The organism is Pseudomonas sp. P1.8 (assembly GCF_001269805.1).
Lineage (GTDB): Bacteria > Pseudomonadota > Gammaproteobacteria > Pseudomonadales > Pseudomonadaceae > Aquipseudomonas.
On record NZ_LHVM01000013.1, the window covers coordinates 633,305 to 690,975 of the forward strand.

Annotated in this window: 48 protein-coding genes and 2 pseudogenes (2 of these 50 running past the window's edge); 23 read left to right on the forward strand and 27 right to left on the reverse strand. The window is 57.0% G+C overall.

Annotation, left to right across the window (positions count from 1 at the left end; translation table 11 throughout):
- A protein-coding gene (gene arsJ, locus AD668_RS13495; RefSeq protein WP_053159473.1) for an organoarsenical effux MFS transporter ArsJ crosses the window boundary here: on the forward strand, nucleotides 1-439 show its 3' portion. 797 nt of this gene lie to the left of the window's left edge; 439 of the gene's 1,236 nt are visible here — the last part of the coding sequence; the start codon falls outside the window, past its left edge; the stop codon is at nucleotides 437-439.
- A 304-nt stretch (nucleotides 440-743) separates the two neighbouring features.
- On the opposite strand, the gene AD668_RS29965 is transcribed toward arsJ, so the two are convergent.
- The 3 genes from AD668_RS29965 to AD668_RS13510 form a co-directional block, all read right to left on the reverse strand.
- On the reverse strand, nucleotides 744-902 hold the full coding sequence (locus AD668_RS29965) for a histidine kinase dimerization/phospho-acceptor domain-containing protein (RefSeq protein ID WP_256220647.1): 159 nt from the start codon (nucleotides 900-902) through the stop codon (nucleotides 744-746).
- A gap of 444 nt (nucleotides 903-1,346) precedes the next feature.
- Complete coding sequence (locus AD668_RS13500; protein ID WP_053159475.1) at nucleotides 1,347-2,075, reverse strand: Crp/Fnr family transcriptional regulator; 729 nt, start codon at nucleotides 2,073-2,075, stop codon at nucleotides 1,347-1,349.
- A 355-nt stretch (nucleotides 2,076-2,430) separates the two neighbouring features.
- A complete protein-coding gene (locus AD668_RS13510) occupies nucleotides 2,431-11,106 on the reverse strand; it encodes a GH36-type glycosyl hydrolase domain-containing protein (RefSeq protein WP_053159479.1) in 8,676 nt (2,891 codons plus the stop codon).
- Between the two features lie 1,871 nt (nucleotides 11,107-12,977).
- Between AD668_RS13510 and AD668_RS13515 the strand changes: the two genes are divergently transcribed.
- Genes AD668_RS13515 through AD668_RS30360 form a run of 4 tightly spaced genes read left to right on the forward strand, consistent with a single transcriptional unit; the run spans nucleotide 12,978 to nucleotide 17,473 of the window.
- Nucleotides 12,978-14,807, forward strand: a complete 1,830-nt coding sequence (locus tag AD668_RS13515; RefSeq protein ID WP_053159481.1) for a Mu transposase C-terminal domain-containing protein — start codon at nucleotides 12,978-12,980, stop codon at nucleotides 14,805-14,807.
- On the forward strand, nucleotides 14,795-15,682 hold the full coding sequence (locus tag AD668_RS13520) for a TniB family NTP-binding protein (RefSeq protein WP_256220648.1): 888 nt from the start codon (nucleotides 14,795-14,797) through the stop codon (nucleotides 15,680-15,682). Before AD668_RS13515 ends, AD668_RS13520 begins: the two co-directional genes overlap by 13 nt.
- Nucleotides 15,679-16,410, forward strand: a complete 732-nt coding sequence (locus AD668_RS13525; protein WP_053159483.1) for a hypothetical protein — start codon at nucleotides 15,679-15,681, stop codon at nucleotides 16,408-16,410. Before AD668_RS13520 ends, AD668_RS13525 begins: the two co-directional genes overlap by 4 nt.
- 1 nt (nucleotide 16,411) lies before the next feature.
- Nucleotides 16,412-17,473 carry a TniQ family protein gene (locus AD668_RS30360; RefSeq protein WP_371259799.1) on the forward strand — a complete coding sequence of 354 codons (1,062 nt, stop codon included), beginning with the start codon at nucleotides 16,412-16,414 and terminating at the stop codon, nucleotides 17,471-17,473.
- Nucleotides 17,474-18,180: 707 nt separating this feature from the next.
- Here AD668_RS30360 and AD668_RS13535 read toward each other — a convergent pair.
- Entirely contained in the window at nucleotides 18,181-18,498 is a 318-nt protein-coding gene (locus AD668_RS13535) for a hypothetical protein (protein ID WP_053159487.1), read from the reverse strand.
- Nucleotides 18,499-19,127: 629 nt separating this feature from the next.
- On the opposite strand from AD668_RS13535, the pseudogene AD668_RS28785 reads away from it, so the two are divergent.
- Both AD668_RS28785 and AD668_RS13545 read left to right on the forward strand, forming a co-directional pair.
- Nucleotides 19,128-19,286: pseudogene (locus AD668_RS28785) on the forward strand (nucleotidyltransferase family protein); the annotation flags it as partial.
- 57 nt (nucleotides 19,287-19,343) lie between these two features.
- Nucleotides 19,344-20,494, forward strand: a protein-coding gene (locus AD668_RS13545) for an IS3 family transposase (protein ID WP_156322335.1) whose coding sequence is annotated in 2 segments (ribosomal slippage) — nucleotides 19,344-19,578 and nucleotides 19,578-20,494 — 1,152 coding nt in all. Because the reading frame shifts where the segments join, the coding sequence is not laid out codon by codon here.
- 270 nt (nucleotides 20,495-20,764) lie between these two features.
- Here AD668_RS13545 and AD668_RS13550 read toward each other — a convergent pair.
- Nucleotides 20,765-22,543, reverse strand: coding sequence for a SulP family inorganic anion transporter (locus AD668_RS13550; RefSeq protein WP_053159491.1), 1,779 nt, complete (start codon nucleotides 22,541-22,543; stop codon nucleotides 20,765-20,767).
- 125 nt (nucleotides 22,544-22,668) lie between these two features.
- Between AD668_RS13550 and AD668_RS13555 the strand changes: the two genes are divergently transcribed.
- Nucleotides 22,669-23,631 (forward strand): hypothetical protein, encoded by a 963-nt coding sequence (locus AD668_RS13555; RefSeq protein ID WP_053159493.1) that lies wholly within the window; start codon nucleotides 22,669-22,671, stop codon nucleotides 23,629-23,631.
- Between the two features lie 120 nt (nucleotides 23,632-23,751).
- Nucleotides 23,752-24,069 (forward strand): helix-turn-helix transcriptional regulator, encoded by a 318-nt coding sequence (locus tag AD668_RS13560; RefSeq protein WP_053159495.1) that lies wholly within the window; start codon nucleotides 23,752-23,754, stop codon nucleotides 24,067-24,069.
- 46 nt (nucleotides 24,070-24,115) lie between these two features.
- On the opposite strand, the gene AD668_RS13565 is transcribed toward AD668_RS13560, so the two are convergent.
- A complete protein-coding gene (locus AD668_RS13565; RefSeq protein ID WP_053159497.1) occupies nucleotides 24,116-25,174 on the reverse strand; it encodes an MBL fold metallo-hydrolase in 1,059 nt (352 codons plus the stop codon).
- A gap of 215 nt (nucleotides 25,175-25,389) precedes the next feature.
- Here AD668_RS13565 and AD668_RS13570 point away from each other — a divergent pair, with 215 nt between their 5' ends.
- Nucleotides 25,390-25,998 (forward strand): TetR/AcrR family transcriptional regulator, encoded by a 609-nt coding sequence (locus AD668_RS13570; RefSeq protein WP_053159501.1) that lies wholly within the window; start codon nucleotides 25,390-25,392, stop codon nucleotides 25,996-25,998.
- A gap of 207 nt (nucleotides 25,999-26,205) precedes the next feature.
- Here AD668_RS13570 and AD668_RS13575 read toward each other — a convergent pair whose 3' ends face one another.
- Complete coding sequence (locus AD668_RS13575) at nucleotides 26,206-26,532, reverse strand: DUF2025 family protein (RefSeq protein ID WP_053159504.1); 327 nt, start codon at nucleotides 26,530-26,532, stop codon at nucleotides 26,206-26,208.
- Between the two features lie 217 nt (nucleotides 26,533-26,749).
- Here AD668_RS13575 and AD668_RS13580 point away from each other — a divergent pair, with 217 nt between their 5' ends.
- Together AD668_RS13580 and AD668_RS13585 are read left to right on the forward strand one after the other, a co-directional pair.
- Nucleotides 26,750-27,877, forward strand: a complete 1,128-nt coding sequence (locus AD668_RS13580) for a glycerophosphodiester phosphodiesterase (protein WP_053159506.1) — start codon at nucleotides 26,750-26,752, stop codon at nucleotides 27,875-27,877.
- A gap of 180 nt (nucleotides 27,878-28,057) precedes the next feature.
- Nucleotides 28,058-28,366, forward strand: a complete 309-nt coding sequence (locus tag AD668_RS13585; RefSeq protein ID WP_053159508.1) for a PepSY domain-containing protein — start codon at nucleotides 28,058-28,060, stop codon at nucleotides 28,364-28,366.
- A 191-nt stretch (nucleotides 28,367-28,557) separates the two neighbouring features.
- Here the strand turns inward: AD668_RS13585 and AD668_RS13590 are convergent, their stop codons facing one another.
- A complete protein-coding gene (locus tag AD668_RS13590) occupies nucleotides 28,558-30,183 on the reverse strand; it encodes a methyl-accepting chemotaxis protein (protein WP_053159510.1) in 1,626 nt (541 codons plus the stop codon).
- 272 nt (nucleotides 30,184-30,455) lie between these two features.
- Between AD668_RS13590 and AD668_RS13600 the strand changes: the two genes are divergently transcribed.
- The 3 genes and pseudogenes from AD668_RS13600 to AD668_RS28790 all read left to right on the forward strand — a co-directional run.
- Nucleotides 30,456-31,478: a transporter gene (locus AD668_RS13600; RefSeq protein WP_053159513.1), complete on the forward strand. Its 1,023-nt coding sequence runs from the start codon at nucleotides 30,456-30,458 to the stop codon at nucleotides 31,476-31,478.
- Nucleotides 31,479-31,711: 233 nt separating this feature from the next.
- Nucleotides 31,712-33,325, forward strand: coding sequence for an inorganic phosphate transporter (locus tag AD668_RS13605; protein ID WP_053159515.1), 1,614 nt, complete (start codon nucleotides 31,712-31,714; stop codon nucleotides 33,323-33,325).
- Nucleotides 33,326-33,414: 89 nt separating this feature from the next.
- Nucleotides 33,415-33,613 (forward strand): annotated as a pseudogene (locus AD668_RS28790) (short-chain dehydrogenase); the annotation flags it as partial.
- Nucleotides 33,614-33,672: 59 nt separating this feature from the next.
- On the opposite strand, the gene AD668_RS13610 reads toward AD668_RS28790, so the two are convergent.
- Nucleotides 33,673-34,110 carry a multidrug/biocide efflux PACE transporter gene (locus AD668_RS13610; RefSeq protein WP_053159517.1) on the reverse strand — a complete coding sequence of 146 codons (438 nt, stop codon included), beginning with the start codon at nucleotides 34,108-34,110 and terminating at the stop codon, nucleotides 33,673-33,675.
- Between the two features lie 101 nt (nucleotides 34,111-34,211).
- On the opposite strand from AD668_RS13610, the gene AD668_RS13615 reads away from it, so the two are divergent.
- Both AD668_RS13615 and tsaA read left to right on the forward strand, forming a co-directional pair.
- Complete coding sequence (locus AD668_RS13615) at nucleotides 34,212-35,066, forward strand: LysR family transcriptional regulator (protein ID WP_053159520.1); 855 nt, start codon at nucleotides 34,212-34,214, stop codon at nucleotides 35,064-35,066.
- Between the two features lie 57 nt (nucleotides 35,067-35,123).
- The gene (tsaA, locus tag AD668_RS13620; RefSeq protein WP_053159873.1) at nucleotides 35,124-35,822 is read left to right on the forward strand and encodes a tRNA (N6-threonylcarbamoyladenosine(37)-N6)-methyltransferase TrmO; all 699 of its coding nucleotides are present in this window, start codon (nucleotides 35,124-35,126) and stop codon (nucleotides 35,820-35,822) included.
- A 174-nt stretch (nucleotides 35,823-35,996) separates the two neighbouring features.
- Here the strand turns inward: tsaA and fpr are convergent, their stop codons facing one another.
- Nucleotides 35,997-36,776, reverse strand: a complete 780-nt coding sequence (gene fpr / locus AD668_RS13625) for a ferredoxin-NADP reductase (protein ID WP_008054100.1) — start codon at nucleotides 36,774-36,776, stop codon at nucleotides 35,997-35,999.
- 139 nt (nucleotides 36,777-36,915) lie between these two features.
- On the opposite strand from fpr, the gene AD668_RS13630 reads away from it, so the two are divergent.
- Nucleotides 36,916-37,842, forward strand: coding sequence for a LysR family transcriptional regulator (locus AD668_RS13630; RefSeq protein ID WP_053159521.1), 927 nt, complete (start codon nucleotides 36,916-36,918; stop codon nucleotides 37,840-37,842).
- On the opposite strand, the gene AD668_RS13635 is transcribed toward AD668_RS13630, so the two are convergent.
- The 3 genes from AD668_RS13635 to AD668_RS13645 form a co-directional block, all read right to left on the reverse strand.
- Nucleotides 37,839-38,201, reverse strand: coding sequence for a diacylglycerol kinase (locus AD668_RS13635; protein WP_053159523.1), 363 nt, complete (start codon nucleotides 38,199-38,201; stop codon nucleotides 37,839-37,841). The two genes, AD668_RS13630 and AD668_RS13635, sit on opposite strands and share 4 nt — an antisense overlap.
- Nucleotides 38,202-38,275: 74 nt before the next feature.
- On the reverse strand, nucleotides 38,276-38,926 hold the full coding sequence (gene erdR, locus AD668_RS13640; protein ID WP_053159525.1) for a response regulator transcription factor ErdR: 651 nt from the start codon (nucleotides 38,924-38,926) through the stop codon (nucleotides 38,276-38,278).
- Nucleotides 38,927-39,144: 218 nt separating this feature from the next.
- A complete protein-coding gene (locus AD668_RS13645; protein WP_053159527.1) occupies nucleotides 39,145-39,888 on the reverse strand; it encodes a tRNA-uridine aminocarboxypropyltransferase in 744 nt (247 codons plus the stop codon).
- A 189-nt stretch (nucleotides 39,889-40,077) separates the two neighbouring features.
- Between AD668_RS13645 and AD668_RS13650 the strand changes: the two genes are divergently transcribed.
- Nucleotides 40,078-40,500: a PA3611 family quorum-sensing-regulated virulence factor gene (locus AD668_RS13650; protein ID WP_053159529.1), complete on the forward strand. Its 423-nt coding sequence runs from the start codon at nucleotides 40,078-40,080 to the stop codon at nucleotides 40,498-40,500.
- Here the strand turns inward: AD668_RS13650 and AD668_RS13655 are convergent, their stop codons facing one another.
- Nucleotides 40,501-40,695, reverse strand: coding sequence for a hypothetical protein (locus AD668_RS13655; protein ID WP_053159531.1), 195 nt, complete (start codon nucleotides 40,693-40,695; stop codon nucleotides 40,501-40,503).
- A 481-nt stretch (nucleotides 40,696-41,176) separates the two neighbouring features.
- Here AD668_RS13655 and AD668_RS13660 point away from each other — a divergent pair, with 481 nt between their 5' ends.
- Nucleotides 41,177-42,295 (forward strand): LOG family protein, encoded by a 1,119-nt coding sequence (locus AD668_RS13660; protein ID WP_053159533.1) that lies wholly within the window; start codon nucleotides 41,177-41,179, stop codon nucleotides 42,293-42,295.
- A 44-nt stretch (nucleotides 42,296-42,339) separates the two neighbouring features.
- Here AD668_RS13660 and recX read toward each other — a convergent pair whose 3' ends face one another.
- The 5 genes from recX to AD668_RS13685 all read right to left on the reverse strand — a co-directional run bounded on the left by recX (nucleotide 42,340) and on the right by AD668_RS13685 (nucleotide 45,840).
- Nucleotides 42,340-42,807: a recombination regulator RecX gene (gene recX / locus AD668_RS13665; protein WP_053159535.1), complete on the reverse strand. Its 468-nt coding sequence runs from the start codon at nucleotides 42,805-42,807 to the stop codon at nucleotides 42,340-42,342.
- A gap of 8 nt (nucleotides 42,808-42,815) precedes the next feature.
- The gene (recA, locus tag AD668_RS13670) at nucleotides 42,816-43,874 is read right to left on the reverse strand and encodes a recombinase RecA (protein ID WP_053159537.1); all 1,059 of its coding nucleotides are present in this window, start codon (nucleotides 43,872-43,874) and stop codon (nucleotides 42,816-42,818) included.
- Nucleotides 43,875-43,957: 83 nt separating this feature from the next.
- Nucleotides 43,958-44,458 (reverse strand): CinA family protein, encoded by a 501-nt coding sequence (locus AD668_RS13675; RefSeq protein ID WP_053159539.1) that lies wholly within the window; start codon nucleotides 44,456-44,458, stop codon nucleotides 43,958-43,960.
- Between the two features lie 118 nt (nucleotides 44,459-44,576).
- Nucleotides 44,577-44,918: a phage holin family protein gene (locus AD668_RS13680; RefSeq protein WP_053159541.1), complete on the reverse strand. Its 342-nt coding sequence runs from the start codon at nucleotides 44,916-44,918 to the stop codon at nucleotides 44,577-44,579.
- A 187-nt stretch (nucleotides 44,919-45,105) separates the two neighbouring features.
- On the reverse strand, nucleotides 45,106-45,840 hold the full coding sequence (locus tag AD668_RS13685) for an XRE family transcriptional regulator (protein ID WP_053159542.1): 735 nt from the start codon (nucleotides 45,838-45,840) through the stop codon (nucleotides 45,106-45,108).
- A 200-nt stretch (nucleotides 45,841-46,040) separates the two neighbouring features.
- Between AD668_RS13685 and mutS the strand changes: the two genes are divergently transcribed.
- Entirely contained in the window at nucleotides 46,041-48,620 is a 2,580-nt protein-coding gene (mutS, locus tag AD668_RS13690; RefSeq protein WP_053159544.1) for a DNA mismatch repair protein MutS, read from the forward strand.
- 142 nt (nucleotides 48,621-48,762) lie between these two features.
- Entirely contained in the window at nucleotides 48,763-49,086 is a 324-nt protein-coding gene (fdxA, locus tag AD668_RS13695; RefSeq protein ID WP_053159546.1) for a ferredoxin FdxA, read from the forward strand.
- 470 nt (nucleotides 49,087-49,556) lie between these two features.
- Here fdxA and rpoS read toward each other — a convergent pair whose 3' ends face one another.
- The 8 genes from rpoS to AD668_RS13735 all read right to left on the reverse strand — a co-directional run bounded on the left by rpoS (nucleotide 49,557) and on the right by AD668_RS13735 (nucleotide 56,765).
- Nucleotides 49,557-50,564, reverse strand: coding sequence for an RNA polymerase sigma factor RpoS (gene rpoS / locus AD668_RS13700; protein WP_053159548.1), 1,008 nt, complete (start codon nucleotides 50,562-50,564; stop codon nucleotides 49,557-49,559).
- A 104-nt stretch (nucleotides 50,565-50,668) separates the two neighbouring features.
- Entirely contained in the window at nucleotides 50,669-51,523 is an 855-nt protein-coding gene (locus tag AD668_RS13705) for a peptidoglycan DD-metalloendopeptidase family protein (RefSeq protein WP_053159550.1), read from the reverse strand.
- Between the two features lie 212 nt (nucleotides 51,524-51,735).
- On the reverse strand, nucleotides 51,736-52,371 hold the full coding sequence (locus tag AD668_RS13710; protein ID WP_172681825.1) for a protein-L-isoaspartate(D-aspartate) O-methyltransferase: 636 nt from the start codon (nucleotides 52,369-52,371) through the stop codon (nucleotides 51,736-51,738).
- A gap of 38 nt (nucleotides 52,372-52,409) precedes the next feature.
- Nucleotides 52,410-53,159 carry a 5'/3'-nucleotidase SurE gene (gene surE / locus AD668_RS13715; protein WP_053159554.1) on the reverse strand — a complete coding sequence of 250 codons (750 nt, stop codon included), beginning with the start codon at nucleotides 53,157-53,159 and terminating at the stop codon, nucleotides 52,410-52,412.
- Nucleotides 53,147-54,205 (reverse strand): tRNA pseudouridine(13) synthase TruD, encoded by a 1,059-nt coding sequence (gene truD / locus AD668_RS13720; protein WP_053159556.1) that lies wholly within the window; start codon nucleotides 54,203-54,205, stop codon nucleotides 53,147-53,149. Before truD ends, surE begins: the two co-directional genes overlap by 13 nt.
- On the reverse strand, nucleotides 54,202-54,675 hold the full coding sequence (gene ispF, locus AD668_RS13725; protein ID WP_053159558.1) for a 2-C-methyl-D-erythritol 2,4-cyclodiphosphate synthase: 474 nt from the start codon (nucleotides 54,673-54,675) through the stop codon (nucleotides 54,202-54,204). The genes truD and ispF overlap by 4 nt, the downstream gene beginning before the upstream one ends.
- Nucleotides 54,676-54,718: 43 nt before the next feature.
- Nucleotides 54,719-55,564, reverse strand: a complete 846-nt coding sequence (fghA, locus tag AD668_RS13730; protein WP_053159560.1) for an S-formylglutathione hydrolase — start codon at nucleotides 55,562-55,564, stop codon at nucleotides 54,719-54,721.
- Nucleotides 55,565-55,652: 88 nt separating this feature from the next.
- Nucleotides 55,653-56,765, reverse strand: a complete 1,113-nt coding sequence (locus tag AD668_RS13735; RefSeq protein ID WP_053159562.1) for an S-(hydroxymethyl)glutathione dehydrogenase/class III alcohol dehydrogenase — start codon at nucleotides 56,763-56,765, stop codon at nucleotides 55,653-55,655.
- A 107-nt stretch (nucleotides 56,766-56,872) separates the two neighbouring features.
- Between AD668_RS13735 and AD668_RS13740 the strand changes: the two genes are divergently transcribed.
- Nucleotides 56,873-57,671: the 5' portion of a LysR substrate-binding domain-containing protein gene (locus AD668_RS13740; RefSeq protein ID WP_053159564.1), read on the forward strand. Its footprint extends 98 nt past the window's final position; 799 of the gene's 897 nt are visible here — the first part of the coding sequence; its start codon is at nucleotides 56,873-56,875; the stop codon falls past the right edge of the window.

Sequence of the window (57,671 nt, forward strand, 5' to 3'; positions counted from 1 at the left end):
CATTCAATCGTTGGCCCCAAACATAACCGGTAAGAAACGCGGCCACGTACCGGATGGTCGTGCGGCATTTCTCTGGGCACTTGCGCTGGCAGGGCTGCCTGCGGCAATCGCCCTCGGTCTCTCGACGGGTTGGTCGCCGCACATTGTGCTGCTGGGTGGGTTGATGGTATTCGGCGCGCTGTTCGCGGTGAATTCTTCTCTGCACAGCTATCTCATCGTCTCGTATGCCAAAGAAGACGGGGTATCGCTGGACGTGGGTTTCTACTACATGTCCAACGCCCTGGGCCGATTGCTCGGCACCGTGCTGTCCGGCTGGATTTATCAGGGTTACGGGTTGGAGACTTGCTTGTGGGTTTCCTCGGTCTGCGTGCTGCTGGCCGCTGTAATTTCTATCGCCTTACCCAGGCATGCCGAGGCGATTTTAAACCGTCAGACATGACGCAGTGCACCTCTGCTGCGTCAGGCTCCCGCCGTCAAGCGTTCACCCAGGATCAGAGCGCTCAAAAATCCTGAGTGCAGTGTCGATTGTAAAGGGCTCTGATCGACCCAAACCGGTCGGTGGTGGAGTCCAGGAAACCAGGGGCGATTCAAAAACGTTGTTTCACACATGAGACTGCTCCCTGAAAACGAGCTTCCTCACCATTTTTTGTGAAGCAAAGCGGCATCGTCCCATAGAGGACGGGTATGCCAAGCCATCTTCGACGAACTCGGAAGGGGCGTGGCTGCGCTGAGATCAATTTCAGTTAGTTAATCGAGCGAGGCAGTTCCGTTGCCATTTTTATGGCCGACAACGGGTTGCGCAGGTCATGACTGACAATCCCGATAAGCTGCTCGGCGAACAGGGCACTGTCTTCAGCCGCAGCGTACGTGATACGCAACTTGTCCTGGGTCGTATCCAGCACGCGTCGTTCTTGAGGTGTTTCACCAAATGCCTTTCGGCAAGCATTCGGGCATTGAGCAGTTCGCGCTCGTACCTTTGGCTATCCGCCGCTTTGAACACGTCATTTCATGAAATATACCCGCAGAATGCTCACAGCTGTCCATTCACTGCGAAAGGAGCAAATTTTGAGGGTCCTTGCGCGAGTGGTGTCTATAATTTTCCAGATATCGGCCCCATTGGTCAGTGAATACAAATGCCCGCAGATGACGAGTTACTGCCCGGTTCTGAGGTTCTCTTCGAGGAAGCTGACTGCGGCTTACTACTTACCTCGGAAAATGGCGAGATCGCACGGGTCAACCTGACATTCTGCATTCGGGGGGAAGGGCACCCGCTGTGAATGACGGTTTATGGCTGTGGATTCAACCGGTCGACGCAACAGATCGGCTTAATCGTTCAGTGGGCAGCTTCATGGGACACGCCGCAATGGAAAGTAGGGCAGCAATCGTTCGGTTTCTCTCCTGACCACGGCGTAGCATTCGCAACTGAGCTCTTCGAGCCGGGCCCTGTCGAGGATCTTGATGTGCCCCCGACTGTATTCGATAACACCCAGGCGCTGTAGCTTGCCGGCGGCGTCGGTCACGCCTTCCCGGCGTACACCAAGCATGTTGGCGATCAATTCCTGGGTCATGGTCAATTCATTGCCTTTCAGGCGATCAAGCGACAACAGCAACCAGCGACACAGTTGCTGGTCGATGGAGTGGTGGCGGTTGCATACCGCCGTCTGAGCCATTTGTGTGATCAGTGCCTGGGTGTAACGCAGCATCAGCAGAAGCATCTCTTCATGGCGGTTGAACTCGTCCTTGAGCTGCTGACCGGGTAACCGGAACGCATGCCCGGCACTTTGCACAACGGCCCGACTCGGGGTGCTTTCACCGCCCATGAATACTGCAATACCGATCAAGCCTTCATTGCCGACAACCGAAATCTCGGCCGCGGCACCGTTCTCCATCACATACAACAGAGACACGATGGAGTCGGTGGGGAAGTAGACATGCCGCAGAGCGCCGCCGGACTCATAGAGCACTTTGCCAAGTGGCAGCTCGACCGGTTCAAGGTGGGGGAGCAGGCGATCCAGCGCTTGCGCCGGAAGTGCTGCCAGGAGGTAGTTCTGTTGTGGCTTGGGTACAGCAAACATATCAGCCACCGTTCAAGGGGAATACCCTGATGGGGACAGGTTACTCCAAAGCGCACTATGCGGGGCAACGCACCGAAGTAGCCGCTGAAATTTGCGATGCTCAAGGGAACGACGCCGCATCTGCAGCGCCGAACGCTGGAGAATGCCATGAGCAAACACATTGACCCCAATCTTCGCCAGGGCCCTGGCAAGCCCACTGCGAAACAGCCACAGAGCATGCCAATACCCCTGCATTACAAGCCTGGGCAGTCTGCCAACCAGCCTGTACACACCAAGTTGAGTAAGGCTGTGCAGCCACACCACCAGGGCCCGAATCTTCCTGCCTGAACTCAGGCCTCGCCAGGAGCGCTGTATCTCAGCGCTCAAGATCGGCTTCGACGGGTCTATCACGCCCTGAAGTTTCTGGTTGATCCGCTGTGACCGGGCATGACACCAGGACCTGATGTTCTCTGCCGTCATCGAGTAATTCCAGCGCGTCCTTGCCCAGCAGCTCGCCGTCCAGCGTAATCGAAGCTGAAGTGCCGGTGCCGGGGCGCACATTGATATGGTAGTGCGTCGCCCCATAGCGGTAGCGCAGCGTATAACCAGGCCAGCCTTGCGCCAGCAGCGGTACGATCTGCAATGAAGTCCCGACTCGCTGCAATCCAAGCAATGACTCCACGATGAATCGGTACGTCCAGCCGGCCGACCCGGTGTACCAGGTCCAACCTCCACGACCCGCATGTGGCGGCGTGCCGTAGACGTCGGCAGCCATGACATAGGGCTCGACCTTGTAGGTTTCGATCCGGCTGGCGATCTCATTGCCTGCGGGGTTGATCATGTTGAGCAACCTCCAGGCCCTGGTGTTGTCACCAAGCCTTGCGAAAGCCATGCCGGCCCACACCGCAGCGTGGGTGTACTGGCCGCCATTTTCCCGTACTCCCGGCACGTAACCCTTGATATAGCCGGGCTCAAGCGAGCCAGTGTCGAAGGGCGGATCGAGCAGCAGTACCGCGCCTGTGTCAGGACGCACCAGATGCTGCTCGAATGAGGCCATGGCCGTGCGGCGCCGCGTTTGCGAGGCGGCACCCGACAGTACGGACCAGCTTTGCGAGATCGAGTCGATGCGGCATTCATCATTCTTGGCCGAGCCCAGTACCTGGCCGTCGTCAAACCAGGCGCGCCGGTACCATGATCCGTCCCAGGCATGCTCCTCCAGACTGGCCTGCAACATGGCTGCCTGTTGGGTACAACGCTGTGCGAAAGCAGGGTCTCCATGCAATTGGGCGGTGATGGCAAACTGCTGTAGAACCTCGTAGCCGAAAAAGCCCAGCCATACGCTTTCCCCATGACCCAGATGACCGACCAGATTCATCCCGTCGTTCCAGTCGCCAGTGCCCATCAAGGGCAGACCGTGGCTGCCGCGCTGCAGGCTGTGTTCGATTGCGCGTACACAATGCTGATAGAGGCTTTCTTCGAGGTGCGATTTGCCCGGCAGGTCGTAGTATGACTCCTCCCCGGCATTGAGTGGGCGGCCTTCAAGGTAACCCACGGATTCGGCCAGCACGCTGAGGTCGGCGGTGACGTTGATATAGTGGCTGGTCGCCAATGCCAGCCAGAGATAATCGTCCGAACAGCCACTGCGCACACCCCGATCGAGCGGCGGGTGCCACCAGTGCTGAACGTCGCCTTCGGCATATTGATGGGCTGCACACAGCAACAAATGGTCACGCACACTGGCGGGATCGGCATGGATCATCGCCATGCTGTCTTGCAGTTGATCACGAAAGCCGATAGCCCCCCCGGACTGATAGTAGCCACTGCGGGCCTGGAAGCGACAGGCGATCACCTGGTACATCAGCCAGCCATTGACCATGACATCGATACTTGGGTCGGGCGTCTGGATCTGAATCACGCCAAGCAGCGAACGCCAATGTTCGCGTACGGCCTCGAGTTCCACGGTAGCCGAACCCAGTCCCCGGTACTTTTGAACCAGGCGTAGTGCTGACGCAGTATCCTTGGCTGCACCGAGTCGGAAGACGACGTCCTGGCCATCACCGTTGTCGAGGTCCAGGGCAACCTGTACCGCCGCACAAGGATCGAAGCCGCCGCCTGTACGTCCCGACAGTCGTGCCTGCTGTAATCCGGCGGGAGCTTTGAGGCTGCCGTTGCGGCCGATGAACTCGGTGCGATCACCACTGATACTGGTGTCGCTCGAGTCGGTATCGAGGAACGCCACCCGTTCGGAAAACTCGATCGAATAGGCGTTCCTGGCGAAAAATGCGCCACTTGCGGGGTCGGCTTCAGTCACCACATGCATTGCTGATTTGCTGCGCAAGTCGCCCAGCACCCACTCGACATAGCAAGTCGCCGACAGGCGTCGGGCGCGGCCTGAGCGATTTCGAATCTGCAGGTGCGAGAATTTGATCGAAGCATCCAGCGCCACATAAACCCACAACTCGGCGTGGATACCGTCTTCATCGTGCTCGAAGACGCTGTAGCCGAAGCCGTGCCGGGTTCGGTACGTGCCAGTGCCGGGACAAGGCTGTGGCGTCACCGACCAGAAATGCCCGGTTTCTTCATCGCGGACATAGATCGCCTCGCCGCAGGCGTCGGTGAGCGGGTCGTTATGCCAGGGGCTGAGGCGGAATTCGTGAGCGTTTTCCATCCAGGTGTAAGCGCCACCACTTTCGGAAATCACTGTGCCGAAATGCGGGTTGGCCAACACGTTGGCCCATGGCGCCGGCGTCGGCCTGTCAGGCTGCAAGGTCATGACATACTCGTTGCCATCAGCGCTGAAGCCGCCATAAGCGTTGCTCAGGAGCAAACCTTCGATAGCTGGGAGGGGGGCTGCCGCCGTTGTCTTGGGTTGGCGCTTGAGCGTGGGTACTAACGCCGGGTATACCGGACTTGCGTGACGCCGATGAACTTGTTCGGCAATGCTGCCGTTGCTTTCGCTCAGTACCAGGCGCGCCACCGACAGGATCAGCGTACGATCCTCGTTCGACAACTGCTGCGCCGGACGTACGAAAATGCCCCCGGGACGGTCGATCAGCGGAGCTTCGCTGCCGGACGTCACCACCCCCATGATCAAGTCCTGGAGTTGTTGGCGATAACCGGCCTGGTCTTCGTTCCAGATGACGAGGTCCACCACCAGCCCCTTTTGCCGCCAGTAGGCGTGGGCCTTGACCATCTGATGTACGAGCTCGATGTTCTCCACGGTTGCGATCTGCAGCAGAACGATGGGCAAGTCCCCGGATATCGCCTGGCCCCAGAGGCTCGATTGATCCCGTCGATTGGCCATCAATACGCTATTTTCAGTGCGCGACGAAGCATTGGCGTAGATGATCGAAGAGGCCATCTGTTCAAACAGGCGGGCATCTTCCAGCGATACATTGAGTTGGCGCAGCAACACCTGGCCGTGAGTCCATGCCAGGTCGAAGACGCGATCGGCGAGGTGCCGGTCGCGGTATTTATTGATCAGATACAGACAACCTTCACGGCTGTCCGCGACGCCCGTCACCAGGTCGATGGTCGCCGCTTGCCCTGGCTCCAGTGAAATACGGCAGCGGATTGCCACGATCGGGTCGAGCACCGAGCCTGCAGTTCCGGACAGCTGCTGGACATTGCCATCAAGCGCCGCAGGTGCTGCAACGTTGCGCCCGCGGCCGATGAAGCGCGCTCGATCGGTCTCATAGGAAATGGCATCAATGTCCACACCATGGGCAGCCAGCAGGTGGCACATCCAGGGTGCCGCTTCCTTACTGGAGCGAGGCCTGCGGGTGCAGATGATTGCCTGCAGCGTTGGCAGCAACTCGGTCTGCACGAACAGGTTGCTGAAGGCCGGGTGAAGGGCATCACTGATTGCCGGCGCCAGGACCACCTCGGCGTAGGTGGTGATCTCCACGCTACGACGTACGCGGGCGCGGTTGGTGATGTGCAGCCTGCGCAGTTCGATATCGTCTTCGGGGGACACGACGATCTCCGTGTGCGTATCGAAGTCGAGCTCGCGAACACGAAACTCGGCCCGGGCATCGCTGAAAATCGCTTCATGGCTTTCTGGTCGGTGCCGGGTCGGCTGGTGGGCCGAGGACCAGAAAACGCCGCTGGTGACATCACGCAGGTAGCAGAACATGCCCCAGTTGTCGCAGGTCGCGTCTTCGTGCCAGCGGGTCACGGCGATATCGTTGCAGCGGCTGTAACCGCCGCCGGCACTGCTGAGCATGACATGGTAATGGCCGTTAGAGAGCAGCTGGACGGCGGGGCGCTTGCGCCCGGGATCGGCGAACACCCGAAGTCTGGTTTCCTGCGTCCGTCCGCCTTCTTCTGTGGCAGGGTCCTGGGCCGCATGCAGGTAGGGCGCGGCGGTCTTGGGTACGCGTTCCTGCAGCAGCAAGATGGTCGCCTGGAATGCCGGAATCGACTCGAAACGTCGCTGCATCGGCCGGTCCAGCAGCAGGCTGGTCAAGGCCAGCAGGCTCATGCCCTGATGGTGCGCCATGAACGACTGCACAACCGCATAGCGCTGGCCGCGTGGTAGACGTGCCTCGGTGTAGTCGACCGCTTCGTACAGACCATAGCGACCGGCCGAGCCCTGAGCAGCCAGGCGTTGCAGGTTCCGGCACGCCGCTTCCGGCTCGACCATCAGCGCCAGAGCACTGGCGTACGGCGCAATCACGGTATCCTCGGCCAACCCGCGCTTGAGGCCAAGGCCTGAAACACCAAACGCCCGATACTGATAATTGAAGTGAGCATCCAGGGTGTTGTAACCCGACTCGGACACGCCCCAGGGGATGCCCAACTGGTTGCCATGCTCGATCTGCAAGGCGACGGCAGCGCGGCATGTCTGCTCCAGTAGCGTACCTTCATAGCTGGGCATTACCAGGTTTGGCATCAGGTACTCGAACATTGATCCGGACCAGGAAAGCAGTACTGGCACCCCCCGATTGTTACTGAGCAAGCGTCCAAGGGTGAACCAGGCCTGCTGCGGCAGCTGGCCCTGGGCGATGACCACGAAATTGGTCAGGCGAACCTCTGAAGCGAGCAGGTCGTAATAGCCGTTGTCCAGCCTGCGCTCGTCGGCGTTGTAGCCTATCGAGAAGAGGTCACGTTGAGCATCGTAGAGGAAAGTGAAGTCCATGCTGGCCAGTGACGCGGACAATTCGGCCAGGCGCTCAAGGTGGATGATTCGTGCGCGAGCCAGGCGTTGCACCGCCTGCACTTGCACCTGATCGGCGGGCAGCCACTGCGTGCAATCGATCTCTGCCATTTGACGCAGGGTGAGTGCAGGCGCCCTGGCCTGGGCCGTTGCCTGCGGCAGCTCGAAGCGCAGTCGTTCTGTGCGCAGATCCGCGCACTGCGCCTGTAATGCCTGCAACCAGTAGTGTGCTTCTTCAGCAGACGTGGCCGGATGGTCGATTACCAAGGCATCCGCCAGATCGAGTAATTGCAGGGTGTTGTCCGGGGTGTCCTGGACAGTGGCCAGCTCCACCTTCGCACGTAGTTCAAGCACGGCACAGTCATCGAGATTCACGCCCTGTAACGCCTGCTGCAGCACATCGAGGGTGTCGCCCAGGCCGCCAAGGGTGCGTTGATCGAACAGGGGTGTGTCGACCAACCCCAGCAGCCCAGGCCGCAGGGTTAGCAGCAGGCCCGCCAGGTTGCCGCTGTCCACGGTGGACACGTACCGAGGCGCCAGCGGCTGGAGTGTCCGGGTGTCGTACCAGTTGTAGAAGTGCCCATGATGACGCTCAAGGCCGGCCATGCAATCAAGCGTTGCAGTGATGCGTTCGAGCAAGCGCCCGGTACTCAAATAGCCGAAATCGTGGGCCGCCAGGTGAGAGAGCAAGGCCATGCCCATGTTGGTTGGTGATGTCCGATGGGCAATGGTTGGCTTGGGAATCTCCTGGACGTTGTCCGGCGGCAACCAGTTGTCCTCAGGGCCCACATACCGATCGAAGAAGGCCCAGGTCTTGCGCGACAGCATTCGCAGGAATCGCAGGTCTTGCGCTGATGGGTTAAACGCCGCCGGTGTCGTCGGCAGGCTGATCCACCAGGCAATTGCCGGGCTCGCCAACCACACCAGCAGCAAGGGTGCCGCGAGTGCGAGTACGGAGAGAGAGGGGAGCAGGGCGGCGAATAGAATCAGCGCCAGCGCAGGGGAAATCCACATGCTTCGATACATGCCCGGCAGATCGTTGCCACTGGATCGCTCCACTTCACGAGAAGGCTGCCATTGCAGCAGGCGGCGTTTGCTGACCAGCATGCGCCAGAGTGAACGGCCAATCGCATCGATGCTCAACAACGCATCGGATGGCAACCAGACAATCGACAGCAGCGCTCGCATGAAATGCTGACCCGAGGTACGCAATGCAGCGCTCAGGTGTTGCCCCAGTGGAATATCGGCAGCTTTCTGTACCAGCGCCAGTACCGACTGCAGTACGGGTTGGAGAAACACCAGAATGACCACCGCCAATGTCCAGGAGACGGGCTCGGCCGTACCCAACCAGCCCCATGTCAGCATGACCAGAAAGGCACCTGGCTCCAGGCTGCGGCGCAGATTGTCGAAAATCTTCCAGCGTGCCAGGGCACTGAGGCGGTTGGGTGCGAATCCTCCCTGCGGTTTCGGCGCCCACGGCAGGGCCCAGTACAGCACTTGCCAGTCGCCGCGAATCCAGCGGTGTCGGCGTTTGGCGTCGGCGCTGTAGCGCGAAGGATACTCCTCATACAGTTGTACATCGCTGAGCAGCCCGGAGCGGGCATAGCAGCCTTCGATCAAGTCATGGCTGAGAATGCAGTTGTCGGGCAAGCAGCCCTCGAGTGCCTGTTCGAAGGCGTCGACGGCATAGATGCCCTTGCCGATGAAGGAACCGTTCTGGAACAGGTCCTGATAAACATCGGAGACCGCACGGGTATAGGGGTCGACACCCGCATCGCTGCCAAACAGGCGGGCGTAGGTCGAGCGTGCCGTGCTGGGCAGGCTGATCCCCACCCGTGGCTGCAGGATGGCGTACCCGCTGACGATCTGCCCGCTCTGTTCATCGAATACGGGATGGTTCAGCGGGTGCATCATAGCGCCGATGCACTGACGCGCGACATCGCGTGGCAGCAAGGTATCGGTGTCCAGTGTGATGACGAAGCGAACCGAACCCAGTGGCGCGACATCACCGACGATCAATGCAAAGCGGTCCTGTCCTTTGCCAGGCAACCCTTTGTCACGTAGCAAAGCATTGAGCTCAGCGAGTTTGCCGCGCTTGCGTTCATGCCCCATCCATACCCGTTCGGTGGAGCTCCAGTGCCGTGGCCTGTGCAGCAGGAAGAACCGGTCGACCTGGCCATCGGCATATTTGCGGTTTAGCGTCTCGACCAGATGGCGTGCCAGTGCGAGCAGTTCGGCATCCTCGGGCATCACCTCGGCAGGGGCGTCCATGAAGTCACTGAGTAGCGCAAAATGCAGGTTGGCATCGCGGTTGGCCAGGAATCGCACTTCCAGGCTTTCGGCCAAGGCCTCGATGTCGCCGGCGTTGGCAAACATCGTAGGCACCGCCACCAGCGTACGCGCCTCGGCCGGTATGCCCTCGCTGTAGTCCAGGCGGGGCAGTATCGACGGGACTACCGTGAGGGTCACCAGCCAGTTGACCAGGCCGGTCGCCAGACGGCTGGTCATCAATAGCGTGGACACGGCGAGCAGGACCAGACACCAGATTGGCGTGCCACTGCGATAAGCGCTGCTGAGAAATGGCCAGGCCAACAGCAGTGTCAGCAGCAGTGCAGGGCACAGGTAGAACTTCAACGGGGCGCTCTGCAGCAGGCGCTTCCATCGTTCGAGCAGCGGCACACTGGCGTGCAGCGCCTGCTCCAGACTGCGCAACCCGTCAGCCACCAAGTAGTAGCCCACGTGCCCGGTTACACCGGCCGTGGGCTGTGTGGTGGTGGCCAGTTCGATGGCGGCTTGTGCCACCTTGGTTTCAGACTGCACACAATGCCGCGCGAGGCGTTCGACCACATGGCGGTAATGATCGCGGGTGGCGAAGTCCATCTTCGCGTAGACGCCCGCCGGGTCCGTGCACAATTGCTGTTCGACATGGCTGAGCCGTTCGACGAACTCGCGCCAGTCGGTTGCTGCCAGCAACCGCAAGCTGGCGATGCTGTTGCTGATGGACACCTGGTCACCGGATTGCTGCTGAGCATCCAACTGGACCAGGCGTTCGACCGTCAGACCGGACTCACCGAGAGTTTGTTCTATCCACGCCATGGGCAAAATCAGCGCAGCGCTTTGTCCGTGCAGGCGGCGCGCCAGTTCTGCAACGAAAGATGGCGTCATCGGCGGTGCCGATCGCGCCATGTCGGCAACGGTCAACACCACGCTCTTGGCGTCGCGCTCGGCTATTTCGATCAAGCGATCGGCCCAGTCATCGGCAAGGTTGCGGTCATCCCGGTTGGCCATTACGCGAGATGCCACGCGTCGCAAGTTCTCGATCAGCGCCAGTCGCAGCATGATCGGGATTGCCCAAAGCTCGCCCAGGGCCAACGGCGTAATGGTCTGATAAGAGGCGATGAAACTATTCAGGCTTTGCGCGTCGATCCGGCCATCGCCGTGAGCGATGGTTTCCAGGGCGATGTCGTAAACCCGCGGCAGGCCGGCTGAAGGGCCTTCGGAAAGGCGTGGCAACTCGCGGCTATAGCCATTGGGCAGGTGGGTCCTTGCGGTACGGATGTTTTCTTCGATGAGATAGAAGTTGTCCAGCAGCCATTCGGCCGCAGGGGTAGCACGTCGGCTGGACAGTTGTACGGTTCTGAGCGTTGCGCAGCTACGTTCCAGAATCAGTTGGTTGTCAGTCAGGCGGCCCAGTAATGCGTCCTTTTTTGAAAGACGCCCAAGCAGATGCTGCCGTGCCAGTACGATACCGTGGTCAGCGATCTGCTGCGCATTGAACAGGTCGGAACGCAGGATTGGCTCGTACTCGAACTTGTGCCGCGCTGCACTCCACCTGAGCCAGATGGCCGGTGAGCGCCAAAGGCTGGACAGCGTGCGTGTCAGGATATTTTGCATGAGATCCTTCGTACGAACCGCGCAGGGCAGGTCGCATGTGGAATGAAGGCGGTTCTACGCCAGGCTGGGTGTGCGGGGCATTGCGCCGCCGGGCGCAGCATTCCACCGACGAGTGTGGGTTATTCATCGGGGCGAAGTCTGTTCGCTAGCGAACATAGGCGATGTTGGCCGCAGGGGGCTGTGTGATCGGCAAACTATTGGAAACAGCGCTGTCGTTACGCTCAAGGTGGTGTGCGAAGCAGCCGCGCAGGTGACGAGGATTTTGCTTGTTTTGTTGCTACCGGAAACTCCCCGGACGGACGGGTACGATCAACACGGATGAAATAAATCGCATTTGTTAGCTCTCAGACCTGAAATGTATGGAAGAAAGGGTACTGGAGTGAAATCGTCGTATCGCTCAACAAGATAGAAAGGTCATTAATTAATAGCTCAACTAAATAGACGTTTAGTTGAGCTGGCTAATGATTTCACGTAGATGTTGTTGCGTTGCCATTGGTGGTAGACCACCTTCAAGAGCACATATCTCCTCGCAAACGCGGTGTCAGGGCGCTTGATGTGGTCCATCCTGATCTCGCGGGGGTGCCAGGCAGAGCGTTGAAAACCCTAGGCGCGCCGGGCAAATCAAGGCGAACACGCAGGGTCAGAATGACTCTGTTAACTTGTTTTTTTACGTGTTAACCAGCGTAGTTAACACGTCAGATGTGGCCCTCCTTTAAAAGTGGTTAAACGCTCAAGCCCATAGAAGCCGTGGCTTCTAGTGATTCTGACTTTTAAAAATGCCTGAAAGCCGATATGCAATAGTGCATTTGATCATTTTAAAAGGAGTGCAGTCATAGCCCCTATATGCAGGGGTAGCTCAAATAATCGCTTCGTCCGGGATCCGGTAATGACATCCAACTTATTGATTTGTAGTGATTTTTTTTAAAAGTTTAAGCCCGTGACGCCTAGAGAAATATACCAGTTCTAAAAGTTCAGAACGATCGCTTCCTGTTTCCCCTCGCGAAGCTGTTGCTAAAGGAGCGTTTACTAACACGGGGTATCACAGAGGACTCCAATCGGCAGCGACTCCTCAGCTACAGCCTTGTAAACGGCAACAAATTGGATACATGCCTCGTAAACGATGGTCAGCGCGCGGCAAAGCTCTCAGTAATCCCCATAGGGCATTGGAGGACACGTTACGTCGACGTTTAACCTCAGTTGGCTACGAAAGGAGGAAGGGGCTAGTTACCCCCTTGCTATGCCATTGAAGGCGGAGTGTGGCTCACGGGCTGAGATTGCAAGCGCTCTGATAGACTGACTTGGCTCGCTTTTGAAAAATAAAAGCAGCTTTTCTGATTCAAAAATCCAAACTTTTTGCCGCCGGAGCCTCATATCAGACTCCAGTTTATGGAATAGTGTCATTATCTTGTCGGTTATTTCGGGTCGCAAAACCCAAGAAACTCTTACAAGGCTGACAATTGACTCGGGACTGCTTCAAGAATTCTCCTCTCCAACGTGAACGCGGTTCATATCTAAAGAGTCCAGGGTTAAATTTTATTCAGTTTAGCTGTAGATATTGAATATATTGACACTTCATGGGAGGAGTGGAAAGCAATATAAAATAATAGTCCATGAGTCGTGAATTCGGTGCTTACAGGTGCTTGGCTCATTTGTTGCTAAGAGTGAGCTTGTCAATTTATGCGATATTTTTAAACTTAGTGTCAATTTACCCAATATTAGCTCAAGCCCTTCGTCAATAAACGTAATATAAGTCAACGCCTAACACAAAATTAGTTGATGCCTAACGTCAATTATATGACCGTTGACAAGCTTCGTGGTCATAGAGCTATGCTTGCGCACCCAGAATTTCAACCAGTCGGTGCCGAGCCTTTATGTTGCAACCCATCGTCGAAGGAAACTTAGTTAGTTTTGAGGAAAATGTATATCGAGTAATAGCTCGTGGAACTGACGGCAACATCACCCTAAAAAGCCTGGAAAGTGAGCAATCCTTTGATGTGCTCTTTACTCAGGTAAAGCTGGTTGAGGTCGATCAAGAAAAACACGAGTTATACAACGATCGCCGTTTGATCTGGCTGGAACAAACTGAAGTCAATCCCAAAGAGTTGGCTATTGCTTCGGATCGAGCGAGAAATATTAATGACTACCTTCAGGGTAAAGTTACGCGGGCAGAGCTTATCGAGAAGCTCGGCTCATCAGAAACAACGATTCGACGTTTATTGCGGAGATATGACCCAGAACTTGGTGCTGTTTCGCTTGTTAGAAGTGTCAGGGGGCGTAAAAAAAATTCACGATTGCTTTCTGATATTCAAGAGAAAATCATGGAGAAAGCAATATCGAAGCGACTTAATGATAAAACAAAAAAATTAGAGGCGTTTTCTTCGCTTTGGGAATATGTCGACTCTCTATGTCATACCATGGGGGTTACAACTCCGAGTCTTAATGCTCTAAGGCGAAGGCTTGAATCGTTCGGGCCGAAAACCGTTTACTCTCTTTTGCACGGCAGAGAGCCGATGCTTCAAAAGTTTGATCTGAAGCCAGGGATGATTAATGTAGATACCATACTTAGCATGGTTCAAATCGACCATACACGGGTGGATGTAATTATCTGCGACGAGAATGGACGACCACTCATGCGGCCTTGGCTGACGGTAGTTATCGACCTCAAGAGTCGCATTATTCTTGGTTACTATCTTGCCCTCCATCCCCCTAGCTCACTTAGCGTTGCCATGGCGATGCTGTCTGCCTGTTTTCCCAAGCAAGACTTTCCGATCGCACTTGGTGGTGGTCAGAACACTCGCCATAGGTTTTGGGGATTGCCTCTTGCATTAGGTATGGATAACGCCGCGGAATTCACTAGCCCAGAACTCGAAGCCACCCTTCAATTCTACAAAATCCTCATTTTGCTGCGGCCTGTTGGTAAAAAGCATTATGGAGGGCACGTTGAAAGGATCATTGGTACGCTGATGGGGAAGGTGCATCTTCTGCCAGGTACTACCTACTCTAACGTGCTGAAGAAAGCAGACTACGACTCTGCCAAGCATTCGGCCATGACCTTTTCAGCATTTTGTGAGTGGTTCGCAAATGAAGTGGCCATTTATCATGGGCGTGCTCATGAAGGGTTGAATAGACTTGCTCCGTTCGAGGTTTGGGATGCGGAGATGGCCAAGAAGGGGCCAGGTTACGTACCTCCTATGCCGGGTAACTTTCAAACATTTGCTCTTGACTTCTTTCCAAGTGTGATACGAACGGTGCAACCAAAGGGTGTCGAGTTTAGTAGGTCATTCTACTCTTCGGCAATACTCAGAAGGTTCGTTGGGTCACGACTTTCGTTTAAGTATAACCCGTTGAACCTTTCGAAAATATGGTTGCGCCAAGATGGCCGGTATCATGAAATTCCTTATTCTGATTTGACGAAAACACCAGTCTCATATAGCGAATACTGGGCGTTTTCACGACCTCGCGACCGTCGTCCAGGAACACTTGTGGACGAGGCGTTGCACCAAGTTCGTTTGGAGAACTATGAGTTAGTGGAAAATTCAAAGGCCACCACTAAACGACTTCGGCAAAACGTCGCCAAGAAAGTTGCGGCCGCTGAAACTATGTCTTTTCTTTCCTATGGCGGGGAAGGGCATTTGCTTCAGGGGAAAACCAAAGAACTTAGTGCTGATCAAACTCGTAAAAAATTGAAGTGGGAGAATTGATTTTGGTTGGAGAACATTTGCATGAGAGTCAGCGTTATGCATTGGCCTTGTCAGATGAGGAGCGTTGCCAGATCATCCGGCAAGACATCAAGGTCGACACAGAGCATTTACTCACCGTTTCAAACATCGTTCATAATATGCTTAGCATCGTACGTGGCAGTATGGAGGCTCCATGCTTAGTGGTGTCCGCCGGTTCTAATCATGGGAAAACGACAATTTGCAATGCGGTTAGGGGGATGGATGCCTCATGGCGCCATAAAGTTAGATATGTCACCTTTGTCAAGGACACTGAAAAAACTAAGCCTATGGCGAAGCTCTTGTCGGCATTGGGTGTGGATCCTGGGAAAGGTGGAGTTCCTATTAGTATGGTAGCCGAATACTGCATCGCTAACGATATTCGCGGTGTATTTATGGATGAGTTCCATGACTCTATTAAGGGGCTTTCTAAGGGTGAGCAGGATACATTTCTCTCCCTTTTGCGAGGGTTATGCGGGGCCCCTGCTTATCTCAGTTTTTTCGTTTTCGGTATCGATGAGGCTCTCAATGCGCTCGCAATTGACGCCCAGTATGTACGCCGATTTGAGCTTTACGAACTTACTCCGTGGTCTAAAACAGATGCAGAGTATCTTAATTTCTTGGATACTTGGGAAGAAATCGTCCCCCTCGCTAAGAAATCGCATCTTTCCTCTAAGCCAATCGCCGATTATATTTATGGGGTCACATCGGGCATAATTGGAAATATATGCTCTCTACTTCGAGCTGCGGCCTGTTTGGCAGTAATATGGGGAGATGAAAAGATTACTCTTAAGTGCTTGCAGGCCGCTAATCGGTCGAAATGGAATACCCGCGTACTCCCATCAGAAGTTGACGAATGAAGTATCTACTGTGTCCGAAGCAGTATCAAGCACAGCAGGGTATCATGCGAGGCTTTTCTGATAACGTATTCACTATTTTGGGCGGAGAGGCCCGTACAGGAAAGACTACAGTTGCCTTGAGGCTACTTAAAAATGCCGACTCGGCACGAGTCTATACTGCTTATGTGCCTGGAAGGTTTACTAAGGCATATGGCAACGTCTACTCGGCATTCGCGGCAGCTTTGGGTCTTCCCTTGAGCAGTCATTTTATGGCTTTTCGGAATGTCGAATATGCACTTGAGGATCTGATCGGTGGTCGAGAGTTTCGCCTAGTGTTCGACGATGCACGTGTTCACTTTGGCGGCGGTGCGGAGCAACGAAATAATTCTATTGATTTAGTCGGGGCCCTGCTACGGCGATTTCAAAATCTAAAGATATTGGCTGTGTCTGGGCCCAATATTTTAGACGGGGATCTGAAAAAGGTCGTTGCTAAGGAGGCTCGCTATGTAGACATCGGCTTGTGGCAGGATGACCAACAGTTCCGAATCTTCATTACAAGGGTTGGGGTGGCATGTGGATTCAAACGATCTCAGTTGCTCAATGACGATTTTATCAAGGGTCTTCTAGATAGATCTCATGGCGCCAGTGGCGCTCTCATTCAGATCCTCCAGACACTAGCGCGAAACCCCAGCTACAACGATTGTGCATCTTTGCCAGTTGAATGTCTGCGTAACATGTGGGATTTCTGACGTGCTCGACGAGTTCTCATCAGGGGCAGCGCCTCGCTTCGTTCTAGGAGAAACGCTGCTTTCCTGGGTGATGCGGGGGCTTGCCCACAATAGGCTCCGGAACCCTCACTTGTTTCGGGAGGCAATTAATCGAGGCCTTTCTATCCCCAAACGGGTTGTTCCCGGCATAGTGGAGTCGTGGCCTTTCCCTGAATTCGAGGACATTGAGTTTGATTGTGCCACTGAACTTTTCAAAGTCATGCGTGGTACCTATGGTACCGATGGGGTTTTGTTGCAGCAGCTATTTGCCTCCCGGCAGTCTCGTTTACTTCACATCCATTACCGGCACGCCTACTGCTCCACATGTCTAAAAGAAAGCATGCGGAGAACAGGGTTTCCCATTTGGCGCCAATCTTGGTGTTACACGACCAGCGCATACTGCGTTGAGCACCAACGCGTGTTGGTGAGGCCTCGAGATACGTTTACCCCCGAAAGACGAATCTGGGACGCTTATCTCTATTCCAGAGAGGAGCGGCCAGTAAAGCACTCTTTGTTTGATCGGCGGATGGCGGGAATCACAATACGCGTACAGCAATGGATTGAGTCTCTGGTGGTAGGGCAGGCCCTCAACGAAGGGGTGGAAACTCTGTACGGACTGCTGCTTGCGAAGCGAACGGTGTTTGCACCCGGTGGGATAGCATCAGCCGGGTTTTCACGCACTCAACAACCTCTGTGCAAAGTGAACCTGAATCTGCATGAGCGCATAGTGTTCGGATTGAATGACAGTGATCCGTATCAGCGGATGGGGGCTTTGCTGTTGATCGGATGGGTGAGCGGTATGGTTTCACAAGCAGAAATCGTTTACTTGGGGCGCCATGACTATTGCGTTCGCAGAACGTTGCCTCCCTCACCGCAGCAATTCGGACGCTTGGTAAGTTTGGCCCTAAGTCCAGTGGACGTGATGGTTGTTCGAGAGAGTCTGGTCAAGCTGGGGGCGATATCATCCACCATGATGTCGAGTTTTTTGGAAGGTTTGGATGAAGCCACATCCCGCTCCCTTCGTTCAAGCCGGCCAAAGCGTTAAATCGTCCACGCGTCAATGGGCGAAATCGTATCGCAGGGTGTGAGGTCTTCAAGACCAAGATTGTCTCAATCAAGATCTGGAAGATCTAGATCTAAGAACCTCACCAGCTAGAGAGTTACGACTAGAGCGACCCGCAAGGTTCACGTATACCGGTGACACCTTGGGGCGAGGTGATGTTGCGCCGGTGACTATTGAGCAGATCAAATCTAAATTTGGCGAGCTCCATTTCTTTTACGACGGTGATGATTCGTACTGTCGTGGAGCGGTTGATTTGGCAGAGAGGCTTCCTCTGGAAACTTGTGAGAGGTGCGGGTCTTCTGGCAGCCTTGTCGGAGGGCAGTGGGTTAGCACGCTGCGTTCGACCCACAACGGTGGCAGTACAGAATCAAGCCGTAGGAGCTGACTGATTTAACTGGGATGGCGAGCCGCTGAGCGCGGGCAGGCTGTCGTGAACCGAGCTTCGGCGTACCGCCGAGTCTCGGCCCTTCGGGCTTCCATCCTTCACGCCTTCGGCCGTACCGGCCTGCGCGCTCCACTTGCAGCAGGTGCTGAGCGCATCAGTGGATGCCTGCATTACCCGCACAAGGCATTTCCTCATGCTTACCCTAATGGGGGCAATCAAAAAGCCAGACTACCCGATTTCAATCGAGCAGCCTGGCTTGTGCGATGAGATAGGAGTAAGGCAATAAGCCCATCTCAATGGATTCCTAAGACTTTTCCCCTGCCTCAGTCAGATTAGGCGCGCTCGGTGGGACTGCGGGGGCGGGCGTTGCTGGCTGAGGAGGTTGGTTGGCCAATGTTTCTGCAATTTCCGCACAGTTCAGGCCCTCATAGCGGCTGCGGATGTGGTCTTCTGCTCCGCCGCCTTGAATAGCAATTTGGAAAGCTGCTTCGTATGCCTTGGCTCGATCGCTTTGCGTAACGTCGGCAATGATTTCGGCATGTGCCTTTACGGCCTCCAAGGTTTGAACCACCTCGAACACCAGCCCGTTGACCATACCTTGACGCAGTGGTGGTTTTTTCATCAGCTGCAGCTCCCTCAGAATGGAGTCGACATTTGGTACATGTCTAAGCCAAGCACAGATTCAAAGTTATGCAAATATTATGATAAATATCAGTGGTTTATGTGTTTTTCAGTCACTTACGCTAGAACAATGACTTGGAAAGCTTTCCTGATGAAACACCTGAGATTGGGCTTTTAGAAGCCTAGAGCATTCAGGGCGGCTTCTGGCTTCCAGAACATGATGATGCAATCTCGGTGGTCACGATTGTCGAGCTGACAAAGTACGACGACTGAAACGAGCGCGATCTTCGAACGAAGCCCAAATTCGACTAACACGGAGCGTGTTGAGCGGGTTTACGTGGTGTGATTTGAAGCTGTCCAATGATCTGAGGTTGATTAACTGCGATCAGTCGGTCGCATTTGTACGCTCGGAGTCCTCTAGTTCCTTTTCGGGCGGCAGGGATCGATCTAAATTCATTGGGCTATCCATCCACTCTTGCCTCGGCATACTCAGGCAATTTCTTAGATCTCGATCAGCATCATTATCATTTGATAGTAGATCAGGCCACATTGAGCGAAGCGTCACTTTGCATAGACACGCTGATCTCATGCTCTTCTTATCTGAGACTCTGACGATCCGTCGACCTGCTATCTGTGAAAAACCAAGCGAGAATGTATGTTCAGAACGGCGATGAGCCCTATCAGTCGGCGACCGATGCAATGCGTTACTGGCCAGTAACCGCCACAGCGGTAGCGTTAAGACTGCGAGAAGACGGCACATGCGAAATCGCTGCGCCGCTGGGGCTGAATCGCCCCGGGTTTCGTAGACACCTCTTTGCCTTAAACTGAGGCCAATTAGGAGGTGCCATGAGCAACCCGCGTTACCCCGAAGAATTCAAAATCCAAGCGGTCAATCAAGTGACCGAAAAGAAGCTGCCTGTCGCTGATGTAGCGGCCCGTCTTGGCGTGTCGACGCATAGCCTCTACGCCTGGATAAAGCGCTACAGCAAACCTCAAGAAGAACGGCAGCAGGACGATGATCAGCACGCTGAACTGCGTCGTCTGCGAGCAGAACTCAAGCGGGTTACTGAAGAGCGAGACATCTTAAAAAAGGCCGCCGCGTACTTTGCCAAGGAGTGCGGTTGAAGTACGCCTTTATCAAGCAGCGAGCAGATGACTATTCCATACGACGGCTTTGCCTGACGCTGAAAGTCCACCCCAGTGGGTATTACGCCTGGTTGTCTGAGCCGCAATCTGCACGCGCCAAAGACGACCAACGACTGCTGGGTTTGATCAAGCATTCATGGCTGGAAAGTGGCGGCGTTTATGGCTATCGCAAAATCCATGACGATCTGCGCGAGGTCGGTGAAGACTGTGGTCGCCATCGTGTAGCGAGGCTGATGCGTCTTGAAGGTCTGCGCTCTCAGACAGGGTATCGACGTCGCCCTGGAAAGTACGGCGGTAAGCCAGCGGTCGCCTCACCCAATTTGCTGAAGCGCCAGTTCGATGTCGTGGAACCCAACAAGGTTTGGGTCACCGACATCACCTACATTCGTACATATGAAGGCTGGTTGTACTTGGCTGTGGTGCTGGATCTGTTTTCTCGTCAGGTTGTAGGCTGGTCAATGAAGTCTCAGATGACCAGTGATTTGGCTATTGATGCGTTATTGATGGCGGTTTGGAGGCGTAAACCGAAACAAGAGGTAATGGTTCATAGCGACCAAGGTAGCCAGTACAGCAGCTCCGATTGGCGCAGCTTTTTGAAGGCGAACAATTTGGTTGCCAGCATGAGTCGCCGAGGCAACTGTCATGATAATGCCGTGGCCGAGAGCTTTTTCCAGCTTCTGAAACGGGAACGGATCAAGCGGAAAATTTACACCACGCGGGAAGATGCTCGTAGTGATGTGTTCGATTACATCGAGATGTTCTACAACGCAAAACGTCGTCATGGTTTCAACAATCAGCTGTCGCCGGTAGAGTTTGAAAGGCGTTACGCAATGAGCTTGCAAGGTGTCTAGAGAATCCGGGGCGATTCACTACAGCCGCAGGAAATTTATCCTACAACGGTAACTACATTGCCATCACGGGTAAAGCAGTACTGAGAGGCGGATCTATTACGTAGATTGGAAGCATTCGATCACCGATCATCAGGCAGAAGCTCTAAGGAGTGAACTCCATTTGGACACTCCGGTGACGGATCTTGTTTAAGTGGCGTGCTCACCGACGCCATCGCGAGCAAGCTTGCTCCTACAGAGGATTGGCGGCGCTCACAGCAAGCCATTCCCCACTCAACGCCCCTCCTCCCCCTCCTCATAACCCACCCGATAATTCGCCACATAACTATCCACTGCCGTCCCAATCGTTGGAAAAAACGCCGTCTCCCCCAACCGTGCAAACAACCCGAACCGCTTCAGCTTGTCCTTCACCGGGTCTTTCATCTCGGCAATACACAACTCAATACCCGCCGCATGCAAGGTGTCGTCCAGCTCAGCCAGCATGTCGGCGGAGGTGACGTCGACGCTGGTGACCGGTTCGGCGGCGACCACCAGCCAGCGCACGGGTGTGGGGGATGCGGCGACGGCGTCCAGGACTCGGTCGTTGAATTGTTCGGCGTTGGCGAAAAACAGCGGGGCGTCCCAGCGGAACAGGACCAGGCCGGGGATTCGGCGGGCGTCGGGGTAGCGTTTGATGTCGTGGTAGCCCTTTACGCCATCGGCGCGGCCCAGTACGGCGGAGTATGGGCGCCAGGCGTCCCAGAGGAATTCGATGATCGCGATCACGATGGCCAGGCCGATGCCTTCGATGGCGCCGAACACGGCCACGCCGACGGTGCAGACGATCGACAGCCAGCATTCCCAGCGCTGGATGCGGTAAATCCGGCGCAGGTCGCTGATTTCGATCAGGCCGATGGCCGAGGCGATCACAACGGCGGCCAGTGCGCTGGACGGTAGGTGTTGCAGCAGGTCCGGTGCGACCACCAACAGCAAGGCAACCGCCAGTGCGCCGACCACGCCGGTCAGTTGGGTTTTGGCTCCGGCGGCTTCGGCCACGGGGGTTCGGGACGAGCTGCTGCTGATGGGGAAGCCCTGGAACAAACCGGCGGCGAGGTTGGCGACGCCGAGGCCCACCATTTCCTGATTCGGGTTGACGTAGGTGCGGGTGCGCGCCGCATAAACGCGGGAGAGCACGCTGGTGTCGGCGAACGAGACGAGGGCGACGGCGCAACCGCCGATCAACACCGGGACGATGTCGGCGCGGGTGATCCAGGGGATGGCGAACCCGGGCAAGCCTTGCGGAAGTGAGCCGAGAACCGACACACCGGCGCGCGTCGCCAGGTCGAGGACGCCCACGGCGATAGTGGCGCCAACCACGGCGATCAGGATGCCCGGTAGTCGCGGCCAGCGTTTGAGTAGCAGGATGACCGCGAGGGTGAGCGCGCCCACAATAAAGGTGGTCCAGTTGGTTTTTCCGTCCATCACCGCTGTAACGATGGCCCAGATGTTTCTCAATGGGCCGTCGGACTCAATCGAGAAACCGAACATTTTCGGCATTTGGCTGATCAATACGGTCAGCGCGATGCCGTTCATGTAGCCGTAGCGAATCGGTTTGGAGAGCAGCTCGGTGATGAATCCCAGGCGAGCCAGACCGGCCAGGATGCACACCGCCCCCGAGACCAGCGCCATCATACCCGCCAACGCGACGGCGCGCTGTGGGTCGCCCCCGGAGAGTGGAATGATGACTGCCAGGATGACCGCTACGAGTGAGGAATCCGGCCCCATCACCAGAATGCGGCTGGGGCCGAACAAGGCGTAGGCCAGCAGCGGAACGATGGTCGCGTACAGGCCATAAATGCCGGGCACGCCCGAGGCCACTGCGTACGCAATGCCGACCGGCACCAGCATCGTGGTCAGCACCAGGCCGGCCACGATGTCGTAGCGCAACCAACTCAATTGATACTCACGCAGCATGATCAGCCCCGGCAGCCAACGGCGCCAACCGGTCTGTTCATCCCTGCGGGCTATCCGGCCCGGTTCCGGGAGTGGAGGCGAATCATCTGTCTGGCTCATGGTTTCGCCCTTAATAATCAGTGTGTCATGCCGCAACCGTGCACAGCGGCGGCGAAATGACCTGAGTGTAGCTATTGCCCGGAACGCGCCATAAGCTGATCACTTAAAGGCCAAAGAACCCCACCATGAAATTCGATCTCGCCTACTGCCTCAGCCTCAACGACAAGTTGTCGATCTATGACGTACGTGATCTGAATTTTGACGAAACGGTGGCGTTCGACTCGGCCAAGGAACACTTCCAGTGCCCCAACGACGCCTGTCGCGCAGCCTTCGATGTGGCGAATGAGCTGGGGACGCTCAACGCCAAGAATGTGAATTACGTACGCACGCCGCACTTCAAGAACCTGCCGACAACGCGGCATGCCGATGGCTGCCCTTATGTCAGCCTGAAGGCGCCAGCGTCGGGTGTGGACGCGGAAACGGATGACAGCCGTGAGGAACATTTTCCGTCGGAATTGTTACTGACTCGACGCGAATATGTGCGCAAGCCGTCCCGCCCAGCAGGAAGTGCAGACGTTCAACAGGATGAGCCCGTGGTTCCTTCGGCGATCAGCAACACCGATCAGCCAAGCCGCGACTCCGCCCCCGACAAGACCAGCGTCTTCGCCCATCCGGTAGAGTGTTTCGTGTCGAATTTCGAAGACAAGGAACTGCTCAAGCGCATGCCACTGAAGATTGGTGAGCACACGGCGCCTTATGCGTCGTTCTTCAAGAAAATCGAATACCTGCAAGACAACAAGGGCCTGATTTACTGGGGCAAGATCAAGCAGATCAAGGACTACACCCAAAGCTTTCGTATCGATTTCGAGAAGAAGGTCTGGTTCGAGAAGAAGCCATATTCGGTCAATGTTTACCTGAGCAAGAAGCTGATCGACACCTACCGCAAGCGCAAGGCGTTCCTCGAGGAGATCAAGCACGCGATCGAGAGCGGGCAGGCGTTGTATTGCTTCTTCTATGGCGTGACGCCGGAGTTGAAGCAGGTGCCAAGCAAGAAAAACCCCGAGCAGACGTTCGGGGTGTTCAGCGCGAACATTGAGAATCTGGATCACTTTATCGTGCGGGAGGCGCCGGGGTTGGCGGACAAATAAGCGCCGTGCCGTTTGTCTGGCTGAAATGAAAAATCAAAAATTGCATTTGATTCGGGCTCAAAACAACTGTACAAAAACACAGTGCATTTTGAATCAACTCTCTCGAGCCCGGAGAACACCATGGCCTCTCAAGCGATGAAAATCACCCTGGAACGTATCGCCCTCTTCCAATTCACCCCCGCCCACTGCGCCCAGGCCCGAGCGATGCTGGGCTGGAGTGTGGAGACGTTGTCCCGTGAAGCCGGTGTTTCGGCAAATGCGATTGAACGCTTCGAGGCGCGTCAGGACGTGCTGGATGTCACACGGTTGGCGCTGGCCTATCGGTTTGAATCTGAGGGACTGGTGTTCTTCCCGGGGTTTGCACCGGGGCGCGGGATGAATGTGAGAGGGTCTACGCCGAACCCGGTTGGGCGGGCGGATTTTGCGATGGTCGAATGAGCGCTTGGCGCGGGCCGCTAAACAGCAAGCGGCCCGATGCAGTACCTCACGTGTTCTGCACCACCACCCGCTCATTCTCCTCTTCCATCACCAACCACCAAGCCTCACCACGCTTCGGATGCATCAGGTTGAACGCCTCGCCCATCTGCGGCGTGGTGATCGATACGTTGCGTTCCCAGGCCAGGGCCAGGATGCGATCGAAGGGTTCGTACCAGGCGTGGGTCGACAGGTCGAAAGTGCCATTGTGGATCGGAAACAGCCAGCGGCCCTTGAGGTCGAGGTGGGCTTGCAGGGTTTGTTCGGGTTGCATGTGCACGTGCGGCCAGTCGACGTTGTAGGCGCCGGTTTCCATCAGGGTCAGGTCGAACGGGCCGTACTGTTCGCCGATGCGTTTGAAGCCATCGAAATAGCCGCTGTCGCCGCTGAAGAAGATTCGCGTATCGCCGTCGATCATCACCCATGAGGCCCAAAGGGTGCTGTTGCTGTCGAACAACCCACGACCGGAAAAGTGTTGCGACGGGGTGGCGATGAACTGGATGCCGTCGATTTCTGTGCCTTGCCACCAATCGAATTGACGGACTTTGCTGGCATCGATGCCCCATTTGATCAGCGTGTCGCCTACGCCCAGTGGTGTCAGGAAGTGCTTGGTCTTGTCTGCCAGTTTCAGCACGGCCGCATGATCCAGGTGATCATAGTGGTCGTGGGACAGGATCACCGCTTCGATCGGTGGTAAGTCTTCCAGGCTGATCGGTGGCTGGTGAAAACGCTTGGGCCCGGCCCATTGAATGGGTGACGCGCGTTCGGCGAAGACCGGGTCGGTAATCCAGAATTTGTCGCGCAGCTTGAGTAATACAGTGGAATGGCCGAGTCGGTAGACGCTGTGGTTCGGCGCGGCGATCAACGCTTCTTGGGTCAGGGGTTGCACCGGCACAGGTGCGCTCGGGCGAGTGTTGCGCGGTTTGTGAAACATGGCGTTCCACAGGATGCCCATGGTTTTACCGAAGCTCAAACGCTGAATTGGCGTGTGGTTCTGGTACTGCCCTTGAGCCTGTCGGGACGCTTCTGGTGTGGAGGCGTTATCCGCCGGGGACATTGAATTGGCCATGACTGAATGACTCCAGAAAAAACGCATGCAACGCGGTTTTCCGTTTTGGGACGATAAATGGCCAAAGCACGCACGCATCAGCCGAACACTCTATTTTTACTGTGCAGGATTAACAAAACATTACACTGCACAGTGTAGTTTCAAGGTTGCATCAAAGCCGATGCCAAGTAAACTGGTGAGTGTAATTTCACTGTCCATCCTGCCGAAGCGTATTTATGACAGCTCAACAGCGCCTCACTGACCGAAAACGCGAAGCCATCATTCAGGCGGCGATTGCCGAGTTTCGCGACAACGGTTTCGAGATCACCAGCATGGACAGGATTGCCGCCACTGCCGGCGTGTCGAAGCGCACGGTGTACAACCACTTCCCCAGCAAGGAAGAGTTGTTTGCCGAAATCCTCAACCAGTTATGGGTACGAGTGACGGCGGAACAGGAAACGTCCTACCGCCCTGATGAGCCCTTGCGCGACCAATTACGCCAATTGCTGACCGCGAAATTGCAAATGCTGAGCGATGACAATTTTCTCGATCTGGCACGAGTCGCCATCGCTGCGACCATCCATTCTCCCGAGCGCGCCCAAAGCATGGTTTGCCGAATAGGTGAACGCGAAGAAAATCTGACTGCGTGGATTCGTGCGGCTCAGGCCGATGGGCGGCTAAAAGCCGTTGCTCCCGAGTTTGCCGCGCAGCAGGTTCATGGATTGCTCAAATCCTTTGCATTCTGGCCGCAGATTTCCATGGGCATGCCCGGTTTGTCAGCCGAGATGCAAGGCACCGTAGTGGAGTCTGCACTGGATATGTTTCTGGCCTGTTATCAGGTGTGATAAGTGACATGTTCGGCTGCTGAGTAAAGCGGCCGTGATCCTCAAGTTTACCGTTGCAATGTATTTCAGGGCAGTGTGTTTGGGGCCGCCATCGCTAGCAGGCTAGCTCCCACAGGGGACCAGGGTGCACACAAAGAATGTACCCGCTCCAAAACCTTGTGGGAGCTAGCCTGCTAGCGATGAGGCCCGTCCAATCATCACAAAACCTCAACCCCGCACCAAACTCCGCACCGCCGAAATTTCCGGCACATCCCGACGGTTCATATACACCCGCAACGGTTGGGTAATGTTGATCCGGTCATCGATGTTCTGGTCCAGCAGTAACTGAATCAACTCACGCTTGAGGGTCATCGATTGCGAGGGGCCCACAGCCCAGACAAACTCGCTAGTGGGGATAATGCCGTCATCCGCCACGTCCATGCCGAACGAATCTTCACTGAAGCGCACGATGTAATGGCCGGTCTTGCGGTTGAGGCCGACGAAACCCTTGAGTTGGTCGGCAGCCTGGCAGATGAGCTGGGAAGTGATGCGCATGGTAAACCTCACAGGGTGATCGTTGGTTTACACGCAGAGCAGGCATGGTGATTTCCCTCTGCCGGGGAAGTTGCGAGCAAGCGTACTGCAAACAGGCGCACAAAAGTGCTGACGAACATCAGCTTTAAGCAGGTTTATGTCGGTCTCGCGATAGCGCCCGCAACGCTCAGTTGTTAAAAGGGACGTCTTTGAAAATCATCGCGAAAGGATCTCGACCATGCCTTCAACCATCACTAAAAGCGCCCTGCTGCTGAGCATGCTGCTTGGCCTCAGCCAGGCACAGGCGTCCAGCGAGCCAAGCCCGGCAGCGCTGGCCTCGCGTTCAGGCATCCCGCACCCGGCAGTGATTGCCCACCGTGGCGCGTCTTTCGATGCCCCGGAGTCCACCGCCGCCGCGTACAAACTCGCCCGCGATCTGGGCGCCGATTACCTGGAACTGGACCTGCAACGCAGTAAGGATGGCGTGCTGTTCGCCCTGCACGATAACGACCTGCAACGCACCTCCGACGTTGCCAGCAAGTTCCCCGAGCGCAAGGACAGCCCAGCCAACGCGTTCACCATGGCCGAGCTGAAAACCCTGGATGCCGGCAGCTGGTTCAACTCCGCGTACCCGGATCGCGCGCGTGCGTCCTACGTGGGCCTGAAAATTCTGACCCTCGATGAAATCATCGACATCGCACAAGGCAACTCGCTGCACAAGCCTGGCCTGTACATCGAAACCAAGGAGCCCAAGCAGTTTCCCGGCATCGAGCATGACCTGAAAAAGAAACTGCAGGACCGTGGCTGGCTAAGCCCGGCCGGTTCGAAACTGGCGAAAAGCGAGCTAGCCGTGGGTCAGGGCAAAGGCAAGGTGATCCTGCAAACCTTCGAGAAAAGCAGCCTCGAACTGCTGCAAAAGGAAATGCCTCAGGTACCGAAGATTCTGTTGCTGTGGGTCGCAGAAGGCAGCATCGAGCCGGAGTCGAAAGTCTCGTTTGCCGAGTCCGGTGAGCATGACAAAGCCGCTTACTATGCCAGACAGCACCCCAAGGACAAAGCCGAGTTCCAGCGCTGGGTCGACTACGCCAAAACCCAGGGCGCCATCGGCACCGGCCCTTCCGCAGCGCTCACCCACGGTGGCGATCAGAGTTACTCGGACCTGGTACAACCGTGGATGAACCAGTACACCCACGAACAGGGCTTGCTGGTTCACGTCTACACTATCGACGATGCGGTGGATTACCAGAAAGTCATGGACGCCGGTGTCGACGGTATCTTCACCAACCGCGCCAGCGAACTGCTGAAGTTCTACAAACGCCCGGCCGCCGCCAGCGTGACGCAGGTACTGCAGAACAACGGTTACTAGGACTGACGCAAAATCTGTAAGAGCGTGGTGTGCCCGCGAAGGGGCCATCCGCTCCAACATCAACGTTGATGTCCACGCTCCCACAGTTATTGATGCAAGACATGTAGGAAAATTTAAGGGTGGATTAAGTTACACCGGCTAACCTGATCTCACTTAAACAGCTCAACAAGGAAAGACACCATGAAGACTCTGACTGCCCTGTTCACCGCTGCAGCCATGACGCTCACTGCTGGCCTGGCCCAGGCCAAAGATGTTCCCGTCGATCAGATTCCTCAACTGGTCAAGGACGGCAAGATCAAGCCGCTCGAAGAGCTGAATCAGATCGTGATGAAGCTGCACCCGGGCGCCACCATTACCGACAGCGACCTGGACAAACACTCCACCATTTACGAATACGAAGTCGAACTGCGTGACGCTCAGAATGTTGAATGGGACGTGGACCTGAACGCTACTACCGGCGAAGTCCTGAAGAACAAAAAAGACGACTGATGCATAACGCCTTTTAGGAGCCGGCTTGCTGGCGATGAACGATGACGCGATAAACTTGATGTCCGTGTTGCCTGGATCGCCAGCAAGCCGGCTCCTGCAAGGTCCGTGAGAATGTGATGTTGTCACACAACAAAAAGCCGCACGATCTTCCGATCGTGCGGCTTTTTTCGTCTCTTTGACTACTCAGGCCATCACGCCCTCAGACGTGCCGTCACCTCATTCAACTGCCCCGACAAACCATGCAGGTTGTGACTCGCCGCTTCGGTGCGCTGCACGTTATCCAGATTGGTGCTGGCGATGCTGGTGATCTCGGTGAGGTTGCGCGAGATGTCTTCGGCCACCGAGGTCTGCTCTTCGGCAGCGGTGGCGATCTGGCGATTCATGTCGCGGATCGCCTCCACGGCCAGGGTGATGCGCTCCAGCATGGCACCGGCCTGGGTCACTTGCTCAACGCTTTCATCGCTGCGCGCCTGTCCGCTTTCAATCGCCTGAGCCGCATCGATCGCGCCGGTCTGCACGGTTTGAATGATCTGGTTGATCTCGATGATCGATGCCGCCGTGCGCTGGGCCAGGCTGCGCACTTCATCGGCCACCACCGCGAAACCACGCCCGGCTTCACCGGCACGGGCCGCTTCGATGGCAGCGTTGAGCGCCAGCAGATTGGTCTGTTCGGCAATGCCGCGGATCACTTCCAGCACTTTGCCGATGCGACCGCTGTCGGTTTCCAATTGGCGGATCACGTTGGCAGTGTTGGTGATTTCACCGCGCATCTGGGTGATGGTGTGAATCGTGCCCTGCATGACTTTTTCGCCCTGCTGCGCGTTCTGGTCGGCGTCGTCCGCTGCCCGTGCTGCATCGGCCGCATGACGCGCCACTTCCTGTGCGGTGGCAGACATTTCGTTCATCGCCGTGGCCACCTGATCGGTGCGATTGAACTGCTCGTTGGTGCCACCCGCCATCACGGTCGCAATCGAGTTCAGCTCACCGCTGGCGCTGTCCAGGTCCGAAGCACTGCGCTGCAAACGGCTGAAGGTTTCAGCGAGAAAATCGCGCAGTGTGTTGGCAGCCATTGCCAGTTTTCCCAGTTCATCCTGACGGTGACTGGACACGCGCTCAGCGATACGGCCCTGACTAAGCTGGGCAACATAATCGATCAACTGGCGAATCGGCTCGACCAGGTTGCGATTGACCAGCCACAGGCTCAGCAGGCCAATCAACAACCCCGAGGCCAGCATGACAACGATGCCCAGCCATACCGTGCGATCGGCACTGGCACTGATCAGCGTCGATTGCTCCGCGCCCTGCTTGCGTAACGCGCTGACCAGTTCGCTCATCTGATCGCTGGCCGCACGGTCCACGCCCTTCAGCGCTGCGTCACCGGCCGCCGGGTCACCGCCTGCTGCCACAAAGGCATCACGACCCTTCTGATAGGCCGCCCCCAGCAAACGGTGCTCGTCACGCAAGCGTTCGATACGGGTCTTGAGTTGCGGCTCGATGCCCTTTTGTCCGGCCAGTTCGCCAAGGATGGTCTGCACGTCGCGCTGTCGGTCTTCGAATTGCGCCCAGTACTTGTTCAGGTCTGCCGGCTGCTTGCCACGCAGCAGGACGTTTTTCCACTCCTGAACCTGCACCTTGAATTGCAGGTTGGCCTCATCGATTAATTGCGAGGTATGCAGCGGACCTTCGATCAAATTGGCGTAGTTCTGCACACCACTGGACAGAAAATGAAAGCAGCTCAGGGCGATCAACAGCGTCGCGATCAGACTACCGCTCAGCAGGGCGAGAATTTGCGTTCTCAGGGACTTTTGCAAAAGCATCGAAGGGTACTCATGGCAGGAATGAGGCACGCCCGGTTAAGGCGTGAAAATGTCCGGACTTCTTTGTCTACGGTCTCGGCGGATCGCCGTCGGCGCGCAACTTGACCCAAACGTAATCGGCGTGCCAGAGCGGTTCTTGAGAAAATACCGACCGCCGGTAGCGTTGCGACTGCGGTCTTTTTACTGTCATGAAAACGTCATCTGCGCTTGCGATGATGCCGCTCAGGTGAACCTGTAAAACCTGCGACAGGCGCTTTCCTTTGCGAGCACTCATGAATCACAGCATCGATCAAAGCCATCGGGATCCCGATCTGTTCGGCCTGCTTTATGGATTCAGTTTTCGCCCAGGTGAACGCGGCCGGGAAATCGACTCGGCCGAGGCGTTGCGATGTCTGCAACAGCCGGAGGACGACGAGCAGTTTCTCTGGCTACACCTGAACCTCGCCCACGCCGCGTGCGAGCGCTGGATGAAAAGTCATCTGGAGCTGCCCGATGAGTTTTTCGAAGCACTGCACGAAGGCTCGCGTTCGACACGTATCGAGCACGTCGACTCGGCGCTGCTGGCGGTGGTCAACGATGTAGTGTTCAACCTCAGCAGCATGGTCTCCTCCGATGTCTCGACGTTATGGGTATGCGCCCGTAGCCGTCTGATCATCAGTGCGCGTCTGCAACCGCTGCACTCGGTGGATAAGTTGCGCTCGTCGGTCAAGGCCGGTGAACGCTTTCGTTCGCCTCTGGAACTGCTGGTGCATCTGCTGCGCGACCAGGGCGAAGTACTGACTCAGATCGTGCGCAAGACCAGCCTGAGCGTGGATCAGGTCGAAGACCAATTGCTGTCCTCGCGACTGTCGACCAATCGGGCAGAGCTGGGGGCCAACCGTCGGGTGCTGGTGCGCCTGCAACGGTTGCTGGCGCTGGAGCCGGGGTCATTGCTGCGTCTGCTCAACCGTCCACCGCAATGGCTGCAAAAGGAGGACGTGAAAGAGCTGCGCAAGTCCACCGAGGAGTTTGCCCTGATCATCAATGACCTCACGGCGCTGGGTGAACGGATCAAGCTGTTGCAGGAAGAAATTGCCGCCAACCTCAACGAACAAAGTAACCGCACGCTGTTCACCTTGACGGTGGTGACGGTGCTGGCCTTGCCAATCAACATCATTGCCGGTTTCTTCGGCATGAACGTCGGTGGTGTGCCGCTCTCCCAGGATCCGGAGGGATTCTGGATTCTGGTGGCACTGGTGGCAACGTTCACCGTGATTGCCGGACGCTGGGCATTTCGCAAGCGACAGGATTACTGAACGTCCGTGAAACCTGTAGGAGCGAGCTTGCTCGCGAAAAACCAAACGGCACCGCTGGGTGCCAGGTTTCAAGCGTTATCGTTCACGACCATCGCGAGCAAGCTTGCTCCTACAGGAATGCATTTCAGATTAACGGAATTGCAAACAACCCAAACACTGACCTAAAGCAGTCTCCCTGTAACATTTCGCAATGATCATGACCAACACTCCTTCCCTTCTCAGGAATGTCAGGCATGGCCACCCCCTCCTTCACCGCCTCTCCGGCGCCCGCCGGCAGCGCCAAGCTGCAACTCGATAAAAAACCCGGCTTGCTGACTATCGTGGTGTTTTTTGCCGTACTGGGCATCGGCTTGCTATTCACCGCTTACAGCCTGATGCACGACATGCGCGAACTGGGCACCGTGGTGACCACATGGACACCGTTTCTGCTGCTGGGTGTGGCGCTGCTGATTGCGCTGGGCTTCGAGTTCGTCAACGGCTTCCACGACACCGCCAACGCAGTGGCCACGGTGATTTACACCAACTCGCTGCCGCCGAACTTCGCCGTGGTCTGGTCCGGATTCTTCAACTTCCTCGGGGTGTTACTGTCCAGCGGTGCAGTGGCCTTCGGCATCATCGCCCTGCTGCCGGTGGAATTGATTCTGCAGGTTGGGTCATCGGCTGGTTTCGCCATGATCTTCGCCCTGCTCATCGCGGCCATCCTGTGGAACCTTGGCACCTGGTGGCTGGGGCTGCCGGCGTCCTCATCGCACACGTTGATCGGTTCGATCATCGGTGTCGGTGTTGCCAACGCGCTGATGCATGGACGCGACGGCACCAGCGGCGTGGATTGGGCACAGGCGACCAAGATTGGTTATGCACTGCTGCTTTCGCCTTTGGTCGGTTTCGGCTTTGCTGCCCTGTTGTTGTTGGCCCTGCGCGCTTTCGTCAAGAACCGTGCGCTGTACAAAGAACCCAAAGGCGATACCCCGCCACCGTGGTGGATTCGCGGCCTGCTGATCCTGACGTGCACCGGTGTGTCCTTCGCCCATGGTTCCAACGACGGCCAAAAAGGCATGGGCCTGATCATGTTGATTCTGGTCGGCACCCTGCCAATGGCTTACGCACTGAACCGCGCCATGCCCGCCGATCAAGCGTTGCAATTCGCTGCCGTCGCGCAAGTTACCCAACAAGCGCTGGTGAAAGCGGCACCGCAACCGGCACCCGCCGACCCGCGCTCAGTGCTGTCCGAATACGTACGAAGCAAAGACGCGACACCGCAACTGGTGCCTGCGCTCGCCGCATTGACCGGTAGCATTGGCGCCGAAGTAAAAGGTTACGGGTCGCTGTCGAAAGTCCCGGCTGAAGCCGTGAGCAACGTGCGTAACGACATGTACCTGGCCAGCGAAACCATTCGCCTGATGGACAAGAACAAAGTCGTCAACTTCGACGCCGACACCAGCGACAAGCTGCAACTGTTCAAACAACAGATCGACAACTCCACGCGATTCATTCCGTTGTGGGTGAAGATCGCGGTGGCCATTGCTCTGGGCCTGGGCACCATGGTCGGCTGGAAACGCATCGTGGTGACCGTCGGCGAGAAGATCGGCAAGACCCACCTGACCTACGCACAGGGCGCCTCGGCGGAAACCGTGGCCATGCTGACCATCGGCGCTGCCGACATGTTCGGCCTGCCGGTGTCGACCACTCATGTCTTGTCCTCAGGCGTGGCCGGGACCATGGTTGCCAATGGCGGTGGCTTGCAGATGAAGACTATCCGCAATCTGCTGATGGCCTGGGTGCTGACCTTGCCGGCGGCGATTGTGCTGTCGGGCAGTTTGTATTGGTTGTTCACCCAGTTGTTCTAAATGGCCCCCTGTAGGAGCTGGCTTGCCAGCGAAGACGGCCTGGCAGGATCCGTATCCAGTGGCTGAAAGACCGCATGGTCAGAGCGCCGGCGATGAAGGGTGCGATGGAATTGCTGACGCATTATCAGGCCAAGGAACGGGGGTGCCTGCAACATCACGGCGAACAACACCGCGCAGGGCCGCGCCGGTTTGCCGGATGACATTGGCGCTGCAATTGCGCTGCTTTTGACGCAGGGGAGTCAGTGGATCAATGGTCAGCGAGTGGAAGCGTCAGACGGGATGTTTTTGTCAGGCAAAAAAAGAGATCGCAGCCTGCGGCAGCTCCTACCGAGGTTGCGATCTTTGCTTTATTCCACACAAGCGCGCTGCATGACCATCCGTTCCCGCACCACGTCATACACCCAGTGATAGATGTAGGTGTACGGCAGGAAGAACAGCAACACGCCGATGTCCAGCAAAAACGCCTGCCACAGGCTGACACTCAGCCACCAGGCAATCAGCGGCACGCCCATCGCCACCAGACCGCCTTCAAACAGCAACGCATGCACGACGCGGGTCCAGGCCGTGTGCGCAATGGCAAAGCGCTTGAGCGCACGGTCGAACATCCCGTTGAATACTACGTTCCAGGCCAGAGCCAGGGCGGCAATGAGGACGGTCACCATACCCATTTCCAGCATCGGCTTGTCCATGATCCACGCCAGCAACGGGGTACAAATGACGATGGCCAGCAGTTCAAAGCCCATGGCCTGGAAAATTCGTTCGGTGATGGATTTGTTGGCGCTCATGGCCTGACTCCTTGAGGAACTTGATGACTGACTGTGGTTGCCATGATCCGTCATCACATCGATACTTCATAATCAATAACCATCGATCAAGGCGATAGTTCATGGCCTCTCACGAAGTGCTGCTGGCGTTTGTCGAAGCCGCTACCCAAGGTTCGTTTTCCGCTGCGGCGCGCAAGCTCGGCCGCAGTCAGTCGACCATCAGCGCGGCAGTTGCAAGCCTGGAGATCGATCTGAACCTGACCCTGTTCGACCGCAGCAGCCGCAAGCCGAGCCTGACGCCGGCCGGTCACGTCATGTTGCAACGGGCCGAAGAGATTCTCGCGGCCACCAGCCGTCTGGAAATGACCGCCAGCCAACTGTCCCAAGGGGTCGAAGCCAAGCTGACCGTGGCGCTTTCCGACACCTATCAGTCGGACCGTTTCGAGGGCGCACTCAGTGCGTTCGAGCAGCGCTACCCTGACCTCGAGCTCGAATGCCTGATCGCCGAATGCGATGACTTGGTGGCGCTGGTACAGAGCGGCCGCGCGAATGTGGCCTTCGCCGAAATGCAGGAAAGCTACCCGCCGGACCTTGTCAGTTCGACCGTGGATGAGCGCACCGAGATCGCCTTGTTCGTGTCGCCCCAGCACCCGCTGGCGGCGCAGAAAAACATTCATCAGGACCAGCTCTATCAGCACCGCGAGTTGCGCCTGGCGACCATCGTCAATCCGTATGAAAGTCGGGCGAAGGGCCGCGTCTGGTCGGCGCCGAGTTATCTGATGCTGCTGGAAATGGCCCAGGGCGGTTTCGGCTGGGCGCCATTGCCGCGCTGGCTGGTAGAGCGTTTCGGGCCGGGTACATTGCAGGAACTGGAGGTACGTGGCTGGCCGAAAACGGTGTCGGTGGATGCTCTGTGGTCGCGTCTGAACCCGCCTGGACCGGCGGGGAGTTGGCTGCTCGGCAGGATGCTGGAATAACGCGGCGACCCATCGCGGGTTATCATGCGCGACTCCGTCCTGCCTCGAATCCAGACCATGACTTACAGCGTTTCCCCCATCGGCTTCGTGCACTCCTGCTTCAAGGAGAAATTTGCGATTCCGCGCCAGCCGCAACTGGCACCGGCCGCTCGCGGCGTCCTGGAACTGGTAGCGCCCTTCGATCAGGGTGACGCGGTACAGGGACTGGAGCAGGTCAGCCATGTCTGGCTGTTGTTCCTGTTCCATCAGGCCCTGGAAGAAAAACCACGCCTGAAGGTGCGCCCGCCTCGCCTCGGCGGCAACAAGTCCATGGGCGTGTTTGCCACGCGCGCCACGCATCGCCCCAATGGCATCGGGCAGTCCGTGGTCAAACTGGACAAGGTCGAAGCCAATCGTCTGTGGGTCTCCGGCATCGATCTGTTGGACGGCACACCGGTGCTCGACATCAAACCCTACGTGCCGTACGCCGACATTATCGATTCGGCGTCCAACAGCATCGCCAGCGCGTCGCCACAGTTGATTGCCGTGCACTGGGCAGACTCGGCGCTGCAACAGGCTCACGAACACGCCCTGCGTCTTGGTGAACCGTTGGTTGAGCTGATTGAGCAGTGCCTGGCGCAAGATCCGCGCCCGGCGTACCAGACGCCTGCACCGCAGAGAGAATACGGTGCGCAGTTCTGGGACGTGGATGTGCGCTGGCATTACCCGACGCCAGAGATGATTCGGGTGCTAGAGGTCATCCCCGCAAACGCATAATCCGCAAAAACGAAAAAGCCCGCGCTGCCTTCTCAGGCTGCGCGGGCTTTCTTGTTGAGTCCTGTAGGAGCGAGCTCGCTCGCGATGGTCGTTAACGATGACGCGAACTAACTGAATGAATGCGGTGCACTCAAGCCCTTCGCTGGCAAGCCAGCTCCTACAGGTGACCTTCGGTCACTTCTCGACGAACGCACGCTCGATCAGGTAATCACCCGGCTCGCGCATCCGCGGCGAGACTTTCAGGCCGAAGCTGTTAAGCACTTCGCTGGTCTCATCGAGCATGCTTGGGCTGCCGCACAGCATGGCGCGGTCGTCCTGCGGGTTGATCGGCGGCAGACCGATGTCGCTGAACAGCTTGCCACTGCGCATCAGGTCGGTCAGGCGACCTTCGTTCTCGAACGGTTCGCGGGTCACGGTCGGGTAGTAGATCAACTTGTCACGCAGCGCATCACCGAAGAACTCGTTCTGCGGCAGGTGCTCGGTGATGAACTCGCGGTAAGCGACTTCGTTGACGTAACGCACGCCGTGGCACAGGATCACTTTTTCGAAACGCTCGTAGGTTTCCGGGTCCTGGATGACGCTCATGAACGGCGCCAGACCGGTACCGGTGCTGAGCAGGTACAAATGTTTGCCAGGTTTCAAGTCATCCAGCACCAGCGTGCCGGTAGGCTTCTTGCTGATGATGATCTCGTCGCCTTCCTTCAGGTGCTGCAACTGGGAAGTCAGCGGACCATCCGGCACCTTGATGCTGAAGAACTCGAGATGCTCTTCCCAGTTCGGGCTGGCAATCGAGTAAGCGCGCATAAGCGGGCGGCCATTGGGCTGTTGCAGGCCGATCATCACGAACTGACCGTTCTCGAAGCGCAGGCCCGGATCGCGGGTGCACTTGAAGCTGAACAGAGTGTCGTTCCAGTGATGAACACTGAGGACACGCTCGTGGTTCATGTTGCTCATGTACGTGGGACTCCTGGAAATTAGGTCTGCGCTAGCTCATTAGGACGAGCGCTGCGGCGCGCAATTGCATCGCATTCTAATAGCGACGACAATATCTGTTAACTGGATTATTAAGATAAGGGTTATCGGTTATATCGATATGCGATTTACTCTTCGTCAACTACAAGTCTTCGTCGCCGTTGCCCAGCAGGAAAGCGTATCCCGTGCTGCGGGCTTGCTCAACCTCTCGCAATCGGCGGCGAGCACCTCGATCACCGAACTGGAGCGCCAATGCAGCTGCCAGTTGTTCGACCGTGCCGGCAAACGACTGAGCCTCAATGCGCTGGGCAAGCAACTGCTGCCGCAAGCTGTCGCCCTGCTGGACCAGGCCAAGGAAATCGAGGACCTGCTCAATGGCAAATCGGGTTTCGGCTCGCTAGCGGTGGGCGCGACGCTGACCATCGGCAACTACCTGGCGACCCTGCTGATCGGCAGCTTCATGCAGCGCCATCCGGAAAGCCAGGTAAAGCTGCACGTACAGAACACTGCCAATATCGTGCAACAAGTGGCTCACTACGAAATTGACCTGGGTCTAATCGAAGGCGATTGCAGCCACCCGGACATCGAAGTACAGAGCTGGGTTGAAGACGAATTGGTGGTGTTTTGCGCCCCGCAGCATCCGTTGGCCAAGCGTGGCTCCGCGACCATGGACGAATTGAGCCACGAAGCGTGGATCCTGCGTGAGCAAGGTTCAGGCACACGGCTGACCTTCGACCAGGCCATGCGCCACCATCGCAGCTCGTTGAATGTCCGCCTGGAGCTGGAACACACCGAGGCAATCAAGCGCGCGGTGGAGTCAGGTCTGGGGATTGGCTGTATATCGCGGCTGGCGTTACGCGATGCATTCCGCCGCGGCAGTCTCGTCGCGGTGGAAACGCCGGATCTGGACCTGTCGCGGCAGTTTTACTTCATCTGGCACAAACAGAAATACCAGACCTCGGCGATGCGCGAGTTCCTCGATCTGTGCCGCGCCTTCACCGCCGGGGTCCAGCGCAGCGACGAGATCGTGCTACCCAACATCGCTTAAAGCAGAATGACGGCCCACACCAGGGCGATCATGGTTAACGCCACGAATTGCGCGGCGCTGCCCATGTCCTTGGCGTTCTTGGACAGCGGGTGCAGCTCAAGGGAAATGCGGTCGATGGCTGCTTCCACGGCCGAGTTGAGCAGTTCGACGATCAACGCCAGCAGGCATACCGCAATCAGCAATGCCTGCTCGACCCGGCTGACACTGAGGAAGAACGACAACGGAATCAGAATGACGTTGAGCAACACCAGCTGCCGAAAAGCGGCTTCACCGGTGAAGGCTGCGCGCAGGCCGTCCAGCGAGTAACCGGAGGCGTTGAGGATGCGTTTAAGGCCGGTCTGGCCTTTGAAAGGTGACATAGAGTAGGCAACTGACTTAGAGAAGTGGGAAAGCTAGATTAACCAAAGTCAAAAAAGCGTGAAGCGGCCAACCATCAATGGCTGGAAATTGACTCAAGTTGTTGCAAGAGCAACGCGGCCTGAGTCCGGGTCCGTACATTCAGCTTACGGAAAATCGCGGTCACGTGCGCCTTGATCGTCGCCTCGGAAACACTCAATTCGTAAGCAATCTGTTTATTCAACAAGCCTTCGCAGACCATGGTTAGCACTCGGAATTGCTGTGGTGTCAGGCTGGCGAGTCCCTCACTGGCAGCCTTGGCTTCATCGGAAACACTGACCGATTCGAACGCCTGTGGAGGCCAGAAAACATCACCGTCAAGCACCGCACGCACGGCTTTCTGGATCACACCCAGATCGCTGGACTTGGGGATAAAACCGCTGGCCCCGAATTCACGGGATTTGACCATGATGGTCGCTTCTTCCTGGGCCGAGACCATGACCACCGGAATTTGCGGGTACTGCCCACGCAACAGAACCAGCCCGGAAAAACCGTAGGCGCCCGGCATGTTCAGATCCAGCAGCACCAGATCCCAATCGGCTTTTTCGGTGAGGCGGGTTTCCAGTTCGGCAATGCTCGCCACTTCTACCAGTCGGACATCCGGACCAAGGCCCAACGTCAACGCCTGGTGCAAGGCACTTCGAAAAAGTGGGTGGTCATCGGCAATCAGGATTTCGTATGTGGCCATTTATCAAATGATCCTGTTTTTCATGGGACGTCCGATGCATTCGGACCTCGCCAAAGCAACGCCAGGCACAGCCACACAGCTGCACTGACAAGGCACGCTCAACGCTAATAGCGGCGCTGAAAACTCTGGTCGCACCCTAATCGGCGCCAAGCATGCCCAGCGAAGCCGGGGTGGTCAAGCAGCATGGCCAGTACACTTTATTGCAGTATGCGCGACAATCAGCCCGGTGATGGCGTTGTCGGCTGAACATAGGGCATCAACTCGGCGTGTGCGGGAGTCGAGACGTTCATTTCCAGTTGATGCTTGGCATCGAGATAATGCTGGCTGAACACGTCGAAGTAAGCGTCCAGTGCCGACGCTGCGTCCGTATCGCCCGCAAGATCAAGGCACAACGCCGCGACTTCCGCCGTGCACAGGTGCTCGCTGCGCGTTGATCGACGCAACCGGTAGCGGGACAGTTTTTCGGGCAGCAAGCTAAGAATCGGCAAGTTATCGAAGTAAGGACTTTTTCGGAAAATCTTCCGGGCTTCGGTCCAGGTCGCATCCAGCAGGATGAAGAGCGGTCGTTTATCGCTGTCGACATCAACGCTATTGGTCACGCGCTCCGGCGCAACATACTCGCCGGGGAACACCAGATAAGGCTGCCATTGCGGGTCGGACAACAGCACGAGCAATTGCGGATCGATTTCAGTGCGCGACCAGATGAATGCGTGATTGTCCGCGACCACATCGGCGATCAGCCACCCGGTATTACTCGGCTTGAAGACTTCCTTGTTGGTCATGATCAGGCAAACACCGGAGCGAGTCTGGACCTTGGGACGCCAGGCGCACAGGCAGTGGCTCTGGATCACCCGACAGTCATGGCAACGCGGTGCCCGCCAGCCACGGGCCTGAATCGGCTTGATACCCTCTTCTTCGCGCTGGTCACGCAGGCGGGCTACGGCGTTGGGGGCATGACTCATCGCTGGCAGTACCGGAGGGAAAGGAAAATCGACACGAAAAACACTCGGCAGGGCAAATAGATCGGGCAGTTTACCAGACCGGTTAGCGCAAGCCTGTACCGTCCGGGCCTGCTCTCCTATAATTCGCCGCCACTGAACGCACAGTCACGTGATGGGTCAAACCTGCCATCACCGCCCCAGGAGAGTTTCATGCTGCGCCTTATCGTTCCCACCGCTGCCATTCTGCTGGCGTCGTCCTTCAACGCTCAAGCTGCGTCCTTGAGTGAGCAGAATCTGAACAGAGAGCTGCGAAATGTCGCCGCACAAAGCAGCGTCGGCACTCCACGGGCGATCAATGAAGACATTCTCGATCAGGGCTACACAGTCGAAGGCAATGTATTGATCAACCACTTGAGCGTACAAAGCAGTCACGCCAACAAAATGCGCGCCGATCCCAAAGCCGTGTACTTCCAGTTGGGCGCGTCTGTCTGCAACAACCCGTCCTACCGCAAGTTGATGGCCAAGGGCGCGGTCATGCGTTACGACTTCACCGAAGTCAAAACCAATCGTGCGGTCGGCTCTGCGAGCTACCAGGAATCGGATTGCCCGAAAGCGCCGTCGAAGAAAAAGTAATCACCGGGAATTGGCGCGTCGCTGTTCATCCTCGGCGCGCAATTCTGCCACCAGTGCCTGCAAGTAATGCGACCGATGCTCACTGCCCCGCAAACGTTGGCAGCACTCCTCCTCAAGACTCAAATGGTGGGTCTCGGCTGATGACTTCAGCAATCGATACAGCTGCGTATCGATCTCCAGAATGACTCTGGTCATGGCTTCCCGCCTCCCTGCACCTCACTCGTATCGAGCGATAAATCCTTGAAAAGCTTGTCTCGTGCGTCCTGCCGTTGACGCAACGTTGTCGAGGGATACCTGTCACTTAGTAAATCAGAATGATGGGCAGTCGACGCGCGATCAGACGAGCGGCGAAACCACGTTGCAAATCATCATTAAGCGGTTGCCAGGAAAGGCTTTATGGCGCAATGATCAAGACAACAAAAGCCACTGAAAGGGTCTAGATTTCAGGGTGTCCACGACCAATTTTTCAGGGTGGGAAAGGGCCCGCCCCAGACGCATGTTGTGCGAACGTTTCTTTCATCCAATGGAATTACAGAGCCTGTATGGATGACTCGACTGCCTGTTCGGGTCAATTGGATCGCCCAGGCATGGGCCTGGGCAGACAGCGACACATGAAGTGTCGTGGCATCGACGCTGTTTGTCGGGGCCCAGGGTTCTGTGCAGAAGGAGAAGTTGAATGCCTTACCAACCGAATGACCTCCTGAGCCGGCATTTCGAAGAAAGCGGCCACGACCTCATAAGCAAGGTCGAAGAGCAACTCAACCTTGTTTCACCCAACAGCCCGAACATCCCGATCTACCGCGATATGGTCCTGACCGTGCTACGCATGGCCCAGGAAGACCACAACCGCTGGAACGCCAAGATCACCCTGCAAGCTCTGCGCGAACTGGAACACGCCTTCCGTGTGCTCGAACAGTTCAGGGGACGACGCAAGGTAACCGTTTTCGGTTCGGCCCGTACCCCGGTCGAACATCCGTTGTTCGCAATGGCCCGAGAGCTTGGTGCCGCCCTGGCGCGCTCCGATCTGATGGTCATCACCGGCGCCGGTGGCGGCATCATGGCCGCTGCCCATGAAGGGGCGGGCCTGACCCACAGTCTGGGATTCAACATCACCCTGCCCTTCGAGCAACACGCCAATCCGACCGTCAACGGCACGACCAACCTTTTACCTTTTCACTTCTTCTTCACCCGCAAGCTGTTCTTCGTCAAGGAAGCCGATGCTCTGGTGTTGTGTCCCGGAGGTTTCGGCACACTGGATGAAGCGCTGGAAGTGCTGACCCTGATCCAGACCGGCAAAAGCCCGCTGGTGCCGGTGGTGCTGCTGGACGCACCCGGCGGCAAATTCTGGCAAGGGGCGCTGGACTTTATTCACCAGCAACTGGAGGAAAACCATTACATCCTGCCCACCGACATGAAGCTGGTGAGACTGGTCTACAACGTCGAAGAAGCCGTTGATCACATCAATCAGTTCTACAGCAACTTCCACTCCAGCCGCTGGCTCAAGCATCAATTCGTGATTCGCATGAACCATACACTCAACGACCGAGCACTCGAATACATGCAGGAAGCGTTTGCCGATCTGTGCCTGAGTGACCATTTCCACCAGCATGCCTACAGCGGCGAAGAACACGACGAAGCGCAGTTCAGTCACCTGGCGCGCCTGGCCTTCAATTTCAATGCCCGTAACCATGGTCGACTGCGTGAACTGGTGGATTACATCAACCTGCAGGAAAACTGGGCGCAATCCAAACCCCAGATGCAGCAACGTACCCGGGAGACATCGAAAGTTTCGTGAGGGCATAAAAAAACGGCTCGCTATCAAATAGCGAGCCGTTTCACTCAGTCGTCCAACCCTCTGCCGCTGAGCAGGCGACTGATCATTTCCATGGAGTATCCCCGATACGCCAGGAATCTTCCCTGCTTGGCACGCTCCCGAGCATCTACCGGCATTTCGCCAGAGAACTTGCGTCGCCAGGTATCCGTCAGTTGCGCCTGCCAGTCGATACCGCTCTCGCGCAAGGCGAGGTCGATGTCGCTACGTTGCAAGCCGCGCTGGCTCAACTCTTCACGAATGCGCAAAGGGCCGTAGCCGGAACGGGCACGGTAGGAGACGAAGCTTTCGAGGTAACGGGTTTCAGACAACAGGCCCTCTTCCATCAAGCGGTCGAGTGCTGCTTCGATCATTTCAGGGAGGGCGCCGCGCTGACGCAACTTACGCGTCAGCTCAACTCGACCATGCTCGCGTCGAGCGAGCAGGTCCATTGCGGTTCGCCGCACCGCGACGAGTGTATCCAGTACGGCGGTCATCGCTTCGATCAGATATCAGCGTCAGCCAGATCGTCTTCGGTCTCTTTGACCGCAGATGCTTTGGCGTCTGCTACCGACGAAGGCGACAGCAGCTTGTCACGCAGTTGCTTCTCGAGGGTGGCAGCGATATCCGGGTTATCCGCCAGGTACTTGGCCGAGTTGGCCTTGCCCTGACCAATTTTGGTGCCGTTGTAGGCATACCAGGCTCCGGATTTCTCGACGAAACCGTGCAGAACACCCAGGTCGATCATCTCACCGTTGAGGTAGATGCCCTTGCCGTAAAGAATTTGGAACTCGGCCTGACGGAACGGCGAAGCCACTTTGTTCTTCACGACTTTGACGCGGGTTTCGCTACCAACGACTTCATCACCTTCTTTCACCGCGCCAGTACGACGGATGTCCAGACGAACCGAAGCGTAGAACTTCAGCGCGTTACCACCGGTGGTGGTTTCCGGGCTGCCGAACATCACGCCGATTTTCATACGGATCTGGTTGATGAAGATCACCAGGCAGTTGGCGTTCTTGATGTTACCGGTGATTTTACGCAGCGCCTGGGACATCAGACGGGCTTGCAGGCCCACGTGCATGTCACCCATTTCGCCTTCGATTTCAGCCTTTGGTACCAGAGCGGCCACGGAGTCGACGATGATCACGTCTACCGCGTTGGAACGCACCAGCATGTCGGTGATTTCCAGGGCCTGCTCGCCGGTGTCCGGCTGGGATACCAGCAGGTCGTCGACGTTGACGCCCAGCTTGCCGGCGTACTCAGGGTCGAGGGCGTGTTCGGCATCGACGAATGCGCAGGTCGCGCCGGCTTTTTGAGCCTGGGCGATCACGGACAAGGTCAGCGTGGTTTTACCGGAAGATTCAGGACCGTAGATTTCAACAATACGGCCTTTTGGCAGACCGCCGATGCCGAGAGCGATGTCCAGCCCCAGAGAGCCAGTGGAAATGGCCGGGATCGCCTGACGGTCCTGATCGCCCATACGCATTACGGCACCCTTGCCGAATTGACGTTCGATCTGACCCAGGGCCGCAGCCAAGGCTTTCTTCTTGTTGTCGTCCATTAAAGTCCTCACGTAATCAATAAGGCCTGACGGCCAACACCTGTATAAGTAGCCAGTATTATTCCACAGCGATTCCGGATCGCCTACCCCTGATTTGAGATTTCTGCCGCGGCATAGCGCAGCAGCCCCTCTAGCGCGGCCTTCACCGTTTGTCGGCGGACCTCGTCACGACTGCCCGGGAAGTGCTGGAGCTCACTGAACACCTCATCACCCACGCCCCAGGCCAGCCATACCGTGCCGACCGGCTTGTTCGCCGTTCCGCCATCCGGCCCGGCGATGCCACTGACCGCCACGGAGAAATACGCGCTGTTTTTTTTCTGCGCGCCCCGCACCATGGCCTCGACCACATCGCGGCTGACCGCCCCTACCGTGGTGAACAATTCCACCGGGACATCCAGTTGCAGGGTTTTCTGTCGGTTGGAGTAGGTGACATATCCGGCCTCGAACCACGCCGAACTGCCCGGGATACGCGTGATTGCCTCGGCAATTCCCCCGCCGGTGCAAGACTCGGCGGTAGTGACGTGGGCATTGAGAACCTGTAGGCGTCGGCCAAGCTCAGCGGCCAGTTGGGTTGTCTCTTTCACAGTCATCTCCTGATCGGGCGCAATGAGGTTAACCGTACACGAGCAAACCGCACTTGCAAGCGACAGGATCAATCAAAATGTGAGGAATCAGAGGCTCTGGGAAAGGCCCCCAGGGCAATCAATCCTTTGCGTCGCGGGATGAAAGATCATTAGCCCCTATGCGGTTGGCCGCCCAACGTTCGTAAAGACCGAGCACCACGTCCGTTCCCGCCATCGCGGTCAGGCAGCCGCCCGCACAAGCGGCCCAGATGGAGACGTTCGCGGCGTGCAGCAGCATGATTGCAGATGCACCGCAAATCATGCTGGAGCCCGAGCGCAAGGTCAGACGACGGGCAAGGGGCCAGCCACGAACGCCTTCTTTATCGGCACGCCACATTTCACCGGCGACTCCGCCGAGCAGCGGCAAGGTGATAACCAGCCAAAGAGGCATGTCCAACAACGCATACTGCTCTGCGGTCATTTCACGCCTCCCTGGATAACCGGTAGAAAACAGAATCTGTCACAGCAACTTTTCATCAGACAGGCAGCAAGACTATGCATCAATGCATAATCAGTCAATGCATTGATGCATATATGTTTCAGGCAGATTTTTTTCAGATAAAAAAACCGCCAAAAAGGCGGTTTTATTGAATCAGCTGCACGGGGGATCAACGGGCGTACATACCCCACCAGAAGACATGCCCAAGGATGACGATTGGCTCCTCCTGGACTTCTTGAAATGTGTAATCCTCGTCCGGATGCTCATCCCGATTGAAGCTGCGCAGTCGAATCCCCGACGGCAGGCGGTAAAGCTGTTTCACTCGCAACTGGCCGTTGTGGTTGATCGCATACAAGTCGCCATCAACGATATCACCAATGCCGCACTTGCCGGCATTAACGCCGACCGTGGCGCCATCGCGCAGCACGGGCAACATGCTGTTACCGCGCACGGTCACGCATTTGGCCTGGTCGAACTGCACACCGTTATGGCGCAGACTGCGCTTGCCGAAACGCAGGCTAGAGCGTTCGCTCTCCTCGATAACGAATCGTCCCGATCCTGCGGCGAGTTCAACTTCACGAAGAAAGGGCACCGACACCTCGTCGTCATCGACCGGGGTGTCATCGTCCCACAGACTTATATCCTTGAGCTCCGAATGCGACGCTGCGCGACCAGCGATGTGTGCCGGGGCGACATCGGCACGGCCACGCAACTGGTCAGTGTTCAAGGAGAAGTACTCGGCGATCTTCGAAACGTGTTTATCCGAAGGATCGACAATCTTCCCTCCAAGAATCCGCGAGAGCGTGGATTGAGGCACGCCGGTGCGACGGTGAAGCTCCGTGGGGGAGATCCCGTGTTGATCGAGCAAAGCTCTCAGGACAGTAGAAACATTACGTTTTTGCATAAACGAATAGTGCGTGTTCCATTCAGAGAAGACAAATGCTCAATTGCATAAATAGTGCATAAAATCATTGAAAACAAACCGCAGAGCGTTCACGCCTGCGTCCGGCAGACCGCCCATGTTAATCTTGCGCCCATTGCGCAAAAGCCGGTCCGACACCCCTCCTTTGCCCTACACCTTTGAACGAGTTTTCCTGATCTCCAATGAATAAAGCCCTCTGCGACCTGTCCTCCCACACCCCGATGATGCAGCAGTACTGGCGGTTGAAAAACCAGCACCCGGATCAGCTGATGTTCTACCGCATGGGTGACTTCTACGAAATCTTCTACGAAGACGCAAAGAAGGCTGCCAAGTTGCTGGACATCACTCTGACCGCCCGCGGTCAGTCGGCAGGTCAGGCGATTCCGATGTGCGGGATTCCTTATCATGCTGCCGAAGGCTACCTGGCGAAACTGGTAAAGCTCGGCGAGTCGGTGGTGATCTGTGAGCAAGTCGGCGATCCGGCCACCAGTAAAGGACCGGTGGATCGTCAGGTCGTGCGGATCATCACACCGGGGACGGTGAGCGACGAAGCGCTGCTGGATGAACGCAGGGACAACCTGATTGCCGCGGTACTGGGTGATGAGCGTCTGTTCGGCCTGGCGGTACTGGACATTACCAGTGGCAACTTCAGCGTGCTGGAAATCAAAGGCTGGGAGAATCTTCTGGCGGAGCTGGAGCGGGTCAATCCGGTCGAATTATTGATCCCGGACGATTGGCCGAAGGATCTGCCGGCAGAAAAACGCCGCGGGGTTCGGCGCCGTGCGCCATGGGATTTCGAACGTGACTCGGCACTGAAAAGTCTTTGCCAGCAATTCTCCACCCAGGACCTCAAAGGTTTCGGTTGCGAAAACCTGACCCTGGCCATCGGTGCCGCCGGTTGTCTTCTGGCTTATGCAAAAGAAACCCAACGCACCGCCCTGCCGCATTTGCGCAGCCTGCGCCATGAGCGCCTGGACGACACTGTTGTGCTGGACGGCGCCAGCCGGCGCAACCTGGAACTCGATACCAACCTGGCCGGCGGTCGCGATAACACGCTGCAATCGGTGGTCGACCGTTGCCAGACCGCCATGGGCAGCCGCTTGCTCACCCGCTGGCTGAACCGTCCCCTGCGCGATCTCACCGTATTGCTGGCGCGCCAGACGTCGATCACTTGCCTGCTCGACCGCTACCAATTTGAACGACTGCAGCCGCAGCTCAAGGAGATCGGCGACATCGAGCGGATTCTCGCTCGAATCGGCCTGCGTAATGCCCGCCCCCGCGACCTCGCGCGTCTGCGCGACGCTCTCGCAGCCCTGCCAGAACTGCAAGTGGCAATGACCGGGCTCGAAGCACCGCATCTCCAGCTATTGGCGACCACCACCAGCACCTATCCGGAACTGGCGGCGCTACTGGAAAAAGCCATCGTCGACAATCCGCCGGCAGTCATCCGTGACGGCGGCGTGCTGAAGACCGGTTACGACAGCGAACTCGATGAACTGCAATCACTCAGCGAAAACGCCGGGCAATTCCTGATCGATCTGGAAGCACGGGAAAAAGCCCGCACAGGCCTGTCCCATCTGAAAGTTGGCTACAACCGCATTCACGGTTACTTCATCGAACTGCCAAGCAAGCAGGCAGAATCTGCACCGGCCGACTATATCCGCCGTCAAACTCTCAAAGGTGCCGAGCGTTTTATTACACCGGAACTCAAGGCTTTCGAAGACAAGGCGCTGTCGGCCAAGAGCCGTGCGCTGGCCCGTGAGAAGATGTTGTACGAAGCATTGCTCGAAGACTTGATCAGCCAGTTGCCACCCCTGCAGGACACTGCTGGAGCGCTGGCTGAACTGGACGTGCTCAGCAACCTCGCTGAACGAGCGCTGAACCTCGACCTGAACTGCCCGCGCTTCGTCAGCGAGCCGTGCATGCGCATCAGCCAAGGTCGTCATCCGGTGGTCGAGCAGGTGTTGACCACTCCATTCGTGGCCAACGACCTGAACCTGGACGACAACACCCGCATGCTGGTCATCACCGGTCCGAACATGGGTGGTAAATCCACATACATGCGCCAGACCGCGCTGATCGTGTTGCTGGCGCATATCGGCAGCTTCGTGCCCGCAGCCAGTTGTGAATTGTCGTTGGTCGACCGGATCTTCACCCGGATCGGCTCCAGCGATGATTTGGCCGGTGGCCGTTCGACCTTTATGGTCGAAATGAGTGAAACCGCGAACATTCTGCACAACGCCACCGAGCGCAGCCTGGTGCTGATGGACGAAGTCGGTCGCGGCACCAGCACCTTCGATGGCCTTTCCCTGGCCTGGGCGGCGGCCGAACGCCTGGCGCATTTACGCGCTTACACACTGTTCGCCACCCACTACTTCGAGCTGACCGTGCTGCCGGAAGCCCAGCCGCTGGTGGCCAACGTGCACCTCAATGCCACCGAGCACAATGAACGCATTGTGTTCCTGCACCATGTGCTGCCAGGGCCAGCCAGCCAGAGCTATGGCCTGGCCGTTGCGCAACTGGCAGGGGTTCCAAGCGAAGTCATCGTCCGCGCCCGGGAGCACTTGAGCCGGCTGGAGGATACCGCCCTGCCCCATGAAGCGCCCAAGCCAGCGAAAGGCAAACCGGCCGCGCCGCAGCAGAGCGATCTGTTCGCCAGCCTGCCGCATCCGGTGCTGGATGAACTGGCCAAGCTCGATCTGGACGACATGACGCCGCGTCGTGCACTCGAAATGCTCTATACACTAAAGACACGGATCTAACGCACACGCTTGCAAGCTGTTAGAATCTCGCGCGGTTTGGGATGCTGCGGGCTATTAGCCTGACCTGCAGACTATCGCTCCCAAACCTGGCGACCCCTACGTGAAGGGGCGCAGCAAGCCGCGCCTGAGGAGAAAATTAGAAATGACCTTCGTCGTCACCGACAACTGCATCAAGTGCAAGTACACCGACTGCGTAGAAGTCTGTCCGGTGGACTGCTTTTACGAAGGCCCGAATTTCCTGGTGATTCACCCGGATGAGTGCATCGACTGCGCACTGTGCGAACCTGAATGCCCAGCCGTGGCCATCTTCTCCGAAGATGAAGTGCCTGCTGGCATGGAAAACTTTATTCAGCTGAACATGGAATTGGCCGAAGTCTGGCCGAACGTCACTGAACGCAAAGATCCGCTGCCAGACGCCGCTGAATGGGATGGCAAACCAGGCAAGATCGAACACCTCGAACGCTGATTACCCCCGCGTTCCAAAAAAAGGCCCCACAAGGGCCTTTTTGCTTTTCTGCAGACAAAAAAAGGGGCGGTTTGACCCGCCCACATTTTTTCCCTATTCCCTATGTTCCCTTTCATCGTCCTGATGAATCGCGTCCTGCGATTTCCCTCTCCCTCATCCTTGAAGAATGTGCCTGTCCGTCGGCACACGCTGAATACTAGAGAGATCCTCGACAGGATCAATCGCCCGCTATCAGTGGCGGCGCCCGTCACACACTGTCACCAATAATAATTTTCCTTATAAATCAAAAACATACAAATAAACCCCACTCAAAATAGACAACTGACCAGGGTAAAAAATACGAACACTTACGAAAGAGTAAGCAAGCGCTTACAACGCAAATCCAAAAAAAGAGATGGCCCTCGCCAACACGCAGACAATAAAAAACCCCGCGCCAGTCGGGGTTTTTTAACGCCATCTCAACGAATGCCTTATTGAAACAGCGACTCGCTCGACAGGCCGTTTTTCTCCAGGATCTCGCGAAGTCGCTTCAATCCTTCCACCTGAATCTGTCTGACCCGCTCCCGGGTCAAGCCAATCTCCAAGCCTACGTCTTCCAGGGTACTGCTTTCATGACCGCGCAGGCCGAAGCGGCGGATGACCACCTCGCGTTGCTTGTCGGTCAGCTCCGAGAGCCATTGATCGATGCTTTGCGACAGATCATCGTCCTGAAGAAGCTCGCAGGGGTCGGTAGGTCGGTCGTCGGTGAGGGTGTCCAGCAGAGTCTTATCCGAATCCGGACCCAGCGAGACATCGACTGAAGATACCCGTTCGTTCAGGCCGAGCATGCGCTTGACCTCTCCTACCGGTTTTTCCAGCAGGTTGGCGATTTCTTCGGGTGAGGGTTCATGGTCGAGTTTTTGCGTCAGCTCTCGTGCGGCCCGTAGGTACACGTTCAACTCTTTGACCACATGAATCGGTAACCGGATGGTACGGGTCTGATTCATGATTGCGCGTTCGATGGTCTGACGAATCCACCAGGTCGCGTAGGTCGAAAAGCGGAAGCCACGTTCAGGGTCGAACTTCTCCACCGCCCGAATCAGGCCGAGGTTGCCCTCTTCGATCAGATCGAGCAGCGACAAGCCACGATTGACATACCGCCGGGCGATTTTCACCACCAGCCGCAGGTTGCTTTCAATCATGCGTTTGCGCCCGGCCGGATCGCCACTTTGCGACAGGCGCGCAAAATGAACTTCTTCTTCGGGGGACAGCAGTGGTGAAAAGCCGATTTCATTGAGGTACAGCTGCGTGGCATCAAGTGCTCGCGTGTAATCAATGTATTTGTGCTGTTTCAATGTTGCGGAGTGTTTGGATTTGGCACGAACGGAAGGTGGAGCCGCCCCTTCATCATTCGACATCGAATCCGTATCGATGCCGGTCTCCATCAGGAGAACCTCATCGTCGATGTCAAACTCCGGCACTTCTTTACTGAGAGCCATTGTTATAGTCCTTTGGTGAGTTCGACCTCAAGCTCAAGCGGCGCCTTTATCCTTGGCAACGCTGGAGCCTGTCCCCTCTACGCGACGGAACAGGCTGGTAGCGATCAACGGCGTGGCAGGAATTGCAGCGGATCTACAGGTTTACCTTGGCGGCGAATCTCAAAATGCAGTTTCACCCGGTCTGTACCCGTTGACCCCATTTCGGCAATTGTCTGTCCGACCTTGACCTGCTGCCCCTCCCGAACCAACAGCCTGCGGTTATGTCCGTAGGCACTGACGTAGGTTTCACTGTGTTTGATGATGACTAATTCGCCGTAGCCCCTTAAGCCACTCCCGGCGTATACCACCGTCCCATCAGACGCAGCTAAAACAGGCTGTCCCAAATCTCCGGCGATATCAATTCCTTTATTCAAACTCCCGTTTGAAGAGAATTTCCCAATGAGAATGCCATTAGATGGCCATCCCCAGCCGGTCGGGGCTGGCCCTGCAGGAGGCATAGGTGCAGGGGTTGGCTTGTTCGCGACAGACGGTACAACCGTGGTTGTGGTGGTGGTCGAACCGTTTACCGGGCGACGGACAACCGTGGTTTTACTCGAAGACGAAGGCGACGAGCTGGATGAACTGACGACGGTTGTCGGTGTTGATCCCGTGCGCCCATCGAAGCGAATCGTCTGACCCGGGTGAATGGTGTAAGGCGCCGCAATGTTGTTACGGGCCGCCAGGGCCTTGTAGTCCCAACCGTAGCGAAAAGCGATGGAGAACAGGGTGTCTTTCGGTCGAACGACGTACTGCCCCGTTGTCACGGCCGGGCGCTGCGCGGCGGCATTGCGGTCGACAACACGTGCGTCGCTGGATTTGTTGCTGGAGCAACCGACCAGCAAGGTGCTCAGGACAAGGCCAGTCACCAGGCGCTGAAAGCTCGTTTTACCCATACGCTGCGCAATGACTGTGAGACTCACCCGCCGCTCCCTTTTGTGGTGGCTGAAAATGTGAAATACCGGATTCCGGCACGAAGTGTCGCAAGTATAACGGGCCGTGCAGGCTTTACCCTTAATGAAGCGAAATGGCGTGGCGCACACGTTTGCTGCCTGACAAAACTACCCGTTTAACCAATCGGTGCCGCTGTAAGACAGAGGCAATCGAAGAGAATTCAGCGTACTGAAATAAATGCTCAGGCCAGTGGTCCATTGAGCAATGGAACGAAGCGCACGTTCCCTAGGACACGCCTGGAAAAACCGTGTTCCTCACGGATGATCAACATCAATTGCTGGACTTCACCGGCGCCGACCGGAATCACCAGCCGCCCTCCCGGTGCCAACTGATCGAGCAATGCCTGCGGCACATCAGTCGCCACGGCGGTCACTATGATGCCGTTGTACGGTGCCAGTGCGGGCCAGCCTTCCCAGCCATCGCCCCAGCGGAACACCACATTGCGCAGGTTCAGCTCGACCAGGCGTTCCTTGGCCCGATCCTGTAAGACCTTGATGCGCTCGACCGAAAAGACACGCTCGACCAGTTGCGACAGTATCGCCGTCTGATAGCCCGACCCGGTGCCGATCTCCATCACTTTATCCAACGGCCCGGCCTCGAGCAGCAACTCGCTCATGCGAGCCACCATATAAGGCTGGGAGATGGTCTGATTGTTGCCGATCGGCAACGCGGTGTCTTCGTAGGCACGGTGCGCCAGCGCCTCGTCGACGAACAGGTGACGCGGAGTACGGCGAATGACTTCCAGCACCTTGGCGTTGGAAATGCCCTCTTCGTACAGGCGCTGAATGAGGCGTTCGCGGGTGCGCTGGGAAGTCATCCCGATGCCACGACGCAGCATATCGTCTTCACGGCCCATTAGCGCAGACCCTCCAGCCAGCCATCGAGACTCCTGAAGGCATCGTTGAACGTGCGATCCAGTTGCAGCGGAGTGATCGAAACATACCCTTGCATCACCGCATGAAAATCGGTGCCAGGGCCGCCGTCCTCGGCATCCCCCGCCGCCGCAATCCAGTAACCGGACTTGCCTCGCGGATCCACCACTTTCACCGGCGCGGCAGCGCGGGCGCGATGGCCAAGACGGGTCAGTTGAATACCGCGGATATGGTCGAGCGGCAAATTGGGAATGTTCACGTTCAGCACCGTGCGCGGTGGCAAGTCGAGATCGGCATGAGCCTCGACGAGCTTGCGTGCGAAATAGGCTGCTGTAGGAAGATTGTCTACTTGTCGTGAGACCAACGAAAAAGCAAACGAAGGACACTTCAGGAAACGTCCTTCAAGGGCGGCCGCCACTGTGCCGGAATACAAAACATCGTCCCCCAGGTTCGCGCCCAGGTTGATGCCGGAAACCACCATGTCCACTTCATGCTCCAGCAAGCCGTTAAGGCCCAGGTGCACGCAATCGGTGGGTGTGCCATTGATGCTGATAAAGCCATTGGCCAGGGTTTGCGGGTGCAATGGACGGTCGAGCGTCAGCGAACTGCTGGCGCCGCTCTTGTCCTGGTCCGGGGCGATAACCACGCACTCGGTGTAATCCGCCAGCGCAGCATAAAGCGCGGCAAGACCGGGTGCGGTCACCCCATCATCGTTTGAAATCAGAATACGCATGGGCTGTCCGTCTGCCCCACCGGCACCAGATCAACAAGCTCGCGCACCAATACGGTGGCGAAGCATCCGGCCGGCAGGACGAATTCCAGTTGCAGAATGTCAGGCTCGGGATAATGCCACGTCAACCCACCAATGGGCAGCCGCAGGATGCGACGTTCGTGGCTCATACCGGCGTTAATCAACCAATCGCGCAAATCCGCTTCGCGCGCGGCGATTGCCTGCTCCAGTTCATGGACAGCGCCCGTGGCCGGCGAGTCACCTTCACCCCACTGCGGCCCGGTCGGGTGCAGATCGAGAATCGCCAGTCGCGAGTCGCTGCACTCGGCTTCACCGGCCGGAAAAAAACTGCGACTGTCGGTGAATGCGAGCAAGTCGCCGACCTGGGCACGTTGCCAGGTGCCATCGGCAACCCGAGCGGCCAGCACCTGATTGAACAGAAAACTGCGGGCGGTGGACAGCAGGCGCGAACGCACGTTGCGTTGCTCCGGCAAAGCCTTGCGCGACGCCCAGCCGCGAGCGTCGACCACGTTGCCGCCGTCATGCCCGAAGCGCTGGGCACCGAAATAATTGGGAATACCCTGTTTGACGATCTGTTGCAGGCGTTCATCGATAGCGACCTTGTCGCCGGCGAACTGGGTCAGGCGCAACGTGAACCCGTTGGCCGAGTGAGCACCACGCTGCAGTTTGCGTTTGTGCCGGCTGGTCTTGAGGATTTTCAGCGTGTCGTTTTCTGCGGCCGACAGATCTGGATCGGCCTTGCCCGGCAACTGCACACTGAACCACTGACGCGTCAGCGCCTGACGGTCCTTGAGCCCGGCGTAGCTGACGGTACGCAAAGGCACGCCCGCTGCCTTGGCTATTCGCCGTGCAGCTTCTTCAGTGTTCAAGCCACGCTTTTCCACCCAGATCCACAGGTGCTCGCCGTCGCCACTGAGGGGAATATCAAGGACTTCATCGACCTGAAAATCTTCCGCGATGGCTTTCAGTACCGCGGTGCCGAGCGGCTCACCGTAGGCTCGCGGCCCAAGCAATTGCAGTTCGTTCATGCGCGCAACAACAAGGCAACGGAATGCACGGCAATGCCTTCTTCGCGACCGACAAAGCCGAGCTTTTCGGTGGTGGTAGCTTTTACGTTCACTTGATCCAACTCAACTTGAAGATCCGCGGCAATCAGCGCGCGCATCGATTCGATATGCGGGGCCATTTTCGGCGCCTGCGCGACGACGGTGTTGTCGACGTTACCGACCTTCCAGCCCTTGGCGTGGATCAGGGCAACGACATGACGTAACAGCACACGGCTGTCGGCGCCTTTGAATTGTGGATCGGTATCCGGGAAATGCTTGCCGATGTCACCCAGTGCGGCGGCGCCGAGCAGAGCATCGCTCAAGGCGTGCAGAAGGACATCACCGTCGGAATGAGCAAGCAGCCCGAAGCTGTGTGCAATTCGCACGCCGCCCAAAGTGATGAAATCGCCTTCAGCGAAACGGTGCACATCATAGCCGTGGCCAATACGCATAAAAAAACGCCCCGATTTTTGTCAGGGCGTGATTCTACCTGCATTAGGCACCTAGAGCATGCGCGTGATGCCGCAAGTGGTCGTCAATGAAACTGGCGATGAAGAAATAGCTGTGGTCATAGCCCGGCTGCAGGCGCAGCGTCAGCGGATGGCCGGCCAGTTTGCTCGCTTGTTGCAAGGCTTCAGGCTTGAGCTGGGTGGCAAGGAAGTCGTCGCGATCTCCCTGATCGACCAACAGAGGCAACTTCTCGTCTGCCTCGGTGATCAGCGCACAGGCATCCCACTCGCGCCACTTCGAACGGTCCTCCCCCAGGTATCGGGAAAAAGCCTTTTGCCCCCACGGGCAATCCATCGGATTGTTGATCGGCGAAAACGCCGACACCGAGCGATAACGCCCTGGATTGCGCAAGGCACAAACCAGCGCGCCATGACCACCCATGGAATGACCGCTGATGCCGCGTTTGTCGGACGCCGGGAAATGAGCCTCGACCAATGCCGGCAATTCCTGCACGACGTAGTCATGCATCCGATAGTGCCTCGACCACGGCTCCTGTGTGGCATTCAGATAGAACCCTGCACCCAGGCCAAAGTCCCAGGCACCGTCCGGGTCGCCCGGCACATCGGGACCGCGAGGGCTGGTGTCCGGCGCGACGATGATCAGACCCAACTCGGCGGCCATGCGCATGGCGCCGGCTTTTTGCATGAAATTTTCGTCGGTGCAGGTCAGGCCGGACAACCAATACAGTACCGGCAACTTGCCGCCCTGTTCCGCTTGCGGCGGCAGGTAGACAGCAAACACCATGTCGCAGCCGAGCACTTCCGAGCGATGGCGATAGCGTTTGTGCCAACCGCCGAAGCTTTTCTGGCAGGAGATGTTTTCCAAACTCATTGCAAACTCCTCACTGAAAACCAAAACCTCAAGCGCCAGGCCAACTCAATCAACTTGCCGCTTGAAGCCTGTGGCCTGCAGCTGCTTCTCAGAAATGGATGACCGAGCGGATGCTTTTCCCTTCATGCATCAGATCGAATGCCTTGTTGATATCTTCCAGGCCCATGGTGTGGGTGATGAAGGTATCCAGCGGGATTTCGCCGGTCTCGGCCATTTCCACATAGCTTGGCAACTCGGTACGGCCGCGTACGCCACCGAACGCCGAACCGCGCCAGACGCGACCGGTGACCAGCTGGAACGGACGGGTCGAGATTTCCTGGCCGGCACCGGCAACGCCGATGATCACCGACTCGCCCCAGCCCTTGTGGCAGCACTCAAGTGCGGCACGCATCAGTTGAACGTTACCAATGCACTCGAAGGAAAAGTCGACGCCACCATCGGTCATGTCGACGATGATTTCCTGAATAGGACGGTCGAAGTCTTTCGGGTTTACACAATCGGTTGCACCCAATTGCTTGGCGATCTCGAATTTGGCCGGGTTGATGTCGATCGCGATGATGCGTGCGGCCTTGGCTTTCACCGCGCCGATGACCGCGGACAGACCGATGCCGCCGAGGCCGAAAATGGCCACGGTGTCACCCGGTTTCACCTTGGCAGTGTTGAGCACCGCACCGATACCGGTGGTAACACCGCAACCCAGCAGGCAGACTTTTTCCAGCGGCGCTTCTTTGGCAATTTTGGCGACGGAAATTTCCGGCAACACGGTGTACTCGGAGAACGTCGACGTCCCCATGTAGTGGAAAATCGGCTGCCCCTTGTAGGAAAAACGCGAGGTACCGTCAGGCATCAGGCCTTTACCCTGAGTCGCACGAATCGCCTGACACAGGTTGGTCTTGCCCGACAGGCAAAATTTGCACTGGCGGCATTCAGGGGTGTACAGCGGGATTACATGGTCACCGACTGCAACTGACGTTACACCTTCGCCAATTGCCTCGACAATCGCCCCGCCTTCGTGACCGAGGATCGACGGGAAGATGCCTTCCGGATCTGCCCCGGACAATGTGTAGGCATCGGTATGGCAGACACCGGAAGCCACCACGCGCAGCAATACTTCACCTGCCTTGGGCATGGCGACATCGACTTCAACGATCTCCAGAGGTTTCTTGGCCTCGAAGGCAACGGCGGCGCGCGACTTGATCATGGTGATTCTCCAGTGAATAAAAACAAGACAGGGAGTGTAATACAGCGTCACACGGTGAATAATCCGGACAAAAGCAAAACATTATTGCTGCACAGGGATAATCATCGATGTCCGAGAATCGCTGGGAAGGCATTGACGAGTTCGTCGCGGTGGCCGAATGCAGTCAGTTCACAGCTGCCGCCGAACGCCTGGGCGTTTCTTCCTCCCACGTCAGTCGACAAATAGCACGTCTGGAAGAGCGCTTGCAGACTCGTTTGCTCTACCGCAGTACCCGGCGTGTCACGCTGACTGAAGCCGGACAAACTTTTCTGCAGCATTGCCAGCGCCTGCAGGATGGACGGGAAGAAGCGCTGCGGGCGGTTGGCGACTTGACCAGCGAACCCAAAGGCATGCTGCGCATGACCTGCGCGGTAGCGTACGGCGAGCGATTCATCGTACCCCTGGTGACGCGCTTCATGGGGTTGTATCCGCAACTGCGTATCGACATCGAACTGACCAATCGCCAACTCGACCTGGTGCACGAGGGTCTGGATCTGGCGATTCGTCTCGGCCGTTTGCAGGACTCAAGGCTGGTCGCCACACGCCTCGCACCCCGTCGGATGTTTCTTTGCGCTTCCCCGTCCTACATAGAACGCTACGGTCGGCCACACAGCCTGTCGGAACTCAATCGGCACAATTGCCTGATCGGTAGCTCGGACCTCTGGCAACTGGAACAAAACGGTCGGGAATTTTCACAACGGGTGCAGGGAAACTGGCGCTGCAACAGTGGGCAAGCGGTGCTGGATGCAGCGCTGCAAGGTGTCGGGCTGTGCCAGTTGCCGGATTATTACGTGCTGGAGCACTTGAACAGCGGCGCGTTGATTTCACTGCTGGAGGGGCATCAACCGCCGAATACTGCGGTTTGGG

Bases quoted from the DNA above. Each gene is read 5' to 3' on its own strand.
- AD668_RS13500 (WP_053159475.1), bottom strand. From the start codon at position 2,075: ATGTTTGCTGTACCCAAGCCACAACAGAACTACCTCCTGGCAGCACTT.
- AD668_RS13510 (WP_053159479.1), bottom strand. From the start codon at position 11,106: ATGCAAAATATCCTGACACGCACGCTGTCCAGCCTTTGGCGCTCACCG.
- AD668_RS13515 (WP_053159481.1), top strand. From the start codon at position 12,978: ATGTTGCAACCCATCGTCGAAGGAAACTTAGTTAGTTTTGAGGAAAAT.
- AD668_RS13525 (WP_053159483.1), top strand. From the start codon at position 15,679: ATGAAGTATCTACTGTGTCCGAAGCAGTATCAAGCACAGCAGGGTATC.
- AD668_RS13535 (WP_053159487.1), bottom strand. From the start codon at position 18,498: ATGAAAAAACCACCACTGCGTCAAGGTATGGTCAACGGGCTGGTGTTC.
- AD668_RS13550 (WP_053159491.1), bottom strand. From the start codon at position 22,543: ATGAGCCAGACAGATGATTCGCCTCCACTCCCGGAACCGGGCCGGATA.
- AD668_RS13555 (WP_053159493.1), top strand. From the start codon at position 22,669: ATGAAATTCGATCTCGCCTACTGCCTCAGCCTCAACGACAAGTTGTCG.
- AD668_RS13560 (WP_053159495.1), top strand. From the start codon at position 23,752: ATGGCCTCTCAAGCGATGAAAATCACCCTGGAACGTATCGCCCTCTTC.
- AD668_RS13565 (WP_053159497.1), bottom strand. From the start codon at position 25,174: ATGGCCAATTCAATGTCCCCGGCGGATAACGCCTCCACACCAGAAGCG.
- AD668_RS13570 (WP_053159501.1), top strand. From the start codon at position 25,390: ATGACAGCTCAACAGCGCCTCACTGACCGAAAACGCGAAGCCATCATT.
- AD668_RS13575 (WP_053159504.1), bottom strand. From the start codon at position 26,532: ATGCGCATCACTTCCCAGCTCATCTGCCAGGCTGCCGACCAACTCAAG.
- AD668_RS13580 (WP_053159506.1), top strand. From the start codon at position 26,750: ATGCCTTCAACCATCACTAAAAGCGCCCTGCTGCTGAGCATGCTGCTT.
- AD668_RS13585 (WP_053159508.1), top strand. From the start codon at position 28,058: ATGAAGACTCTGACTGCCCTGTTCACCGCTGCAGCCATGACGCTCACT.
- AD668_RS13590 (WP_053159510.1), bottom strand. From the start codon at position 30,183: ATGCTTTTGCAAAAGTCCCTGAGAACGCAAATTCTCGCCCTGCTGAGC.
- AD668_RS13600 (WP_053159513.1), top strand. From the start codon at position 30,456: ATGAATCACAGCATCGATCAAAGCCATCGGGATCCCGATCTGTTCGGC.
- AD668_RS13605 (WP_053159515.1), top strand. From the start codon at position 31,712: ATGGCCACCCCCTCCTTCACCGCCTCTCCGGCGCCCGCCGGCAGCGCC.
- AD668_RS13610 (WP_053159517.1), bottom strand. From the start codon at position 34,110: ATGAGCGCCAACAAATCCATCACCGAACGAATTTTCCAGGCCATGGGC.
- AD668_RS13615 (WP_053159520.1), top strand. From the start codon at position 34,212: ATGGCCTCTCACGAAGTGCTGCTGGCGTTTGTCGAAGCCGCTACCCAA.
- tsaA (WP_053159873.1), top strand. From the start codon at position 35,124: ATGACTTACAGCGTTTCCCCCATCGGCTTCGTGCACTCCTGCTTCAAG.
- fpr (WP_008054100.1), bottom strand. From the start codon at position 36,776: ATGAGCAACATGAACCACGAGCGTGTCCTCAGTGTTCATCACTGGAAC.
- AD668_RS13630 (WP_053159521.1), top strand. From the start codon at position 36,916: ATGCGATTTACTCTTCGTCAACTACAAGTCTTCGTCGCCGTTGCCCAG.
- AD668_RS13635 (WP_053159523.1), bottom strand. From the start codon at position 38,201: ATGTCACCTTTCAAAGGCCAGACCGGCCTTAAACGCATCCTCAACGCC.
- erdR (WP_053159525.1), bottom strand. From the start codon at position 38,926: ATGGCCACATACGAAATCCTGATTGCCGATGACCACCCACTTTTTCGA.
- AD668_RS13645 (WP_053159527.1), bottom strand. From the start codon at position 39,888: ATGAGTCATGCCCCCAACGCCGTAGCCCGCCTGCGTGACCAGCGCGAA.
- AD668_RS13650 (WP_053159529.1), top strand. From the start codon at position 40,078: ATGCTGCGCCTTATCGTTCCCACCGCTGCCATTCTGCTGGCGTCGTCC.
- AD668_RS13655 (WP_053159531.1), bottom strand. From the start codon at position 40,695: ATGACCAGAGTCATTCTGGAGATCGATACGCAGCTGTATCGATTGCTG.
- AD668_RS13660 (WP_053159533.1), top strand. From the start codon at position 41,177: ATGCCTTACCAACCGAATGACCTCCTGAGCCGGCATTTCGAAGAAAGC.
- recX (WP_053159535.1), bottom strand. From the start codon at position 42,807: ATGACCGCCGTACTGGATACACTCGTCGCGGTGCGGCGAACCGCAATG.
- recA (WP_053159537.1), bottom strand. From the start codon at position 43,874: ATGGACGACAACAAGAAGAAAGCCTTGGCTGCGGCCCTGGGTCAGATC.
- AD668_RS13680 (WP_053159541.1), bottom strand. From the start codon at position 44,918: ATGACCGCAGAGCAGTATGCGTTGTTGGACATGCCTCTTTGGCTGGTT.
- AD668_RS13685 (WP_053159542.1), bottom strand. From the start codon at position 45,840: ATGCAAAAACGTAATGTTTCTACTGTCCTGAGAGCTTTGCTCGATCAA.
- mutS (WP_053159544.1), top strand. From the start codon at position 46,041: ATGAATAAAGCCCTCTGCGACCTGTCCTCCCACACCCCGATGATGCAG.
- fdxA (WP_053159546.1), top strand. From the start codon at position 48,763: ATGACCTTCGTCGTCACCGACAACTGCATCAAGTGCAAGTACACCGAC.
- rpoS (WP_053159548.1), bottom strand. From the start codon at position 50,564: ATGGCTCTCAGTAAAGAAGTGCCGGAGTTTGACATCGACGATGAGGTT.
- AD668_RS13710 (WP_172681825.1), bottom strand. From the start codon at position 52,371: ATGACTTCCCAGCGCACCCGCGAACGCCTCATTCAGCGCCTGTACGAA.
- surE (WP_053159554.1), bottom strand. From the start codon at position 53,159: ATGCGTATTCTGATTTCAAACGATGATGGGGTGACCGCACCCGGTCTT.
- truD (WP_053159556.1), bottom strand. From the start codon at position 54,205: ATGAACGAACTGCAATTGCTTGGGCCGCGAGCCTACGGTGAGCCGCTC.
- ispF (WP_053159558.1), bottom strand. From the start codon at position 54,675: ATGCGTATTGGCCACGGCTATGATGTGCACCGTTTCGCTGAAGGCGAT.
- fghA (WP_053159560.1), bottom strand. From the start codon at position 55,564: ATGAGTTTGGAAAACATCTCCTGCCAGAAAAGCTTCGGCGGTTGGCAC.
- AD668_RS13735 (WP_053159562.1), bottom strand. From the start codon at position 56,765: ATGATCAAGTCGCGCGCCGCCGTTGCCTTCGAGGCCAAGAAACCTCTG.